The following is a 52,818-nucleotide window of genomic DNA, read 5'->3' as shown; positions in this document are numbered from 1 at the left end:
CCTTCGCCCCTGCCGCGGCGAATGCCTCGGCGGTTGCGGCGCCGATACCAGACGCCGCGCCAGTGACGACCGCGACGCGACCCTCGAGTTCCCGAGCGCTCACCTTGTCTCCCTTCCAGAGGATGGCACCATCACGCCGACCCGGAGCCGCGCAACGCTTCCACTACATTGTCGATCGCACCGCGACGCAGATCGGGCAGCGCCTCGTGCGAGCACCACGCGGCGTGGGGTGCCAGCAACGTGTTCTTGGCGTCGCGCACGGAGTGGGCCGCGGCCAAGGGCTCCTCCTCGAACACGTCGAGGCCGAGCCCCCTCACGAGCCCGGAGTTCACGGCGTCCACGGCGGCCTCGACATCGATGAGCGCGCCGCGTGAGGTGTTGACGATCACGGGATGCCGCTCCAACGAAGCGAGGAAGTCCCTGCCAACGAGGTGGCGCGTCGATTCCATGAGGGGCGCGTGGAGGCTGATGATGTCGGCACGGCGCGCGAGTTCATCGAGCGTGACGCGCTCGTAGTGGTCGCTCGGCGGCGCCGGGTCGACGATGATGATCGTCGCTCCCCACGCCTCGAAGGCTTTGGCGACGAGCTGGCCGATGCGACCGCCGCCGATGAGACCCACGGTGGCACTCGAGAGGCGATTGATGTGCTCGGCGTGCGCTGCAGCATTCCAGATGCCCGCTCGCACCTCGGCGTCGAGCTGCGGCAGGCGCCTCCAGAGCGCAAGGGCCATCGCTACCGCATGCGTGGCCACCTCCTCGGTGCAGTAGTACGGCACGTTCCGAACCGGGATGCCCGCCTCGGCGGCCGCAGCGAGATCGATCATGTCGACTCCGATGCCGATGCGGCTGATGATCCGGCAGGTGCCGCTCGCTGCGGCGATCGCCGCGGCATCGATCGGTGCCCACTGCGTCACGATGGCATCCGGGTGATGCTTCTCCACCTCCCGGAGCACGTCGTCTGCCGTGGTGCAGTCGGCCACCACGACCTCCGCACCCAGGGCTTCGACGAGCCACCCCACCTCGAGTTCGCGGTCTCCGAGGTCGCTATCGGTCAACAGCACTGTTGGTCGGTTCATGACACCCTTCATATAGGTTCGGTGATTCAATGCCTAACATAGGCGAAGTTCGGGGGTCAATCTTGACACTTGTCTGAACTGTGGCTAACTTGATCCCGAACCGAGCGGCGCCGCCGACCGACCGCGGGCGACTGCACCACAATCGGAGCATGACAACACGTTCGCGTTCAGAAGATGGGAAGGGAGGCACCGTGGCCAGGGCTCGACTCAGCAACGCCATCGTGAGTGACTACCTTCGCAAGATCGGTGCCGGCGAGATCGAACCCGGTGCCCCACTGCCACCCGAGTCCGTGCTGTGCGAGTCGTACGGAGTCGGGCGCAGCGTCGTGCGGGAGGCGCTGCAGGCGCTCGACGCCAAGGGGTTCATCGTCGTTCGACAGGGCAGCGTCGCCACCGTCGCTCCGAAGTACCACTGGCACGTCCTCGATCAGGAGTTTCTCGAGGTCACCAACGCCGAAGAGTACTTCTCGTTGCTGCAGGAAGCTCGCGAGCTGCTCGAACCGCGACTGGCCTCCATCGCCGCGACCCGCGCCTCGGATGAAGCCATCGATGAGATGTTCGACATCAACCAGCGGCTCGCCTCCGTCAAGGACTCCCCCGAACAGCACGCGGAACTCGACATCGCGTTTCACGACGCCGTGGCCCGCGCGACCGACAACGCCATCCTGGTCTCCATGCACAGCTCGATCACCGGGTTGGGTCAGCGCACTCGCTCGGCGTCCGCGGCCGTGCCCGGTGCCATCGATCGTGCCGTGATGTGGCACGACCAGATCGTCGACGCCCTGCGCTCACGCGACGCGATCGGCGCATCCGCGGCGATGCACCTGCACCTGCGCCAGGTTCGCGAGGAGCTGGCCCGACTGGACAAGGGCGAGACCGACAAGCCGGGATCGGACGCATGATGTCGTACGAGGTGACCACCATGCCCGTCGGGTCGAGCGTGATCCCCGGTCCTGAGCTGTTCTGGATGAACGCCTTCGAAGAGTGGTTCCCGCTCACGTTCCAATCAGTGCTGATCCGAGGCAACGGCGTGGTTGCACTCGTCAACACCGGGCCGGCGCTCGACCTCGAACCGATGAACTCCGGCTGGGCCGCATTCCTCGGCGAGAAGGCGCGCCTGGCGCGCGGCGAAGGGGAGTTCATCCTCGACCAGTTGGCCGCGCACGGGGTCTCGCCGGACGAGGTGACGCACATCATCCTGAGCCCGCTGCAGCTCTACACGGTCAGCAACGTGCTGGCGTTCGAGAACGCGTCGATCTGCATCGCCAAGCGAGGCTGGGTGCATTTCCACACCACGCACGATCATCCGCACGACAACCGCTCCACGTCGATCCCGGACGAGATCCTCGCGCCCCTCGTCACCACGGCCTGGCCGCGTGTTCGCCTGCTCGAGGACGAGGACGAGATCGCCCCGGGCCTGCGCACCTGGTGGTCGGGCGGTCATCACCGCGCCTCGCTCGTCGTCGAGGTCGACACGGAGATCGGCGTCGTGGCGATCTCCGACAGCTACTTCCACCTTCGCAACGTCACCGAGAACATCCCACTCGGCATCAACGAGAACATGTACGAGATCCTCTCCGCGTACGAGCGTGTTCGCCGCACGGCCGACGTGATCCTTCCGTTGTACGACCCGGAGAACTTCACTCGCTTCCCCGGCGGCCGCGTCAGCGCGGGCACCTAGGGGTTCCACCACGCTGCGACCGGAGGTCCCGGTCGCGATGACGACAGGACAGCAACACATGCAAGCGCTGGGCTTCAACGGGCCATGGGACATGACGATCATGGAGCGCCCCGATCCGATCGCGGGTGAGGGCGAAGTGCTCATCGAGGTCATCGCCACCGGGATCTGCGGCTCTGACGTGCATGGGTACAGCGGTGAGACCGGCCGGCGAACTCGCGGCCAAGTCATGGGGCACGAGACCGTGGGGCGCGTCGCGGTCGGCAGCGCCGAGCTCAGCGCGGGAACGCTCGTGACGGTCAATCCGATCGTCGCCTGTGGCCACTGCGAGTTCTGCCTCGAGGGCGAGACCCAGGTGTGCCCAGACTCCGTCGTCATCGGGGTCGAACCCACGCTCGACGGCAGCTTCGCCGGCCTTATCGCCGTGCCCGCCCGGAACGTCGTCGCCCTCGAGCCAGGCATGCCGGTGCTGCACGGGGCCCTCGTCGAACCGCTCGCCGTCGGCTACCACGCGGTGATGCGCGCCGACCCGAGCCCCGTCGACCGGATGCTCATCATCGGCGGCGGTCCCATCGGCCAGGCCGCAGCCCTCGGCGCGCGGCGCGCGGGTGTTACCGCGATCCTCGTCAGTGAGCCCGTGGAGGCCCGACGGGAGCTGCTCGAACAGCTCGGATTCGCGACCACGTCCCCCGAGCTGCTCGAAACGAGCGTGACCGAGCGTCTCGGTGGCAAGGCGACGGCGGTCGTCGACGCCGTCGGCATCGCGCCCAGCCTTGCGGCAGCACTCCAGCATTCGACGACCCGGGCGCGAGTCGTGCTCGTCGGCATGGGCGCGAAGGAGATGTCCATCGAGCCCTACGGCATCACCGTCGCCGAGCGCGTGGTGATCGGTTCGTACTGCTACTCGGAGGCGCACTTCGCGAGCACTGCGCAGTGGGTGGGCGAGGGACATCCCGAGCTCGATCTGCTCATCGACCGCACGCTCGCACTCGGCGAGGGACCGGACGCGTTCAAGTCGATCGCCGATGGATCCGGTGGCTCGAACAAGACCTTGCTGCTCTCTTCCGTCGCCGAGGTGAACTGATGCGACTCGCTCGAATCGGCCGCCCCGGCCACGAACTGCCCGTCGTGGGCGTCGGCGACCAGCTCTTCGACATCTCCGGCATCACCGCGGACATCGACGGATCGTTCTTCGAGTCCGGTGGTCTTGAACGTGTGCGTGCCGCACTCGCGTCGGGCGCACTCGCCGAGGTGCAGCCGGCCGGCCGCCGGTTCGCGGCGCCGATCGCCCGCCCGAGTGCAGTGATCTGCATCGGCATGAACTACGCCGCCCACGCGGCCGAGTCCGGATCCGCCCCGCCGAGCGCTCCCGTCGTCTTCCTCAAGACCCCCAACACCGTGGTCGGGCCGGATGATGACGTCGCGATCCCACGTGGCAGCCAGAAGACCGACTGGGAGGTCGAACTCGGCGTCGTGATCGCGTCCCGGGTCAGCTACCTCGACTCCCCCGCCCAGGCCGCGAGCCACATCGCCGGGTTTGTCACGGCCAATGACGTTTCGGAGCGGGAGTTTCAACTCGAGGTGTCCGGTGGGCAGTGGAGCAAGGGCAAGTGCGCCGCCGGGTTCAACCCGACCGGGCCGTGGCTCGTGACCCCGGATGAGATCGATCACCGGAACCTTCGCCTGCGCAGCTGGGTGAATGGCGATGTTCGGCAGGACTCCTCGACGGCGGACATGATCTTCGATGTCGACACGATCATCTGGCACCTGAGTCAGTACCTCGTGCTCGAGCCCGGCGATCTCGTACTCACCGGCACGCCCGAAGGAGTCGCGCTCTCCGGTCGATTCCCCTACCTCTCCGCGGGCGATGTGGTCGAGGTGGAGATCGAGGGGCTCGGCAGACAACGCCAGGTGTTCGTGCCCGCCTAACCTCGAAAGCGGATCCTCCATGTCACCGTCGACAGCAAACACCGTCAACCTCACTCCGCTGGTCTTCCTCGAACGTGCGGCGAGGGTGCACCCACAGAAGCCCGCGCTTCGATACGCCGAACGCGAGTACAGCTACGCGCAGTTCGCCGCGGAAGCGCAGCATCTCGGCGGCGCGCTGCATCGTCGTGTTGCACCCGGCGATCGCGTGGCGGTTCTGGCACCCAACATCCCCCAGATGCTGGTCGCGCATTTCGCGGTACCGCTTGCCGGGGCGACCCTCGTCACGATCAACACGCGCCTCTCACGCGACGAGATCGCCAACATCCTGGAGCACTCCGGGGCACGCATCTTCCTCGTCGATGCGGAGTTCGAGAACGTGGCGCGATCTGCCGCGACCGAACTCTCCAACTCGATCACTGTCGTCGTCATCCGCGAGGACGCCGAGGCTGGGCCGGACACGTACGCGGCACTGGTGCGGGAAGGGGAGGCTCTCGACCCCTTGCCGTGGATCGTGAACGACGAGCAGGCGGTGATCGCCATCAACTACACCTCTGGCACGACCGGCAAGCCGAAGGGCGTGATGTACAGCCACCGTGGCGCCTATCTCAACTCCCTCGGTCTCATCCATCACGCCGGCTTCACCGCCGACACGCGTTACCTCTGGACGTTGCCGATGTTCCACTGCAACGGATGGTGCGCGCCCTGGTCGGTGACGGCAGTCGCCGGCCTGCACGTCTGTTTGCGGACCGTGCGGGAGGATGCCGTGTGGTCGGCGATCGACGAGTTCGAGGTGACCCACCTGAGCGGTGCACCCACCGTCCTGAGCATCGTCGCCGACGCTCCCCAAGCCCACCCGGTCGAGGCACTCTCGATGATGACCGGTGGCGCACCGCCCTCCCCGACCACCATCGAGAAGCTCGAGGCGCTCGGTGCCTCGGTCACGCACGCGTACGGCCTCACGGAGGTCTACGGCCCCTACACGACCTGCGAGTACCAAACCGCGTGGAGCGCGCTACCCGCGGGCGAGCGCGCAGCGCGTATGGCCCGACAGGGTGTTCCTATGATCCAGTCCGGCGGCGTACGGATCGTCGACGAGTACATGCACGACGTGCCCGCCGACGGCGAGACGCTCGGCGAGATCGTCATGCGCGGCAACAACGTGATGCTCGGCTACTTCCGCGACGATGCCGCCACCGAGGAGGCGTTCCGGGGAGGCTGGTTCCATTCCGGAGACCTGGGCGTGATGCATCCCGACGGCTATCTCGAGGTGCGAGATCGGTCGAAGGACCTGATCATCTCAGGCGGCGAGAACATCTCCTCCATCGAGGTCGAGAACACCCTCCTCTCCCACGTCGCCGTCGCCGACGCTGCGGTCGTCGCGGTGCCGCACGAGAAGTGGGGGGAACGTCCGGTGGCGTTCGTCGTGCTGCACGCCGAGATCGTCATCGAATCCGCCGAGCTCGAACGGCATGTGCGCTCCCTGCTGGCGGGGTACAAGGTGCCCGACCGGTTCCACCTCGTCGAGGCGCTCCCACGCACCTCGACCGGCAAGGTGATGAAGGTGCAACTGCGGGAACTCGCGGTGCTCGCCGACTGACGGCGGCACCGCGAGCCGGTCCGCGTCAGTCCCGGGTGAGCTTGCGGTAGGCGCTGCGGTGCGGCTTCGCGGCCTCCGGGCCGAGGCGCTCGATCTTGTTCTCCTCGTACGCCTCGAAGTTGCCCTCGAACCAGTGCCAGTTGCTCGGGTTCGCATCCGTGCCCTCCCAGGCCAGGATGTGGGTCGCGATCCGGTCGAGGAACCACCGGTCGTGGGTGATCACCACGGCGCACCCCGGAAACTCGAGCAGGGCGTTCTCGAGGCTGCCGAGCGTCTCGACGTCGAGGTCGTTGGTCGGCTCATCCAGCAGCAGCAGGTTGCCGCCCTGCTTGAGGGTGAGGGCGAGGTTGAGGCGGTTGCGCTCACCACCGGAGAGCACGCCCGCCTTCTTCTGCTGGTCCGGGCCCTTGAAGCCGAACTGGCTGACGTAGGCGCGGGACGGGATCTCGGTCTTGCCGACCGTGATGTAGTCGTGGCCCTCGGAGACCACCTCCCAGAGCGTCTTGTTGGGGTCGATGCCACCACGGCTCTGGTCGACGTAGGAGATCTTGACCGTCTCACCGATCTTCAGCTCGCCGCCGTCGAGCGGCTCGAGGCCGACGATCGTCTTGAACAGCGTGGTCTTGCCGACACCGTTCGGGCCGATGATGCCCACGATGCCGTTGCGCGGCAGGGTGAAGCTCAGGCCGTCGATGAGGACGCGGTCGCCGAAGCCCTTCTTGAGGTTCTTCGCCTCGATCACCTGGGAGCCGAGGCGGGGACCGGCGGGGATCACGATCTCCTCGAAGTCGAGCACCCTCGTCTTCTCGGCCTCGTTCGCCATCTCCTCGTAGCGGGCCAGACGCGCCTTCGACTTGGCCTGGCGGCCCTTCGCGTTGCTGCGCACCCACTCCAGTTCGCCGGCGAGTCGCTTGGCGAGCTTGGCATCCTTCTTGCCCTGCACCTCCAGGCGCTGCGCCTTCTTCTCGAGGTAGGTGGAGTAGTTGCCCTCGTAGGGGTAGAGGTGGCCGCGGTCGACCTCGGCGATCCACTCGGCGACGTGGTCGAGGAAGTACCGGTCGTGGGTGACGGCGAGCACGGCGCCCGGGTACTTAGAGAGGTGCTGCTCGAGCCAGAGCACGCTCTCGGCGTCGAGGTGGTTGGTGGGCTCGTCGAGCAGCAGCAGGTCGGGCTTCTGCAGCAGCAGCTTCGTCAGCGCCACCCGGCGCTTCTCACCACCGGAGAGGTTCTTCACCGGCTCGTCCGGCGGCGGGGTGCGCAGCGCATCCATCGCCTGCTCCAGCTGGGAGTCGAGATCCCAGGCGTCAGCGGCATCGATCTCCTCCTGCAGGGTGCCCATCTCGGCCAGGAGCTTGTCGAAGTCGGCGTCGGGCTCGGCCATCTCGAGGCCGATCGCAGCGTGCCGGTCGACCTTCGCCTTGATCTCGGCGACGCCCTCCTGCACGTTCTCGAGCACCGTCTTCGACTCGTCCAGCTCGGGCTCCTGCATGAGGATGCCCACGGTGTATCCGGGGCTCAGCTTGGCCTCGCCGTTGGAGGGGGTGTCGAGCCCGGCCATGATCTTGAGGATGGTGGACTTACCGGCGCCGTTCGGGCCGACGACTCCGATCTTGGCGCCGGGCAGGAACGACATGGTCACGTCATCGAGGATGACCTTGTCTCCGACCGCTTTTCGGGCGCGGACCATGGAGTAGATGTATTCGGCCATGGGCCCATTCTACGGAGGCGACTACCAGTCGATCGGACGCTGCAACCCGACCAGGCACTTGCCGGTGCCCAGCAGGGGCACCAGGTCGCCCCGGTAGTAGGAGGGGGCGAACTGCCCGATGAGGCACTCGTCGCCGATGCGCACCGAGACGATGATCGAGTCGGCGGCGATGCCGAGCGCAGTGGAGTCGTAGGTGACCTCCATGTCGGCCTTCACGAAACCCGCGTTCACGAGGTTGTCGACGATGGTGCGGCCGTCGGACTTGCCCGCCGCCGCTTGCAGTGCCTGGTTGGTGGCGTCGAAGAACTGCTGGTTCGCCGCCGCAGACGCTCCCGGCCGCAGCACGGGGTTGAGCTCATTGGTCACGCTGGTGGGGCTCGACGACGGGGTCGGCACCGCGGTCGGGGTCGGCGCCGGTGGGCCCTGCACGCAACCGGCGAGCGCGAGCACCGCGACCACGGCCGTGACCGCGAGCGGTGCGCGAGTGCTGGGCATGAGTCCTCCGTCGGCCAGGCGGCCGTCATGAGGATTCTACGGTGAGCCGGTGGTCAGTACGGCAGTGCGGCGACCGGTTCGTCGTACGGAGCGGAACGTTCGGAGGCCACGGCGGACTCCGTCGCCTCGCTCGGCTGGGACTCGGTCTGGCCGGTCGCGGCTTCGGCGGCGGCATCGGCCGCCTTCGCGGTCGAGGCGATGCTGCGGGTGAACTTCGAGGTGCCCCACAGCAGGTCGTGGCCGATCGCATCCGCCTCGATGTCCACGTTGACGCCGGTGCGCTCCCCGCTCTCCCACTCGCGGATGCGCAGACGGCCGGTCACGATCACGCGCTCGCCCTTGAGGAGGGAGCCCGCCGCGTTGATCGCCAACTGCCGGAAGGTGGTGATCGTGTACCAGTTGGTGTCGGCATCGATCCAGCGTTCCTGCGCGCGATCGAAACGCCGTTGCGCGGAGGCGAGCCGGAACGAAGTGATCGGCAGTCCCTCCTTAGTGACGAGGTGGCGCGGTTCGGTGGCCACGATGCCGGTGAGGGTGATGGTGTCGGACATGAGCTGGCTCCCTGGCTGGTCGAGGATCTGCGTGGTCGAAAGGTCGGACCCCGGGTGCGGCACTCGTGCCGGGAAGCCGCCCCGGGATCCGTTCGACCAGTGTGGACAGCACACACGACGACGGCGCCGTCCTCCCCCGGTTCTGGGGAGGAGCGGCGCCGTCGGTGTCGGTTGTGGAGCAGACCTAGTGCTCGCGGAACTCCGGGGTGCGTCGCACTGGGTACCGCGATTCCGATTGGTCTGAATAGCCCAGCCTTTCAACGCTACGTCGAATCTCGCCATCGCGACAGTCGTCACTTGTCACGACTGAACACGGGGTGGCGCACCTGTGAGCCTTTCCATAGGAAACATCACACGAAGAGAAGGGAGATCGCCTTATGGGATCGAGAAAGCAGAAAGCTCTGGCGTCGATCGTGGTTGGCGTCGTGCTTGTCGCAATTCCGGCACTGCCCGCCGCCGCAGACGATGCAGCGGTGAACGGGTGGACCGAGGAAGAACTCGTATCCGCAGCCATGGCACTCGGAGTTGACGAGACATGGGCGCGCGCAGCGTGGGACGCTGGCCTCGTCGAGTCAATACCAGTCACGACTGAACAACAGTACGAGCAGTCGACACGTCAGCCGACGGAGGACGAAGCGGCAACCCTGGAAGCTCAGGGGGAACCTGTGCCTCTCGCAGTAGTCTCGACCTCGCACGACCAGATCTGGTACAACGCGTTCGGCGGTGCACTTACCCGGATCACGATGCACAAGTCATTCAATGCCACTGGCCTGTCTGTCTCCGCGATCAGTGACTACATAACTACGGGTTCGGGATTCGGGTGGTATTTCAACGGCGTGGTCAACGACTGGGACGCCTATTCAACGGAAGGCGGCCGGCCCAACGGTGGTCACACGTCGTACACTATGGGTCTCTTCTGCAATGACATCCCTGCCCCCTCGTGTGTCAACCAGTGGGTTCAGATCAAGGGGCTCTGGAACGGGGTCACGGAGAAGTCCGGTGGATAAGACCTCGCTCAGTAGTCGATGTCGCACCTTGGAGGAAACTCATGACTGAAGGAAACCTGGCCAATCGACGCCCCTGGCTGGTGGGCCTCCTCGTCGCCGCAGCACTCGCGCTGGTCGGCGTACTCGCGTATCTGATCACGATGAACGTCACCACCCTGTTCATTACGGCCGCGGTCGCAGCAGTGGGCTTCATCGTGACCGTCCTATTGAGGCGCCGAGGCGCGTAGCACACACGACGACGGCGCCGTCCTCCCCCGGTTCTGGGGAGGAGCGGCGCCGTCGGTGTCGGTTGTGGAGCAGACCTAGTGCTCGCGGAAATCCGGCCAGTCGGAACCGGCAGGCAACGCGGCGTGGAGCGCGCCCTTGGCCCCGTCGAGCGTGTCGAAGGTGCCGCGGAACGCATCATCGCCGAGCCGCTTGAAGGTGAATCCCTCGCTCGTGCGGTGGATGGATCCGACGGCGCCGTTGGAGCCGAAAGCCACCCAGGTCTGCCCGGTCAGTGTCGTTTCACTCATACCGGCGACGCTACGCCGGGATGCCGCGAGAAGGAACCCCTCGACAGGGAACCTTCAGGCGATCACGACGCGAGCACGTACTTCGCGAACGACTTGCGGATCTTGTTGACCTTGGGCAGCGCCACCGCCATGCAGTAGCCCTGACCCGGGTTCTTCGCGAAGAAGTCCTGGTGGTACTCCTCGGCGCGGTACCACTCTCCGAGCGGCGCGATCTCGGTGACGATGCCGCCATCCCAATACTCCGCGGCACGGTCGCGCGCCGCCTCGAACTGAGCCTTCTGCTCGTCGTCGGCGTAGAACATCGCGGAGCGGTACTGGGTACCGACGTCGTTGCCCTGACGGTTGAGCTGGCGCGGGTCGTGCAGGCTGAAGAACACGTCGAGAATCACGTCGTCGGGGATGACCTCCGGGTCGAACGTGACGGCGACGGCCTCGGCGTGACCGGTGGTGCCGGTGCAGACGGCCTCGTAGGAGGGGTGGACGGTGGTGCCGCCGGTGTAGCCGGAGACGACGTCCTTGACTCCGTCGAGGGTGCGATAGACGGCGTCGAGACACCAGAAACAGCCGCCGGCGAGAACGAAGGTGTGCATGGGGTGAGCCTAACTTTCTACTGGAGGGGATGCGGTGGGGCCACCAAAGAGAACAACCGTTCCACCATCGGTGGCATTCCCTAGGCTGAACCCATGCCCTACGACGCCGCCACCACGCGCTACGACTCCATGACCTACGCCCGCACCGGTCGCAGCGGCCTCAAGCTGCCCCGCATCTCGCTCGGACTCTGGAACAACTTCGGCGCGGACCGACCGCTCGAGACGCAGCGGGCGATCATCCGTCGCGCCTTCGACCTCGGCGTCACGCACATCGATATCGCCAACAACTACGGACCGCCGCCCGGCTCCGCCGAGACCAATTTCGGCACGATCTTCGCGCAAGACCTGGCGCCCTACCGCGACGAGCTCATCGTCTCGAGCAAGGCCGGCTACGACATGTGGTCGGGGCCCTATGGGGAGTGGGGCTCGCGCAAGTACCTGCTGTCCTCCCTGGATGCCAGCCTGAAGCGCACCGGCCTCGAGTACTTCGACATCTTCTATTCGCACCGGCCCGATCCCGACACCCCGATCGAGGAGACGATGGGGGCGCTCGCCTCCGCCGTGCACGCCGGCAAGGCGCTCTACGTGGGCATCTCCAACTACAACCCCGAGCAGACGCGCGCGGCGTTCGCGGCCCTGGCCGAGCACAAGGTGCCCCTCACCATCCACCAGCCCCGCTACAACATGTTCGACCGGCACATCGAAGACGGACTCTTCCCCGTGCTCGACGAGCTCGGCATCGGCAGCATCGTGTTCTCGCCGCTCGCCCAGGGCATGCTGACGAATCGGTATCTCACGGGCATCCCCGCGGACTCGCGTGCCGCGGAGGGACGCTGGATCGACGCGCGCAACATCACGGACGAGTACCTCGACCGAGCGCGCGGGCTCACGGCGATCGCCGAGGCGCGGGGACAGAGCCTTGCGCAGCTCGCGCTGAGCTGGGTGCTGCGCATTCCCGAGGTCACGAGTGCGCTCATCGGTGCCTCGAGCGTGGCCCAGCTGGAGAACAACCTCGCCGCCCTCGACTCCCCCGCCCTGACAGCCGAGGAGATCGCGGCGATCGAGCCGTTCGCGGTGCACGGCACCGGCATGCGCCGCTGAGGTGGGCTATCTCTTCGGGCTGCTCGCGGCCCTGCTGTTCGGCGCGAACGGCAGCGTCACGAAGGTCGTGATCGAGAGCGGGTTGAGCCCGACCCAGGTGACCCAGTTCCGCACGCTCGGCACCTTCCTGATCGCGGGCGCCATCCTGCTCGTCGTCGACCGCTCGGCGTTCCGCCTGCCGCTGAAGCAGATCGGCATCATGGCCGTGCTCGGCGTCTTCGGTGTGGCCCTGCTGCAGGTCACCTACGCCTATGCGGTGCAGCTGCTGCCGGTGGGCATCGCCCTGCTGTTCGAGTACCTCGCCGTGCTCATCGTCGCGCTCGTGGCGTTCCTGTTCTTCAAGGAGCAGGTGCGGGCGCGTCTGTGGATCGCGATCGGCCTCGTGCTGGCCGGTCTGGCGCTCGTCGCGCAGGTGTGGGCGAGCCACCTCGACCCGTTCGGCGTGATCATGGCGCTCGCCGCGGCCCTCACCCTCTCCATCTACTTCCTGGTCGGCGAACGTCAGGTCACCGCCACGAGCCCGCTCGCGGTCGCCTTCTGGACCGGCGGGTTCGCGGCGCTGTTCTGGGCCTTCTTCAGCGGATGGTGGGCGATCGATCCCGCGATCCTCACGCACCCGGTCTCCCTCACCGGCAATCTCGCGGAGGTCGTGCTGCCGTTGTGGGTGCCGCTCGCCTGGCTCGTGGTGATGGGCTCGTTCCTGCCGTTCCTGCTGTCGTTCTCGGCCATCGGGCGGCTCAAGGCCACCGCCGCCGGGGTGCTCGCCTCCTCCGAGGTGATCTTCGCGTTCGCCGTGGCCTGGCTGTGGCTGGGCGAGCGGCTCGGTCCGGTGCAACTGGTCGGCGCCGCGGTCGTGCTCGCCGGCATCGTGCTGGCCCAGACCGCTCGCCGCGGACGGGTCGTGGATGCCGACCTCGCGCTCGCGAATCCGGATGTCGGTGGTCGAACATAGCTTCGAATGTGCAAGCACAGCACAGGAGAGGATCGATCGTGACCGTTCTGGATTTCGCCCCGCTGAACACCGCGACGCGCTCGGGCGTCGTCAGCGTGCAACTGCACGACGACCTGTGGCGCGTGACCCGCGCGGACGGCGAGGTGCTCGGATACGTCGACCGCACCACGACCGCCGCCGGCGATCGGTTCGGCGCCCGCCGCATGCTGCCACGGCAGCGCCGATTCCTCGCCGTCGGCGAGTTCTGGCGCTTCGACGACGCGATGGACTGCTTCCGCTTCTGAGCCGTGGGTTCGCCGCACCGGCCTGTCGCTGACCGTCGCTGCGCGAGCCCGGGGTTACAGTGCCTGCATGATCCAGGACTGGTGGAACGACATCGTCAGGTGGGCGGGCTCGAGCGAAGGCTGGCGCATCATCACCGGAGCGATCCTGCCCTTCATCGCGATCCTCGCCGCGGGCCTCATCGCCGGGCTGATCGCGCGCGGCTCGACGAAGCGGCTGATCGCGCAGCAGGATCGGCAGCACAAGGCGGCGGCCGTGGCATCCCTGCTCGCGGCCGGACGCAAGGCGGCCACCTGGAGCACGCTCTCGGCGAGCGAGAAGGATCACGTCGACCACCAGGCCAGCGAGGCCGAGGTGCGCGTGCGCCTGTTGCCCGTCGATGGCGCGGCCCTCGCCGCGGACTGGGCGGCGCACCACCTCGCGACCCTGCGCCAGAACTCCGCGAACTTCAGCTTTCAGGCCGAGCAGGACCTCGCCGACCTGCAGGACGGCCTGATCGCCTGGCAGAACAAGCCCGCGAAGGCACGACGCCTGTTCGCCCAAGACCTGGCGGCCTGGAAGTACGAGACTCCGAGCGCGGAGGACGAACTCACCACCAAGCAGCGCGAGTGGGCGGCCAGCCAGCAGACCGAAGCCGTGCCGGTGACCGTCGACCGCTAGCTAATCCGCACCCGGCCCAGTGATCTCGATCACCTCGGCCGACCACGGGCAGTAGGTGTCCGAGGTGAGCGTGCCGTCTTCGACGTACTCGGGCAGGCCGTCGCACACCTCGATGGTGGCGTCGGCGAACTCGAGCGTGGCCGGATCGATGTGCCACGACCATGGTGCGTTGACGCTCGGGTCGTCTCGCACGATCGTGCCGACCGGGATGCGCCCCTCCTCCGAACCCGCCATCAGATCCTTCGCGTGCTGAATGAGCTCGGGCGTCGCGAGTTCGATCTTGAAGGTCTGCTGGCCGGCGACCTCGAAGGTCGCGACGGTGGGACCGGTAGCGGTGCATCCGACAAGGAGCATGGCCACGCCGGGCGCAGCGACGGAGAGCATCATCAGGCGCTTCATGCGATCACTGTAGCGAGAGTCCCCCCGGAGGGATTCGAACCCCCGACCATGCGGGTAGAAACCGCGTGCTCTTCCACTGAGCTACGGGGGGAGGACCCTCCATGCGCGGCCCAAGAATACCGCTTTCGGCCGCTCCCGGCCCCCAAGCACCTCGCGGCCGACCCCTCCGGTCCCATCGCACCTGCCGCTTGCCCGCCCGCCCCTTGCGTCAAAGGGACTCGGAGAATCAAGGACGTTGTCCTTGATTCTGCGAACGTCTGCGGGGGGGGCGTGAGCCACCGGCCGCAGAGCCGGGCAGAGCGATCGACGCGGACGGGACCGCCGAAGCGGGCCGCGCGATCGAACCGAAAGGCCTAGACCGCCTTCGCCAGCGCGACGAGCACCTGGTTCAGCGTGGGAGCGCCCTCGGCGCGGAACACCTCGGTGCCGTCATCCGAGGCGATGATCACCGTCGGGGTCACGCGGATGCCGTCGGCCTGCGCTTGCGGCTCGGACCGCGCCACATCCAGCTCGACCACGGATGCCGCGGGCACGAGCCGCGCCGCCTCCGCCAGCACCGAGCGCGTGATCATGCACGGTTCACAGAATGCCGAGGAATAGAACGAGACCTTCACGCCTAGGCCAACCGGCGCGGTCGTCCGACGATTCCCCTAGACCTCGCCGCGCTCGTCGAGCGCCTCGATCGGGTCGCTGTCCGGCTGGTCCCACGTGTAGGTGACCTGCACCTGCTCGCCGACCTGCTTGGCGACCGGCCCGACGTAGTCGAGCTGCGTCTCCTTGCCGTCGAATGCGGCGATCACGGTGATCTCGGTCTCCCACGTGCCATCGGTGGAGATGCGCGTGTCCGACTGACCGTCGTAGGGGCCGCCGGAGTAGAACACGATGTACTCGTCGCCCTTGGCGAGGGTGGGGTTTTCGCTCATGACCCCAGCCTACGATCCCGGGGCCCCCGCGGCGAACGGCTCCCGCCCGGTGTACCGCGCGGGAACACTGGGTGCACATCCGGTGATACCGCCCGCGGCGCACTGGCCCGCGCCGGGTGGCATCCACACACTGGTCTCGTGAGCCTCACGCAGTGGCACCGGTACGTCGCACTCGGCGACTCCATCACCGAGGGCTTCTGCGATCCCATCATCGGCTCCGGGGAGCCGTGGTTCGGCTGGGCGGACCGGCTCGCGACGATCCTCGACGGCAACGCTCGGCTGCGCGGCAACCCCTTCGAGTACGCGAACCTGGGGGTGCGCGGGCGCCGCGTGCGGCACGTGGTGGAGGAGCAGGTGCCTCGCGCCATCGAGTTGCAGGCGGACCTGGCATCCATCCTCATCGGGGGCAACGACCTCATGAGCGCGAAGGCCGACCCGGATGCCCTCGCCGCCGACGTGGAGAGCGGTGTCGCGCAACTGCGGGCGGCCGGCGCCGACGTACTGTTGGCGACCTGCTTCGACCCGCGGTTCGCCTTCTTCCTCAAGCCGTTCCGCGGGCGGGCCGCCGTGTTCAACGCCAACCTGTGGAGCATCGCCCGCACGCACGGCACCTTCACGCTCGACCTCTGGGGCGCGCGTGAACTGCAGTCCTCGGCGATGTGGGCCGAAGACCGCGTGCACCTGACCCCGGCCGGCCATCGGCTGCTCGCGAGCAAGGCGGCGCACGCGCTCGGGGTTCCCTACTACGAGTTCGGCGCGCGCACCGCACCCGCGCCGTCGAGCACGTCGCTCGGCACGGTGGGGTGGATGCAACGACACGCCCTGCCCTGGCTCGCTCGACGCCTGCGCCGCCGCTCCACCGGTGACGGGCGGGACCCCAAGCTCCCCGGCCTGATCGCGATCACACCCCCGCAGTAGACTGCGGGCATGTCTTCAAGCTCGGACCTGCTCGTGTGGATCGACTGCGAGATGACGGGGTTGGACATCACCGTCGACGAGCTCGTCGAGGTCGCCGTGGTCATCACGGACTACGACCTGGTGCCGGTGGACCCCGGTTTCGAGATCGTGATCAAGCCCGATCAGGCCGCCCTCGACAACATGGGCGACTTCGTCACCGCGATGCATCGCGAGAGCGGCCTGCTCGACGACATCCCGAACGGCGTCTCGCTGGCCGACGCCGAGTTCGCGGTGAACGAGTACATCCTGAAGTTCGTGCCGACCCCGCAATCGGCGCCCCTGGCGGGCAACACGATCGGCACCGACCGCACGTTCCTGGCCAAGTACATGCCGCGCGTGGATGCGCACCTGCACTACCGCAGCATCGACGTGTCGTCGATCAAGGAACTCTCCCGGCGCTGGTTCCCGCGGGTGTACTTCAACGCGCCCGTCAAAGACGGCGGCCACCGCGCCCTCGCCGACATCCGCGAGTCGATCCGCGAGCTCGCCTACTACCGCGCCGCCGCGTTCGTACCGGAACCCGGACCGACCACCGACGAGGTGCAGGCGATCTCTGCGCAGATCGTGACCAGGTTCACTCCAGGGCTGTAATACACTTGTCGTCGCTGCTTCGCAGCGCATGGTGGTCGTAGCTCAGTTGGTAGAGCGCTGGCTTGTGGTGCCGGATGTCGCGGGTTCGAGTCCCGTCGATCACCCCAGGAGGTAGCCGGTGGCCGAGCTCGTCGAGAGTCCCGTGGAGGATCTCGACCGGCTCGGCCTCCCGGATCGACCGTGGGTGACCATCGTGTGGAACGATCCGGTGAACCTCATGAACTACGTCAGCTACGTGTTCCGCAGCTACTTCGGCTATTCCGCGGCCGAGGCCGAGCGGTTGATGCTGCTCGTGCACCACGAGGGCCGGGCCGTCGTGGCCACCGGCGGGCGCGAGCAGATGGAACGGCACGTCGAGGCGATGCACGACTACGGCCTCTGGGCCACGCTCAGCAAGGCCGACGCATGATCCCCTTCGTTCGCGACGGCGGCGGCGTCACTGCACGGCTCACCGCCGACGAAGCGGCGGCACTGCGCAACCTGAGCGGCCAACTCGTCGCCATGTTGCTCGACCGCACCACTCAGCAAGTGCAGGGGGATGCCGCGGCGATGCTCTACGCGCAGGCCGGCATCGGCGGCGGCGAGCACGCTCCCCTCGACCCGGCGCTGGCTCGGCTGCTGCCCGACGCCTACCTGGAAGACCCGGACGCGGCATCCGAGCACCGGCACCTCACCGAGCGCGGAATCGTGGACCGCAAGATCCAGAACGCGCGCCGCGTCGCCGCCGACCTCGACTCGGAGCGCAGCCCGGTGGTCGTGCGACTCGACGAGGCCGCCGTGCAGGCGTGGCTGCGCACCCTCACCGATCTGCGGCTGACCCTGGCGGCGCGACTGGAGATCGTGGAGGACGGCGACGAGGGGCGCGCGGACGACGAATCGGATCTGGCGATGCTGACGATCTACGACTGGCTGGGCTACCTGCAGGGCTCCCTCGTCGACTGCGTGTCGTCGTCCCTCGACGAACGGGATGCCGCGGATGCCTGAGTTGAGCGCCGAGGAATTCGAACGCCTCGTGATCGACGAGCTCGACCTGCTGCCGGACGACATGGTCGACGGCCTCGACAACGTGATCTTCGTCACCGAGGACCGGCCCGAAGACGGCTCGCTCGACCTGCTCGGGCTCTACGACGGTGTCGCGCTCACCGACCGCGGCCAGTACGGCTTCGGGGAGCTGCCGGATCGCATCATCCTGTTCCGCGAACCGCTGCTCGCGATCGCGGAGGATCTCGATGACCTCAAAGACCAGATCCACGTGACCCTGGTGCACGAGATCGCCCACTACTACGGCATCGACGACGAGCAACTGCACGAGCTCGGCTGGGGCTGACGGCGCGCAGGCGGGCGGCGTGGAGCCGGTCGCCAGGTGCGAGGCCGTAGGATGCAGGTTGCCACGATCATGACCGGGGAGGGCCATGTTCTCGAGATCACGCACCGCGCTCGTCGCCGCCTCGGCGACCCTCCTCATGGGCGGCCTCTCCGGCTGCGCTCTGCTGGAGCCACCCGCCGACGAGGTCGTGCTCTCGGATGTCGCACGCTGCACGATGGGCCACACCTGGACCCTCGACACCGCCGACCTCGCGACCCAGCTGCTGGCGGTGCTGCAGCGCGACCACGCCGTCACCGCAGTGGATGCCGCCGGAACGAAGACGATCGACTGGGGCATGGACAGCGTGGTGAGCGTCACCAGCGACCTCGCGATCACGGTCACGACCGGCACGGCCGAGGCGCCGACCACCATCACCCAGACGCAGGTCGGCAGCGCGGAGGGCAAGGTGTACATCAACGCCGACGTCGCGATCCCCCGCCGCTGGACGGACGATGTCGAGGTCGAGACGAAGGCCGAGAGCGGCGGCGCCGAGCTCGAGCAGGTGCCGTTCGGCCTGCCCAACATCGCCTTCGACGACACCGTGGGACTCGAGCTCACCTGCGACGGCACCACGTTGACGGTGCACCCGCGCGGGTCGACGATCACCCAGAAGTGGACCACCGGCTGAGCCGACGCTGAACCGTGCGCAGCGCGCGCGTCGCCGACCGCCCGGAGACCACGAAGTCGGCCAGACGCTGCGGATGCTCGCGGGCGATGAACGCCTCCTCCTGCGCCGCCCAGCGCTGCCAGTGCGGGGCGTAGACGGCGCCGTCGCGTTCGAGCGCGCGCCGCTTGCGGGTGTCCGCGTCGAGCTCGACCCAGATCGCGGCCGTCGCGAGCGGTCGGGATGCCCTGCTCAACGCCCCGACACCCTCGACGATGAGCGGCCCGTCCGCATCGAGCTCGCCCCACCCGTCCGGGGCCCCCTCGGCCCAGTCCCAGCGGCGCCAGCGGCCGGTGCTGAGGATCCGCGGCAGGGATCGGCTTGCGGCATCCAGCCCGTCCCAGCCCGGGTAGACGTCGTCGAGGCGCAGCAGCTGCCAGCCGAGGTGCTCGGCGAGCGCGGTCGCGAGCTCGCTCTTGCCCGAGCCGGAGCGACCGTCGATGAGCAGACGTTCAGCCAATCAGGGGCCGCCAGTTTCCGGTGAGGATCGCCGCGGTCAGCGCGATGCCGCCGATGGCCGCGCCGACGAGGACGAGCAGCCACTCCCGGGCGCCCCACCGCGACTCGCGCGCCCACGTGCGCGGGCCTACGGCCCCGAAGCCGCGGGCTTCCATCGCCGTGGCCAGCGTGCTCGCGCGCCGCAACGACAGCACGAGCAGCGTGAACGCCTGGCCGAAGAACCGGCGGATGACGCCGCGATCGGCGACCCCGCGCGCACGGCGGGCGAGCGCGACGGAGCGCCAGTCGTCCATCGCGAGCCCCATCAGCCGCACCCCGGCCAGCGCGCCGAGCACGAACCGCGGCGGCAGGTGCAGCACCTGCGCCAGCCCGTCGGCGAGGTCGGTCGGGTCGATGGTGGCGAACAGCACGACGGCGGGCAGGGCGATCGCCAGCACGCGCAGCAGCGTCGCCAGTGCGAATTCCAGGGACCCGTCGCTGATGCGCACGAACAGGAACTCGACGTAGACGGTGCCGGAGGTGCGGCCGTAGAGGGCGATCGTGAGCGCGGTCAAGGGAGCCGCGATCCACACCGGCAGGGTGCGACGCCAGAATGTCGCCCACGGGATGCCCAGCAGCGGGAACAGCGCGAGCTCGAGCACGAGGGCCACCCCCGCCGAGACGGGGTCGATCGTCAGCACCAGGCACACCGCGAGCACGGCCGCCGCCGCGAGCTTCGCGACCGGGTTCACGACAGCTCCAGCCGTGCGCCCGCGAGCGCGTCGACGAACTCGGCGTCGTGGGTGGCCGCGACGACGCCGGTGCCCTCGGCGAGCAGCTCGGCGATGAGGGCGACGAGCTCGGCCCAGGTGACGGCATCCTGCCCGAACGTGGGCTCATCGAGCACGAGCAGCCGCGGACGGGTCGCAAGCGCCGTCGCGACGCTCAGCCGCCGCTGCTCGCCACCGGAGAGGGTGAACGGGTTCGCCTTCGCGAGCCGGGTGAGCCGCAGCCGTTCGAGCAGCTCGTCGACGAGCTCGGGCCGGGGCGCCTTGAGCGCATGCGGCCCGACTTCGAGTTCCTCGCGCACCGTGCGGGCGAGGAACTGGTGCTCCGGATCTTGGAACACCGTGCCGATGCGAGTCAACAGTTCGCGGGAGCGCCAGCGGTGCGGGCTCGGCCCGGCGCCGGCAGCGAGCACGTCGGTCGCCCGCAACTCACCGCCGACCGGCGGCAGCAGTCCAGCCAGGGTCAGGCCCAGCGTGGACTTGCCCGCCCCGTTCGGCCCCGTCACCGCGAGCAGTTGCGAGGCCCGCGCGGTGACGTCGATGCCCTCGCGCACGGGCACCCTCTCGCGCCCGACGACCAGCTCGCGGGCCTCCAGCAGCGGCTCGCCCGCCTCCGGCAGACGGGCGGGACGGGCGGGCGGATGCCCCGGCACCCAGATCCCCTGCGCCGCCAGTTCCGCGCCCCGCCACCCGAGCACCGCGTCGGGACTCCCGTCCGCGACCACCCCCTCCGGTGCGAGCACGACCACCCGGTCCACGATCGGCAGCCAGGTGGCGACGCGGTGCTCGACCACCACGAGCGTGGCGTCGGTGGCGTCGAGCACGCGGCCGACGGCATCCCGCACCTCCACGACGCCGGCGGGGTCGAGGTTCGCGGTCGGCTCGTCCAGCAGCAGCAGCCCGGGTCGCATCGCGAGCACCCCGGCGAGCGCGAGCCGCTGACGTTGGCCGCCGGAGAGCGCGGACGTGGAACGGTCGAGCGCGACATCCAGCCCAACGGCCTCGAGGGCCTCGGCAACCCGCGGCCAGATCTGCTCGCGCGGCACGCCGAGGTTCTCGCAGCCGAACGCCACATCGTCGCCCACCCTGGCGAGGATCACCTGCGAGTCCGGGTCCTGCAGCACGAGCCCCGCGCGACCCCGTGCTGCTGCGGGCGCCTCGCCGTCGATGGTCAGCGAGCCCTCCTGCTCCCCCTCGTCGGCCCCGAGCACTCCGGCGAGGGCGCGCAGCAGCGTCGACTTGCCCGCGCCCGATGCGCCCAGCAGCAGCACGCGCTCCCCCGGCTCGATGCGCAGATCGAGGCCGCGGGTCGCCCAGGCGAGGCGGGCGGCGTGCCGCCAGCCCCAGCCCGAGGCCTGCACCTCAGCGGCGCGAAGCGATGACGCGGTCAGACCCGCACCGCGCCCTCACGCCCGGCGGCGAACCGGCTGAGCGCGCCGGTGCGAGCCAGGCCGCGCGCGAGCAGCCAGGAGAGCAGCCCCGCCACGACGGCGCCGCTGACGACGCACGAGATCACGTACACGGTCGCGAACAGCGCATCGGCGCCCGCGTACCAGAGCACGAGGTCGTTGACCGCCATCGCGAGACCGGATGCCGCGCCCGCGAGCATCACGACCGGCAGGCTCCACACCCGGTACAGGAACGCGAGGAAGATCAGCTCGGCCGCAAGCCCCTGCACGAGGCCGCTCTCGAGGGTCAGGAGCCCCCACTGGGCTCCGAGCAGGGCGGAGACGCTCGCCGCGACGACCTCGCCGAACAGCGCGGCCCCGGGCTTGCGCACGATCACCGCCGTGAGCAGACCCCCGATCAGCCAGACCCCGTAGCCGAGGCCCTGCAGGCCGGGAAGCAGCGCGGAGAGCGGGTCGGTGACCCAGTCGGAGGCGAGGTTCCAGCCGAAGAAGATCACCCCGCAGGCGACCGCGACGACCGCGGCGACGACGATGTCGACGACGCGCCAGGCAGTGGTGGAGGTGGGGATGGTGTTCGTCATGCGACGTGCCTTTCGATAGGCACGGGTTTCGTAGAGGTCCTCCCTGCGCTGGCATGATCCAGATCAGGTTCGACGGTCGGAGCTTCTCTTGGCTCCCTCTCAGCCCGGATCACCGGACTCCCGTGGTTCGCGCACCAGCATAGGCTCGTGTGGTGGACTTCCGCATCTTCACCGAACCCCAGAACGGCGCCACCTACGAGCAGCAGCTCGCCCTCGCACGGGCGAGCGAGTCGCTCGGTTTCGACGCCTACTTCCGTTCCGACCACTTCCTCACGATGGCGTCCGACCACGGGCCGGGACCGACCGACTCCTGGGTGACGCTCGCCGGACTCGCGCGCGAGACCTCCACGATCCGGCTGGGCACGCTCGTATCGTCGGCGACGTTCCGCTGGCCGGGACTGCTGGCGGTCCAGGTCGCCCAGGTGGATGAGATGTCCGGCGGGCGCGTGGAGCTGGGCCTCGGCACCGGGTGGTTCGAGGCGGAGCACCGGGCGTACGGCATCCCGTTCCCCGCGAAGCGCTTCGCGCCGTTCGAGGAACAGCTGGAGATCGTCACCGGGCTCTGGGCGACGCCGGTCGGTGAGACGTACTCGTTCCACGGCCGTCACTACGACCTCACCGATGCCCCCGCGCTGCCCAAGCCCGTGCAGTCGCCGCTGCCGATCATCATCGGCGGCGCGGGAGCCTCGCGCACCCCCGCGCTCGCCGCGAAGTACGCGCACGAGTTCAACGGCTTCTATTCCGCGCCCGACGTGCTCGGCGAGCGGCTGTCACGTGTGCGTGAGGCGTGCGAGCGCATCGGCCGCGACCCGGCGTCGATGGTGATGTCGATCGCGGGCACGACGGCCGTGGGTGCGACCGAGGATGCCGTGCAGCGCAGGGCCGAGCGCGCGGGCTCCACGGCATCCCGGGTTCGCGCCACCGGATTCGGCGGCACCGCCGCCGAGGTGATCGACCGGCTGGGCGAGCTGCGGGAGGCCGGCATCAGCCGCATCTACTTCCAGGTGCTCGACTTCCACGATCTCGACCAGCTGGACTACCTGGCGCGGGAGATCGTGCCGCACCTCTAGGCTGGTCGCCGTGACCGAGAGCATCCCGAACCTGCCCCTGCGCAAGCGTCCCATCGACATCGTGTTCGCGGTGTTCTTCACCCTGTTCATCGTCACGAGCTGCATCGCCGACATGCTGCCGACGCTCGGCATCGACTTCACGCAGCCCACCGGCCAGTTCCTCGTGGACTCGAACTACTGGTACGCCCACGACGCCGACCCGCTGTTCATGAACCCGCCGGTGTGGATGCGCATCGTCACGGGCCTCTCGGCCTTCGTCTACATGCTGTTCTACTTCGTGCTCGTGCCCGCGCTGCTCAAGGGCTGGAACTGGATTCAGTTGCCCGCCGTGATCTACGCGACCATGATCGCGGGCATCACGGGCATCATCGTGTTCGGCGTCGAGTTCTTCGGCGAGCCGGAGTTCCAGACCCAGAACCCGGCCAAGTTCCTGGCGTTCAACCTGCCGTACGTGCTCGTGCCGCTGCTGCTGCTGATCCGCATGCGCAAGCCGCTGCCGTTCACGCGCAAGTTCTAGGCATGCCACAGGTTTGGTGCGGCTGTCGTTTGAAGTGGTGCTGCGGCATCGACGCTGCTGAACGTCGGCGGCGCCGATCAGGGGCGCCGCGGCATCCCGTTGCCGTCGAGTGATCAGTTTCTGTGGGTGCGCGGGCTAACGACCCACAAGAACCGCACACTCGGCGCATAGAGCGGAGCGACGAAGCGGAGCGGCGCCGATGAGCCTGTTCGCGAACTCAGATGAGGATTCGCTCTCCGATCCCAGCCGCTATGTCGCGGGCGGTCGGGCGCTCACAAAGGCGAGAAACGAATGCCTCGACGTCGCGTGGCGCCGGCCATGAACGAACCGCCGTTCGTGGCACCGGATCGGCGCGCACGAACGGCGGTGCTCCCGCAACTGCGGCGTCACGGTCGGCTCAGGCGAGCGCCTTGGCCTTGAGCGTCTCGAACTCCTCCTTGGTGATCGCCTTCGCGTCGAGCAGCGCCTTCGCCTTCTCGATCTGGTCGGTCGGCGTGGCCCCGGCCACCGAGCGGATGTAGTCGTCCGTCTGCGCCTGCCACTGCGACTGCGCCTTCTGGCTGCGCGCGGCCATGCCGCCCCCGCGCGCGATCAGGTAGACCAGCGCCGTGAGGAAGGGCACGAAGATCAAGAACACGATCCAGAGCGCCTTCGCCCAGCCCTTGAGCTCGTGGTCGCGGAAGACGTCGCTGACGATGGAGATCAGCACCATCAGGTAGGCGATGAAGACGAACGCCCAGAGGAAGAAGCCCAGGAAATCCCAGAGGTTGGCCCAGAAACCCATGTGTGCATGCTCCGTTCGCGCCGTGAGGCGCCTTGAGGTGGTGCGCACGTTCGCGCGCACCGAGGACGCTACTCCTCACGGTCGCCGAGGAAAGGCGGACCGTGCTCCCCAAAGCGGGGGTCACTGCGCGGCGTTGGCCGCCTTGCGAAGTTCGTTGGCGCGCATCGCCTTGAGTGCGGGGTAGGCGGAGAGGAAGACGGCCATCGGCGCCCGCAGGGCGAGGCTGCGCACCTTGTGCCGTTGGTAGGTGCGCTCGAAACGCATCACGTAGCTGGTGAACTCACGGGGGTTGTCATCCAGGCGCCGCGCCGACATCCCGGTGACCATGCCACTGGAATAGGTGACCTTGAGCTTGTGCTCGTGCAGGTGGATGGAGATGTCCACGTCTTCGTGCAGTTCGTCGGCGGCATCCAGGCACACCTCGTCGCGGATCTGCCGCCACGCCGAGGCACGCAGCGCCATGTTGCTGCCGAACAGCAGGTGGTAGTCGCGGGTGATCTTGATGAGGGTGCGGCGCAGCAGGTCGTCGGTCTTGTGCCCCCAGCGACGCAGCGGCATGTCGTAGTAGATCACCGGGCCCGTGCAGGCCGCCACCGCCGGGTCGGCGAAGGCCTTCTGCACCTCTTCGACCCAGGTCGGTTCGAGCACCGAGTCTGCGTCGATGCGCCCGACCACCTCGGACTGGGCTCGATCGAGCCCGAAGTTGCGCGTGGGGATGAGTCCCTGAACGGCGTCCTGGCTGAACAGGATGATGGGGGCGTCGGGATGCGCGGCCTGCAGCGAGCGCACGGCCGCGGCGGTGCCATCCGTCGACTTGTTATCGACCACGATGATCTCGTCGGCGGGCACCGTCTGGTCGAGCGCGGCGAGCACGCAGGCGGCGATCGTGGCTTCCTCGTTGTAGGCGGGGATGACGATCGAAACGGTCGGCAGCGTGGCCATGGTGACCAACCTACCCGAGGCACTACCGTATGGGTCGTGGACCGACGAGTGTTCCTCGGCCTCTCCGCCCTGGCCGCCGTCGCCGCGGTGGGCGGTGGGGTGCTCAGCGATGCGCTCGCGCCGCCTCCCCCGCCGGTGCTTCCCCGGCATTTCGGCGTGCCGCGACGCTTTCCACGGCCCGTGCCCGCCCCGTTCCCGATGCCCAAGCGCTTCCTGCCGCCGAACCTGGCGCGCGAGCCGCTGCCGTGGGGCACCCTGTACGACCTGCCCGGAGAAGGCAACCTGCTCGCCCTGACCGTGGACGATGGCGCCAGCACCGAGGTCGTCGCCGCCTACGCTCGTTGGGCCCAGGACTCCGGGATGCGGCTGACGTTCTTCCTCAACGGCTCACGGCCCGCCTGGACGGACAACGCCGACGCCCTGCGGCCGCTCGTCGCCTCCGGACAGGTGCAGCTGGCCAATCACACCTGGTCGCACGTCGACCTCACGAGCAGCTCGGACGCCGAGATCGAGGACGAGCTGCTGTCCAACGACGCGTTCATCCGCGATACCTACGGGGTCGAAGCGCGGCCCTACTATCGGCCGCCGTTCGGGTATCTGGACGAACGGGTCGCGGTGGTGGCATCCGGCATCGGCTACAGCCAGCCGGTGATGTGGTACGGATCGCTCGCCGACTCCGGCGAGATCAGCGACGCCCAGCTCATGGAGTTCGCCACGCGCTGGATGCTGCCGCAGCACATCGTCATCGGCCACGCGAACTTCCTCACGGTCACCCGCCATTTCGCGGAGCTCGCCGACCTCATCCGCGCGCGCGGACTGGTGCCCGTCACGCTCGACGACGTGTTCCTCAGGCCATAGGTTCGCGCGCCGCCGGCGCCTGCACCTGGGTGGGCAGCGGCTCGTTGGGGATGACGATCCACATGACGATGTAGGCGATGGACTGCGGCCCGGGCAGCAGGAACGACAGCACGAACAGCAGCCGGACGACGTTCGCGTTCCAGCCGAAGCGGTTGGCGAGTCCGGCGCAGACGCCGGCGAGGATGCGGCCGGTTCGGGGACGCTGCAGAACGGGTGATGCGCTGATGCTCATGACGGCAACGATGCCACTCTTCGTTGGGAGCCACCATCGGGCTAACCCCCGAGTCGTCAAGCCCTTCCATTTCCGCACGAGGGGTGGTGTGATACTTCTACCCCCGTTCTAGGGGTCAGCCCTGGGGAGGTGCGCGTGTCGATATCTGAACTCAATCGGGTCGACGCTCGACGGGAGAAGCTGGTGCGCAGTCAGCCCGACGAGCCCTCGATCGCCCTGCTTCGCGACGACCTGTACTGCGTGCTCTCCAGTACGCACACCATGGGCTTCGTCGAACGCGTCGGCAACGTCTACGTGGCCCTGCACGGCAGCGACCTGGGTCGCGCCGTCGAGGTCGGGCAGTCGTTGTCGTGGGATGTCGCGGTCGCCATGGTCGACGGCGCCCACCGCGCCCGCGGGTAGGGGCCCGGCAGCCGGCACTGCAGCGAGTCCGTGCGCGGCGTGCCCGCCTAGCCCGCCGTCACGTAGTCGATCAGCTCCTCGACGCGGCCGAGCAGCGCCGGCTCGAGGTCGGTGAACCCGCCCACCTTCGACAGGATGTGCTGCCACGCGCGAGCGATGTCGGCCTGGGTCTCGTGCGGCCAGCCGAGCGCCTCGCACACGCCGTGCTTCCACTCGACACCCCGCGGCACCACGGGCCACGCGGCGATGCCGAGACGCTGGGGCTTGACCCCCTGCCAGACGTCGATGAAGGGATGCCCCACCACGAGCACGTGCTCGAACTCGGTCATCACGGCATCCGCCATGCGACTCTCCTTCGAGCCTGGCACCAGGTGGTCGACGAGCACCCCGACCTTGCGCGCGGGGCCCGGCCGGAACTCGCGCAGCACCGCCGGCAGGTGGTCGACGCCCTCGAGGTACTCGACGACGACGCCCTCGATGCGCAGGTCGTCGCCCCAGATGCGCTCGACGAGCTCGGCATCGTGACGGCCCTCCACGAAGATGCGGCTCGGCAGCGCGGTGCGGGCGCGCTGCTCGGCGACGGCGAGGGATCCGGATGCCGTGCGCTTGGGCCCAGCGGCGGCGGCCACGGGCTTGACGAGCTCCACCGGTGCGCCATCGACGAGGAATCCGGTGCCGAGCGGAAAGCTGCGCACCGTGCCGTGGCGGTCCTCGAGCTCGACGAGTCCGTTCGCGTGCGCGACCACGGCGCCGACGAAGCCCGTCGTGGTCTCCACGACGAGCCCAGGCTCCACGCTCAGCCGAGGCGCGACGCTCGGGCCGCGCTGCCTGCGGAAGCCGGCGAGCACGTCGGAGCCGTAGCGGTCATCGGTCACCCGACGAGGGTACGTGGCATCCCGAGCCCGCGTGCACCATTGCGGAGGACGACACGCCGCGCGCAGCACGCGGCGTGCGGATGCCACGGCGTGTCGTCCTCCGCAATGGCGAAGCGGCGAGCACGTATGGCGAAGCGGCTAGAAGCCGAAGTCCCCGCCGAAGTCGAATCCGCCGCCGCCGAAGTCCCCCCCGCCGAAATCGCCACCACCGGCGTCGGCCGAGGCGTAGTCGCCGCCGGTTTCCGCACCCGTGTCGCCGGTGGTGTCACCGCTGCTGTCGGCGCCGGTGTCGCTCGCGGTGTCGGCGGGCGTGGCATCCGGCATGAAGGCGGAGACGATCGCAGAACCGATGACGTACCCGGCGACGGTGCCGAGCAGCGAGCTGCCGACCATGCTGAGGAAGCTCGGCCCCTGGAACGAGCGCTCGAGCGTGCCTGGCTGGCGCAACTCGGAGCGGGTCGCCGCCGACGCGAGCGACTGGGCGTCCTCACCGCGCGGTTGCTCGCCGGGCAGGGCATTGCGGCTGAGCTCCTCGTAGACCTTGCGACGCTGCTCGGGGGTCAGCTTCTCGAAGGCCTCCGCGTGCACCTGCTCGATGGTCTCCGGCGGTGCCGTGCGCAGCAGGTAGCGGTAGCGCTCGATCGCGATGTCGTCGTCGGTTCTCATGGCATCACGCTAGGGATTCCAGCTTGACGGATGCCGTGAACCGGCTAGATGTTCACGTTGGCCAGCAGCCACGGATAGGGGTCGATGTAGTCCTCGCCGATGAGCACCCCGAAGTGCAGGTGCGGACCGGTGGACTGTCCCGTCGAGCCGACCGCGCCGACGATCGTGCCGCGCTTGATCTGCTGACCGACCGAGACCGCCATCGAGCCGGATTCCAGGTGCGCGTAGAGGGTGCTGACGGTGACGCCGTTGATCTCGTGCTGCACGATCACGTGCACGCCGTAGACGCCCTCGTAGACGGCTTCGGTGACGACGCCGTCCGCGATGACGGGCACGGGAGTGCCGGCGCCGGGGGTGAAGTCGATGCCGAGGTGATCGGTGGAGCATCCGTCACAGGAGCGATAGCCGAAGTAGCTGGTGATCTCCGTGCCGGGCGCGACGGGCCACTGCACGACGCTGTAGTTGGAGATACCGAAGGCGTCCCGCTGCACCAGCGGCTCGAGCGCCGTGGACGGCACCTTGAGGGTCTGCACCGCCATGACGGCGACCGGCTCAGGGGTGAGCGCGGCGGAGGCCGCGGGAAGCGCGGTGAACGCGGCCACGGCGGCGAACGCCGTGAAGACGACGAGGCCGCGTTGGGCGTTGAGCACACCGAGGTGATGCTTGATGCGGCGGGCAGGCGAAGACGAATCGGGGGAACGACGGAGCACAGTTGGAGCTTTCGGATCTCGCGCACACGGGCGCACGTCGCGCAACATCGGCACGACACGGTCAGGGTCAGGCACCCCTCGGGCGGGTGCTCAGCGGATACCGGATGGCTGCTATCCGACGGATGGAACGCGTCGGAGGCTCACTCGGCCCTGGGAATCTCCCTGCCACCAGCCTGCGCGATCATGCTGGGAGCCCCATGAGAACGCATCGACCGGTTGCGCAGACGCACGGCGACGACCGCCAGCAGCACGCCCGTACCGACACCGACGGATGCCCAGACCACATCCCAGGCGTCGGCATACCCCACGGGCATCCAGATGGTCTGAGCGGCCTCCACCCACGCGGCGCCGAGCGCACCGAAGCCGAGCGCCGTCCACCACCGACGGGTGCCCAGCAGCAGGAGCAGCAGCACCCCGACCGGCACGAAGAGCACGAACGGCCACAGTGGGGACGAACGGTTCGCGGCGGACCCGGGCACGAAGGTGAGGCCGATGATCGCCCCGAAGTACACTGCCGCGATCACGCTGGTGAGGAAGCGCGCGCGGGACATATCGGAATCGTCGCAGACCCCGCTCCGAGCTTGATGAGAGAACCGTGAACGCGCCATGTGTGAGCATGGAGGGATGGAACGGGTCATCGACAACGCCGAACAGCACCGCTATGAGATCACCCTCGACGACGAACTCGTCGGCTTCAGCCAGTACCGCGACCACGACGGAGTGCGCGACATCCTGCACACCGAGGTGTTCGAGGGATGGGAGGGCCGCGGCCTGGCAACGAGCCTGCTGCGGGGCGCGCTGGAGGACATCCGGTCTCGCGGGCTCAGGCTCAAGGCGACGTGCCCGATGCTCGTGGCGTACCTGGGCAAGCACCCGGAGGAGCGGGACCTGCTCGGCGCGGTCTAGTCCCGCACTCCGAACAACCCCTTGCCGTGCTTGACGAGCACGTCGTAGGCGTCGCCGTAGGTCTGCGGCACGGGCAGGTTGGGCTCGTACTTGGCCAGCAGGATGCCGAGCAGACCCTGCGCGGGAGTCGAGAGCGGGCGGTGCTTGTGTTCCTCGTGCGGGGCTGGCACGTCTTCCGGGTTCGGCGGCACGTAGGCGGGATGCGTGACCGGCCAGGCGTACGGCTGGCGGGGCGTGGTGAGGTTCACGGCATTGAAGACGTTGTTGGCCGTGGCATCCCGGCGGGTCAGCGGCTCGAGGCCGTGGAGGCGGTTGAGGGTCGCGATCAGCGCGCCGTGGTGCATCTCGTCGTGGATGATCGTGTTCTCGGCGGTGTAGGCGCTGACGAGGATGGCCGGCACGCGGCATCCCAGTCGATCGAAGGTGAAGCCCATCTCGCCGGCGGGCGCGCTCGCCTCCGGGGGCACGGCGGAGGGCGGCGGCACATGGTCGAAGGTGCCGCCGTGCTCGTCGAAGGTCACGAGGAACGCGGTGTTCATCGCGTTGGAGCCCTTCGCGGACTTCGCCTTGCGCAGCGAGTCGTACACCGAGTGCAGCAGGGCCTCGCCCGCGCGCACATCGGAGAGCGCGCTGTTGAAGACCTTCTCGCCCTCGTACTCCCCCTCGCGCAGCGTGCCGAACGGCGGGTGCATGTCGTTGTGGTTGAAGACCATGCGCGGCTCGATGAACGAGTACGCGGGCAGATTGCCGTTCTTCACGTCGTCGTGGAACTGCTCCATCGAGCGGAAGTTGGTCTTCCAGTACGGCTCGAGCACGGCCGCGTGCAGCATGCCCGTGAACGAGACCATCTGCTGGGCGTCGTAGTAGACCCGCCAGGTGAGGCCAGCATCTTGCAGCCGGTTGAAGATCGTCGGCGCGGGCGGCGCGTCGATCCACTTGTCGTAGCCGCCGAGGTCTTTGTTGGTCACGAACCCGTGCGACGTGGAGGCGTGGAAGAACGAGCGGTTGCAGAACGTCTGTGACGGCACGGCGCAGTGCCAGGCGTCGTACACCGCGAAGCCCCGCGCGATGGCCGAGAACACCGGCAGCATCTCGGGCGAGAAACTGCCCATGGCGATGCGGTACTCGTCGTAGCTCGGCTTGGTGCCCTTCTTGAGCTCCTCGTAGTTGATGACGTAGTCCTTGACGAAACCCTCCATGGTGGGTTTCGAGTCCTTCACGGGCGCGTTGTACGGCTCGCGCAACTCGTTCTCGTAGAGTCGCGCGTTGGTCTCCGGGTCGACGATGCCGAAGATCTGCGTGTTGACGTGCGGGTAGGTCTCGCCCGGGTCGGGTTGGGGATGCCGCATCACCGTGTCGGTGTCGCCCACGTAGGTGTGCGCCTCGATCGTCTCTCCCCCAGGACCGACGTTCGAGTACGAACCCTGATTGAGTCCGTCGAAGTCGGGCTGCTCGTCGGCACCGTAGAGGAACCCGAGCACGTTGTCGAAGGAGCGGTTCTCGTACATGAGCACCACGACGTGGTCGAACCCGGGCTCGCTGCGCGGCTCGAGAGGGGCGAACTCCGGTGGATGCCGCGTGCCACTCGTCACCGCTGCCGTGACCCCCGCGCCCGCCGCCGCCCCGGCCACGACGCCGCCGAGCCCGACCGCGCCGGTGCGCAGGAAGTCGCGTCGGGATGCGGTCTTGGGGTCGATCGGCTCGCTCACGACACCACCGTAGCGGCGGGCCGCTGCAGCAGGGTGTCCGCGTCTTCGAGGGCCATGCCCTTGGTCTCCGGCACGAGCTTGAGCACGAAGAAGAACGACAGCGCCGCAAACGCGGCGTACATGCCGTAGGTCAGCGGCAGCGAGATGGCCGACAGCGGCGGGAAGGTGAGGGTGACCGCGAAGTTCGCGATCCACTGCGCCGCCGCGGCGAGGCCCAGCGCCTTCGCGCGGATCGCGTTCGGGAAGATCTCGCCGAGCAGCACCCACACCAGCGGACCCCACGACGCCCCGAAGCCGATCACGAACAGGTTCGCCGCGACGAGCGCGACCGGACCCCACGCGCCCTCGAGCTGTCCGGCCGGTCCCTGGGCGAAGGCCAGGGCCATCGCCGCGAGCGAGACGGCCATCAGGATCGAGCCGGTCAGCAGCAGCGGTCGGCGGCCGATCCGGTCCACCAGGGCGATCGCGACGAGGGTGACGACGATGTTCAGCAGCCCGGTGACGACGGAGATGATCAGCGCGTCGGCCTGCACGAAACCGACGGCGGCCCAGAGCTCGGTCGAGTAGTAGAAGATCACGTTGATGCCGACGAACTGCTGGAAGACGCTCAGCGCGATGCCGATCCAGACAATCGGCTTGAGGCCGGTGCGCGGCGCTCGCAGCGTGGCACCGTCGGTCGTCGCGGACTCGGTCGAGATCGAGTCGCGGATGTCGCGCACCGCCTGCCCGGCATCCTCACCGCTCCAGTACCGCTCGAGCACCGCCGTCGCCTGGGCGTCCGCGCCGCGGAGCACCAGGTAGCGCGGCGATTCGGGCAGCCGCGTCGCGATGAGGCCGTAGACCAGTCCCGGGATGACACCCACCAGGAACATCCAGCGCCAGGCCGGCAGGCCGAACCACAGCACCGCGGACTCGTCGCCGGCGAGGCCCGCGAGCACGGTGTCGGAGAGCAGCGCGACGAAGATGCCGACCGTGATAGCCAGCTGCTGCAGCGAGCCCAGGCGGCCGCGACTGCCCGCCGGGGAGACCTCGGCGATGTAGGTGGGCGCGACGACGGAGGCGATGCCGATGCCGATGCCTCCGACCACGCGGGCGGCGATGAGCACGGGCACCGTGAACGCGAAGCCCGCCCCGATCGCGCTGATCACGAACAGGGTCGCGCCGACGATCATCACCGGGATGCGACCGAAGCGATCCGCGAGCCTCCCCGCGAGGAAGGCCCCGAGCGCGCACCCGAGCAGTGCGATCGCGACCACGAAGCCCTGCAACCCGGCATCGAGACCGAAATCCGACTTGATCGCGTCGAGCGCCCCGTTGATCACGGAGGAGTCGAACCCGAAGAGAAACCCGCCGACCGCGCCCGCCACCGCGAGCCCGATCACCTTGCGATCCGTCGTCATGGCAACAGCATGCCGGTGAAGGCCAGTTCACGCACGTGCGACACGAGTTCGTCGCGGAGGGCCTGCGGATCCGTCCCGAGCAGGTCGGCCACGGCATCGCAGATCGCGCCGAGCGGAAGCTCGCCGTCACAGGCTCCGATGACCGCGGCCAGGGCGGTGCCGACCGGCACCGCGCGTGCGAACCCGGTGCCCTGCTGCAGGCGGATCACGGTGGGGTGCTCGGCGCCCGGCCAGTAGTGGCGTTCCTCCGTGACATCCGGTGCGACGGTGAATCTGGTCGCGAACAGGTCTGCTCCCAGCAGCTGATCGTGGATGTCGAGACAGGTGCGCAGATGCTCGGCGAGCGAGCCCCCGGTCGCACCGTCGAGCCGCTCGAACCGGCGCAGTGTGGGTTCCGTGAGGGGCTTGCGCAGCGTGACGTAGCCGAATCCGACCTCGGTGACGCCGCGCGCGGCGAAATCGTCCAGCCAGACCCCGACCAGACGGTCGAACTCGGGCCCGGGTCTGGTGCCGCCGTCCCGGATCCAGGTTTCGGCGTAGCGCGCGACGTCTTGACGCTCGCGCTCGACGACCCACGCATCCAGCGAGGTCTCGGAGACCCAGGACTCGACCCGCTCGAGGCCACCGGGGTACTCCCAGTTGCCGAGCAGCTGGGCGATCCCACCGGGTTCGAGCGCGGATTCCACGTCGCGCACGACCGTCGCCACGATCCCGTCGCCGACCATGCCGCCGTCGCGGTACTCGTACGCGGGCACACCCGCCACGCGTGGGGTGATGACGAACGGAGGGTTGGAGACGACCTGTCCGAACCGCTCCCCGGCGACCGGCTCGAAGAGGCTCCCCAGCCGGAACTCCACGTTGCCGATCCCGTTGAGCGCGCAGTTGAACGCGGCCAAGTCGAGGGCCCGCGTCGAGATGTCCGTGGCCACCACGCGCTCGGCGTGCCGGGAGACGTGCATCGCCTGGATGCCGCACCCGGTGCCGAGGTCCAGCGCGACCGCGACGGGTGCCGAGATCATCAGACCGCTCAGCGTCATGGATGCCCCGCCCACCCCGAGCACGTGATCCTCCGGTATCGCGTGCCCCAGCGCGAGTTCCCCGAGGTCGGAGGCAATCCACCAGTTGACGATGCCGCGACCATCCACGAAGGAATAGGGCCGCAGGTCGAGGCGTGGCGCGCCATCGGCCGTGACGAGCCCGAGCTCGACGGCGCCGTCGAGGCCGAGCGCGGGCAGCGCCGCCGCGAGATCCGGCCGCTCGCACGGCACGCCGAGCACGAAGGCGCGGGCGAGGGTAGAGAGCGCGCTGCCGGACAGCGCGCGCAGCGCCGGGACCCGGTCGCCGCGGTGTAGGGCGGCCGCGGCATCCTCGCCCCACAGCGCGGTGAGCGCGTCGACGGTGAAGTCGGCCGTGCGCAGGTCGGTGGCGAGGCGGTCGACGAGCTCGTGGTTCACCTGCACAGTCTGGCAGGGGCGACGGCCCGGGCAGCGGGCGCCGTTCGTTCGCCCGCCGAGCGATGGACCCCTCGCAGACTCGCAGAACGAAGGACGACGTCCTTGGTTCTGCGAACGTTCTCGGCCGCCCCACCCTGCGCCGGATGGGGCGTGTCGACGGCGGGCTCAGGCCGTGAGCACGGAGAGGATGTTGCCGGCCGGATCGGTGAACCAGGCCTGGTCCGGGCCCATGCCGGCCTCCTTGCCACGCATGATGCCCTTGGCGTCCTGGTGCAGATCCGGACCGTAGTGCTCGAACACGACACCGCGGGAGCCGAGCTCGTCGACGGCGGCGTCGATGTCGTCGACGGGGAAGTTGAGCACCGTGAACGTGGCCGGCACGTGGTCGTCTTTGGGATAGATGAGCACCGCGCCTCCCTTGGGCAACTGCACGGAGATCAGGCCGCCCATGCCCTCGTCCCGCACCTCGAGGCCGAGCACGTCGCGGTAGAACCGCTTCGAGACTTCGGTGTCGTTGCTCGACATCGAAGCGAAGGCATCCGAGTCCTCGAACAGCATCGCCGCTCCCTTCTCATGTGGACACCGTCCACACTGTCATAGACTGGTGACCACAGTCCAGAGGAGGAGCATGACCGCCACGGACATCGGCTCGCGCCCTCGCTACCATCACGGCGACCTGCACCAGGCGCTGATCGCCGCGGGGCTCGACCTCGCCCGTGAGGGCGGTCCCGACGCGGTCGTGCTGCGTGAGGCGACCCGCAGGGTCGGGGTGTCGCCGAACGCGGCGTACCGTCACTTCGCCGACCGCGACGCCCTGCTCGACGCCGTGAGCGACGCGGCGATGGGCCTGCTCGGTGCCGCGATCGACGTGCACTTCGACGCGATCCCCGCTGGCGCCCCGGAGCAGGTCGCCCGCGCCCAGCTTCGAGCCGTCGGAACGGGATACGTCACGTTCGCGGTCGAGCACCCCGGCCTCTTCCGCACGGCGTTCTTCGTGCCGTCCAGCCTGGAGCGGGCGACCTCGCGCGCGAAGGCCGGGCCGAGCGGCAGAACCCCGTTCGAACTGTTGAGCATCGCCATCGACGGGCTGGTGGCATCCGGGCTCATGCCGGCGAGCCGACGCCCGAACGCCGAGTTCCTCGCCTGGTCGAGCGTGCACGGGTTCGCGCTGTTGGTGATCGATGGTCCCCTGCGGGCGCTGCCTCGGGATGCCGTGGACGCGACGGCGCAGCGCGTGATCGACATGGTGGAGGCCGGCTTCACCAAGTGAGCGGATGCCCCGCGCTATCGTGGAGAGGGTGAAGCCGCTCGACGCCGACGAGATCAGGGCGAGCTTCGTGAACCTGCAGCCCGAGCTCGCGGCGCGCATACCGTTGCCGCCGCTGCACGACGTGATCTGGGATGAGCGGGAGTACCTCGGCTGGCGAGATCCGCAGGCGCCGCAGCGGGGATACCTCGTGCACATCGCCGGCGACCGCGCCGTCGGCATCGCGGTGCGTGCCGCACCGACATCCCCACCTCCCGGCGTCGCCGCGATGTGCTCACTGTGCCGCAGCGCGCGTCCCTCGGACCGCGTGACCATGTTCTCGGCGCCGCGCGCGGGCCAGGCCGGCCTCGACGGCAACACCGTCGGCACCTACATCTGCGACGATCTCGCATGCTCGCACGTGCTGCGGCAGCTGCCGCCCGCGACCGCGACGCGCTCCGCGGCCGAACTGCTCGCCGAGCGCACCGAGGGGCTCACCGCCCGACTGCGGGCGTTCACCGCCAACGTGATGCGCGTGGGCTAGGTGTACTCGTGCTGCGGCCGCGACTCCCGGAGCCCCCGTCCTCCTGCGCAATTCATGGCGGGGCCGGATGACACGCCAGACCTTCCCCGTCTCCCGGCGTGTGGCGCCGCAAACCATGAGTTACGGGCGGGGCGGCGAGGAGGTGCCGAGCTGAGCTAGGCGGGTCCCTCGGAGCCGGCCGGGTAGGTCTCGAGCGGCACGGCATCCTTGCGCCAGGCCTCGAGGATCGGGGTGACGATGCGCCAGCACTCCTCGGCGACGTCGCCGCGCACGGACAGCGAGGAGTCGCCCTCGAGCAGGCTGGCGATCACCTCGCCGTAGGCGCTGAGGTCGCCGTCGCGCAGCTGAGTGTGCAGCACGGAGCGCTCCAGCACGAACGGGTCGCCCTCGCCGTTGAGCACGACGTCGAGGTCGAGGGTCGCCGGCTTGATCGAGATGCGCAGGCACGACGGCCCGGCCACGCCGGTGAGCCCGCTGGGCAGGTGCGGCACGTCCTTGAAACGCACCAGGATGTCCTGCCGCGCCCGACCGAGCGCCTTGCCCGAGCGCAACGTGATCGGCACCCCCGCCCAGCGCCAGTTGTCGATGACGAGCGAGACCTCCGCGAGGGTCTCGGTGTGACGCTGCGGGTCGACGCCGACCTCGTCGACGTAGGCGGCGAGGTCGCGCGAACCGATGCGGCCGGCGCCGTAGCGCGCTCGACGGCTCGCCGTGCCGTTCTTGCGCAGCGGCCGGGTGGCGCGCAGCACCTGCGCCATCGCGCCGCGCAGGTCGTCCGGGGACAGGGATGCCGGCGGCTCCATGGTCGCGAGTGCGAGCACGAGCAGCAGATGGCTCTGGATCATGTCGACGAGGGCGCCGGCGGAGTCGTAGTAGCCGGCACGTCCCTCGAGACCGAGGGTCTCATCCACGACGATCTCGATGGAGTCGACGTTCGGGGCCGAGAACAACGGCTCGAAGATGCGGTTCGCGAAGCGCAGGCCGAGCAGGTTGAGCACCGTGGACTTGCCGAGGAAGTGATCCACCCGGAACAGTTGCTGCTCGGGCAGCATCATCTCCAGGTGACGGTTGAGCGCACGGGCGCTCGCCAAGTCGGTGCCGAACGGCTTCTCGAGCGCGAGGGTGAGGCCGGCCGGCAGTGGGATCGTGGCGAGCGCGCGGCACGCGGCCTCGGTGACCATCGGCGGTAGGGCGAAGTACAGGGCGATGCGCCCGCTGAGCTGACCGAGCAGACGAGTGAGGTCGTCGGCGTTGGAGACGTCCGCCTGCACGTGGCGTGTCGCCGCGACCACCCGCTTGGCCAGTGGCGAGGAGTCGCCGGCGAAGGCCTGCTTGACTTTCGCCCGCCACTGGTCGTCGGTCACCGGTGAACGATCGACGCCGATCAGCGCCACCTCGTGGGCGCGCGGCGACGCCAGATACGACGCGAGGCCCGGCAGCAGCAGGCGCGAGGTGAGATCGCCGCTGGCGCCCAGGATGACGAGGGTCTCGATTTGCTGGGACATCACGCCGACCCTACCCCCGTCGCAGCACCGACCGGACTACTCCGTCGGCTTCTTCGCGGCCGGAGGCTTCTTGGCAACCGGGGCCTTCGCCGTCGCGGACTTGGCGACCGGGGCCTTCGCCGTCGCGGACTTGGGTGCCGGGGCCTTCGGCGCCGGCGCTGCGGGCTCGACGACCTCAGCAGCGGCCGGCGCAGGGGCGACAGGCGGAGCCTCGACCGCGGGAGCGACGGGCGGAGCCTCGACGACGGGGGCGGGCGGTGCCGCTGCGACCGATCCGGCGCTCGTCGCCGACTGCCCCGCGAACTCGGATGCGGGGCCACGGAACGCCCACGTCATCCACAGCCACACGAGCGCGCCGATGACCGCGGTGCCGATCGCCGCGACGATGGTGAAGCGCGGCTGGCCGTCCGCGGCGTTGCCGGCGATCGCGCCGTAGACCAGCAGCAGCGGCAGCGAGAGGAGGGCGGTGATCAGCACGGACATCCACGTGACCGCGGCGGGCTTGCGCACCTTGCCGGCGCGCAGAATCAGCCAGCTGAAGAGCACTCCGAGCAGCATGACGACGACCGCACCGATGCCGAGGCCGATCACGAGCCCGCCCACGACGCCGCCGGCTCCGCCGAGCACCGCGTCGATGGTCTCATTGCCGAACGCACCGCCGAGGCCGCCGATCGTGCCGCCCAGAATCGCCGTGACGACCCCGCCGAGCAGCACGACCCCGAGGCCGAACCAGCCCGCCGCGAAGAAGGCATGACCGATGATTCCGGCGAAGATCGCAGCGACGACCTGACCTGAGGTGAGCGTGGCTTTTCGCATGTCTCATTCTTAGCGGTGCGGATGACCGGCTCACAACCGTTCGACCGATACGGTGGACCCATGCATTCGTGGCGGGACGCACTTTCGGCTGCCGCCCAGGCGGACATCGACCGCTTGCTCGACAGCGGCCTGCGGCTCGCGCAGCAGCACCTGGTGGCGGCGAGCGAGTTCGATCCGTTCGCCATCATCGTCGCGGTGGACGGCCGACTGCTCGCGGTCGACCTGGACACGAGCGAGCTGGGCAAGCATCCCGAAGCCGAGGCGATCAGCCTCGCCGCCCGAGCACAGCTGCGCCACCTCGCCCCCTCCGCACGATGCACCGCGCTGGTGACCAATACGCGCCTGAGCCGAGAACGCACCGACGCGATCGAGGTGCGGCTCGAGCACCGCGAGGGCGTCGCCCTCATCGTGCTGCTGCCGTACAAGCGACCCAAGTTCGGCGGCACGACGCAGTACGGAGAGGCCGCCGCCTACCCCGGCGTGCGCGAGGTCTGGGCTTGAGATGACGGCGGCCGATCGCGCGAGCTCCATCGACCTGTCCAAACGCGACCTCACGCTCGACCTCGCCCGCGTGTTCTGCGTGGTGCTCGTGGTCGTCATCCATCTGCTGCTCGTCGGCGTCGGCTTCGATGCGAACGGCCAGCTCGTGGCCCTCACCCCCACGCAGAGCCCGGTGGGATCGGCGGCCTGGTTCCCCGCGGCGACCTGGGTTGGTCAGATCATGCCGCTGTTCTTCGTCGTCGGCGGGTTCGCCTCCATCACCGCGTGGCGCAGCCTCGTGCGCCGCGGCGGCACCGGCGCGGAGTACGTGCGCAACCGCATCCTGCGACTGGCGCAGCCCGCGTTGCCGCTCTACGTCTTCTACGTGGTCGTGATCGGCGGAGCCCAACTGCTCGGAGTGGATCCCTCACTCGTCAGCCTCGCGGTGCAAGGCGCCGGCTCCCCGCTGTGGTTTCTCGCGGCCTACACGCTGTGCCAGGCTCTCGTTCCCTTCATGGTGGGATGGCACACCCGTGCGCCGCGCGTGACGCTCGCGGTGCTGCTCGCCGGCGCCGTGCTCGTCGATGCCGCGCGCTACGCCACCGGAGTCGACGAGATCGGGCTGCTCAACCTGTTCTTCGTGTGGCTTCTCGTGCAGCAACTCGGCTTCTGGTACGCGGACGGGTGGTTCGGGCGCAGGCACTGGTGGCAGCTGGTGGGTCTCGCGGTGCTCGCCTACGCCTCGCTCGTACCGCTGACGACGTGGGGGCCGTACTCCACCGACATGCTCACCAACCTCAACCCGCCGACCGTGCCCCTCATCGCCCTCGCCGTCGGGCAGGCCTGCGTGCTGCGCCTGCTGCGCCCCGCGCTCGCGCGACTCATGAACACCCACGCGGCCCGGGACGTGGTGTTCCTCATCGGCTCCAGACTCATGACGATCTACCTGTGGCACCTGCCGGTGATCCTCATCGTCACGGGGATCGGCCTGCTCATCCCCGGCGCCTCCCCCACCCCTGGCAGTGCGGCTTGGTGGTGGTCCAGGCCGCTGCTGCTGGTCATCGTGTTCGCGGTGCTCTTCGCTCTGTCGTTCCTCGTCGCGCGCTGGGAGGCGCCGAAGGAGGTGACCGTCACTCCGCCCGGGTCGGTCGTCGCGATCGCCGCCATCATCTCGTTCGTGCCCTCGTTCCTGGTGATGGAGCTGTTCATGAACCTGACGATCGCGATCATCGGCAGCGTCGCCCTCTCCATCGCGGTGCTCATGCTCGGACGCTGGCCCGCCCGCGCGTCGGTCGGAGCGGCCACGTAGGCTGGCAGGCATGGATGCTGCGGTGCTCGAGGTGGTCGGCGGCTGGCTGCGCGTGGTCGGCATCGTCGGCGGGCTGCTGGCCGCGGCATCCCTGCTGGTCTGGCTCGTGATCGGCGCGGTGCTCTGGTTCGTGCGCGGCACGCGGCGCTCCCAGGCTCCGGCGACCGAGCCCGACTGGTACGACGCCCTGCCCGAGGACACGACGCCCCTGCCGTAGGCGAAGCTTAACCCGCCCGAAATACTCGGCGCGTACCGTGGTGGCCATGGCATTCCACGTTCCCGCAGTCGACATCTCGCCCTGGGTCGGGGAGGGCACACGCGCCGAGCGCGCCGAGGTGGCCGCGCAGATCGACGCCGCGTGCCGGGAGGTGGGGTTCATCCAGATTCTCGGGCACGGCATCCCGACCTCGGTCACCGACGGACTCGCCGATGCGATGGACGACTTCTTCGCCGACGACCTCGACTCCAAGCGGCAGTACGTGACGCCCAAGGGCATCAACCGCGGCTACAGCCCGCCCAAGGCGGAGACGCTCTCCCTGTCGCTCGGGGTGGAGTCCGCGAGCCGCATGAACGACTTCTTCGAGGCGTTCAACGTGGGTTCGGCCGCCTCCGACTACCCGGGGCTGGACCTCGAGAGCAACACCGACTACGCCGAGAACGTGTGGCCCGACACGCTCAACTTCCGGCTCAAGGTCGAGCGCTACTTCGCGGAGGCGCAGCGCGTCTCGCGCACGATGACCGACATCTTCGCCGCCGCGCTCGGGCTGCCGCCGCGATTCTTCGACGCGTTCACCGACCACTCCATCGACGTGCTGCGCATGAACAACTACGCACTGCCGCCCGGCACCATCGATCTCGACGGCGACCTCATCGGCATGAGCGAGCACACGGACTTCGGCATCGTCACGGTGTTGTGGGCCGATCAGGTCAAGGGCCTGCAGGTGCTCGGCGCCGACGGCAGCTGGAACGACGTGAGCCCCGCCGACAACGCACTGCTCATCAACCTCGGCGACCTCACGGCGCGCTGGACCAACGAGCGCTGGATGTCGACGCTGCACCGTGTGAAGCCCCCGATCGTCGACGGCACCATCATGCGTCGCCGCAGCGCCGCGTACTTCCACGACGGCAACGCGGATGCCGTGATCGCCGCCCTCGCGACCTGCGTTCCCGAGGGCGAGGCCCCGATCTACGAGCCCATCACCGTCACCGAGCACATCGCCGCGAAGCTCGCGGGCTCCCGCGCCGGCGTGAAGAACACCTCGGCGACGCGCGAGACCGCGCGCGTGCTCGCCGCGAAGGACTGACCGCTACGCCCCTCGGGGACTTGCACCGCGCTTGTCCGGAGCATCTGGCAAAGTGGACGCCGTGAACACCGCGACCGGCCAGGCCGACCCCCACGACACGATCACGATCCGCGGAGCGCGCGAGAACAACCTCAAGAACGTCGACCTCGACATCCCGAAGCGACGTCTCACCGTGTTCACTGGCGTCTCGGGCTCGGGCAAGTCGAGTCTCGTGTTCGGCACCATCGCGGCCGAGTCCCAGCGGCTGATCAACGAGACCTACAGCGCCTTCGTGCAGGGCTTCATGCCCTCGCTCGGCCGGCCCGACGTCGACGTGCTCGGCGGGCTCACGACCGCGATCATCGTCGATCAGGAGCGCATGGGCGCGAACGCCCGCTCCACGGTCGGCACCGCCACGGATGCGAACGCGATGCTGCGCATCCTGTTCAGCAGACTCGGCCAGCCGCACATCGGTTCGCCGCAGGCCTTCTCCTTCAACATCGCCTCGGTGACCGGCACCGGTTCCGCGAAGCTCGACACGGCCAGGGGCACCACGATCGAGCGCGAGTTCACCATCACGGGCGGCATGTGTCCCCGGTGCGAGGGCATGGGGCAGGTCAGCGACATCGACCTGGCCCAGCTGTTCGACGACTCGAAATCCCTCAAAGAGGGAGCGCTCACCGTGCCGGGCTACACCCCGGACGGCTGGGGTGTGCGCATCTTCACCGAGTCGGGGCTCGTGCCCGCGGACAAGGCGATCCGAGACTTCACGGAGGAGGAACGCAACGACTTCCTCTACAAGGAGGCGACGAAGGTCAAGGTCGCCGGCATCAACATGACCTACCTGGGCCTCGTGCCGCAGATCCAGAAGTCCTTCCTGTCCAAGGACAAAGAGGCGATGCAGCCGCACATCCGCGCCTTCGTCGACCGCGCTGTCGCATTCACCGACTGCCCCGACTGCGGCGGCACCCGGCTCAACGAGGGCGCTCGCTCCTCGAAGATCGCGGGCATCAGCATCGCGGATGCCTGCGCGATGCAGATCAGCGACCTCGCCGAGTGGGTGCGGGGCCTCGACGAGCCGTCGGCGGCACCGCTGCTGGCGACGCTGCAGGACATCCTCGATTCGTTCGTCGACATCGGCCTCGGATACCTGAGCCTCGACCGGCCCTCCGGAACCCTCTCGGGCGGCGAGGCGCAGCGCACGAAGATGATCCGGCACCTCGGCTCCGCGCTCACGGATGTCACGTACGTCTTCGACGAGCCGACCGTCGGCCTGCACCCGCACGACATCCAGCGGATGAACGAGCTGCTGCTGCAACTGCGCGACAAGGGCAACACCGTGCTCGTCGTCGAGCACAAGCCGGAGACCATCGCGATCGCCGACCACGTGGTCGACCTGGGTCCGCGGGCCGGGGTCGACGGCGGCGAGGTGCAGTTCACCGGCACCGTGGCCGAACTGCGGGCCAGCGGCACGCTCACGGGGCGCCACCTCGACGATCGCGCGCACGTGAAGGACGAGTTCCGCGCCGGCACGGGCGTGCTCGAAGTGCGCGGGGCCAACTCGCACAACCTGCAGAGCGTGGATGTCGACATCCCGCTCGGCAAGCTCGTGGTGGTCACCGGCGTCGCCGGCTCGGGCAAGAGCTCGCTCATCCACGGGTCGGTGGCGCCCCTGGAGGGCGTCGTCGCCGTCGATCAGGGCGCCATCAAAGGCTCGCGCCGCTCGAACCCCGCCACCTACACCGGCATGCTCGACCCGATCCGCGCCGCGTTCGCGAAGGCCAACGGGGTCAAGCCCGCACTGTTCAGTGCCAACTCGGCCGGGGCGTGTCCGAACTGCAACGGCAATGGCGTGATCTACTCCGACCTCGGAATCATGGGCGGCGTGGCCACCGTCTGCGAGGTGTGCGAGGGCCGACGATTCATGGCCGAGGTGCTCGACTACACGCTCGGCGGCAAGAACATCGCCGAGGTGCTCGCAATGCCGGTCGCACAGGCGGCGGTGTTCTTCGCCGAGGGCGAGGCCCGCATCCCGGCCGCGGCAGCGATCCTGCAGCGGATGGTGGATGTGGGCCTCGGGTACCTCACCATCGGGCAGCCGCTCTCCACGCTCTCGGGCGGCGAGCGGCAGCGACTGAAGCTCGCCATTCACATGGGTGACAAGGGCAGCGTCTACGTGCTCGACGAGCCGACCACGGGCCTGCACCTGGCCGACGTGGAGCAGCTGCTCGGGCTGCTCGACCGCCTCGTGGACTCCGGCAAGTCCGTGATCGTGATCGAGCACCACCAGGCGGTTATGGCGCACGCCGACTGGATCATCGACCTCGGGCCGGGCGCGGGCCACGACGGCGGAACGGTGGTGTTCGAGGGCACGCCGGCGGAGCTCGTGGCCGCGGCATCCACGCTCACCGCGCGGCACCTCAAGGAGTACATCGGCGCCTGACCACCGGGCGGAGGGCTAGCCTGAGCCCATGGCGGACTTCAGGATCGGCGACCGGGTGAGCTGGGACGACCTGCAGGGCAGGATCGTCGCCAAGCGCGAGAAGGACTTCGACCTGGCCGGCGAGCACTTCGTCGCGAGCGCGGCGGTGCCGGTGTTCATCGTGCAGTCCGAGAGCACCGGCTCGAAGATGGCGCACGCCGCGGCCGGGCTCACCAAGGTCGCCAGCGGCGGCGGCGAAGGCGGGGGCGGCGAAGGCCGCTGACCTGCTCCTAAGCTGCTGTGGTGGCCGTGCTGACGCTTGCCGAGATCGCCGATGAGCTCTACGCGCTCACCCCGGCCGAGTTCACGGCGGCCCGCAACGCGCGTGCGCGCGACGTGAAGGACACGAAGGATCTCGAGCTCGCCGAGCGCGTGATGTCGCTGCGCCGGCCCTCCCCCGCAGCCTGGGCCGTGAACCTGCTCGCCCGCGAGCGCCCCGGCGAACTGGAGCAGCTCGCGGAACTGGGTGGGGCGATGCGGGAGGCGCAGCAGGAGCTCGACCGCGACCAGCTCGCCGAGCTGACCAGGCAACGCCGCGCGCTCGTGCAGGCGCTCGCCCGGGAGGCGGCGGCGCTCGCGAGCGCGGCACGGCACACCCTCACGACCGCGGTGACGGAGGAGGTCGCGCAGACGCTGCAGGCGGCGCTCAGCGATCCGGCGGCCGCGGCGGCGGTGCGCAGCGGCAGGCTGCAGCGTGCGCTCGAGGCCACCGGGGTGGAGCCCGTGGACCTGACCGACGCGGTGGCGGCGCCTGAGGCATCCATGATCTCCGCGCCCCGAGCCGAGGCCAGGCGCGCGCCCGTGCGCGACCTCGCGGCGGTGCGGGCCGCGAAGGACGCGGAGAAGCGGGCCGACGAAGCGGATGCCGCGGTGCGCGCCCTCGAGCGCCGCGTCGAGCAAGTGGAGTCCACCCGCGACCGGCTCGAGTCACGCCTGGCCGAGCTGGAGCAGCAGGTCGCCGCCGTGGAGGACGAGCTGCGCGACACCGACCGAGACCTGCGCTCGCTGGGCCGTGAGCGCGACCGCGCGGAACGGCACGCAGCCGACCTCCGCGCGGAGGCGGTGCGGCTGCGCGCCGAGGACTGAGCGTCAGGGGCGCCAGCCACCGGGGTGGGGCTCAGCGGGAGTACGCGGCGACGATCAGATCGCCCCGGATCTCACGAAGCCGTTCGACCACGCGCCCCACGACGGCACCCGACACCCCGCTGGCCACCACGTCGAAAGGACCGAGCGGCGCGAGCTTGCCCGTGCGCACGCGCACGACCTCCCACCCCACCAAGCGCAGGGCCCGATCCTTGCGGCGGTCGGACTCCTCCCGCCTGCCGACGTGATCGAGTCCCTCCCGGCCGGTGGTGTCGTATTCGATGGCGACGCGCAGGTCGCTGAGCACGATGTCCGGCCAGGCTTCGAGGTGGTCGAAGAACGGCTGCCGCAGCCGGATCGCGTTCGGCGCCGGATCGAACTCCAGCCGGTCGGCCAGCAGCTGCCGCAGTCGCGGTTCGGCCGCGGAGGCGGCGCGCGGCGCGCACTCGCTCACGAAAGCGTCGCCGATCGGATGCCGCGCCGCCTCCGATCGCGTGCACAACCGCTGCTTGCGCCGAACCGGTGCCGCCCCGCCCGCACCCGCCGCGCACTCCGGACACCAGCTGGAGCGCCGGCGCGACCGGCCCGGGCGCTGCCGCTGCTCGAACGGGGTCGCCACGAAGCGATGCCCGGCGTCGCACTGCCACAGCAGCCAGACATCCGCCGCCGGCGGCACCTGGCTGAGCACGATGCCGCCGTTGAGGTCGGGGTGGAACTGCCGCACGAGCACCGGGTACTGCTGCCACTGCTCGCGGTACTGCCCGACGACATAGGGCATCTCGGCGCCGCGCGAGAACTGGCGGCGGCGCCACCACGCATCGACCGGCTCCGGCACCCGGCCACCGTAACCGGCACCGCCGACGCTCAGCGTTTCCCAAGGATGCATGGCATGCTCTCGGAATGGACAAGCGGATCCTCGTCGCCATCGTCGCCATCGTCGTCGTGATCGGCGGCGTCTTCGTGGCGTTCGCGGTCACCCGCGACGGAGCGCCGCAGAGCCTGCCGAGTCGGAGCGCGACGACGACGCCCGACCCGACCCCGGTGCAGACGCCGGAGGCGACCGCGGTCGCCACGCCAGGAGCGTACGTCGACTACAGCGAGACCGCGATCGCCGACGCCCAAGGTCGTGTGCTGCTGTTCTTCCACGCGCCGTGGTGCCCGCAATGCCGTTCGGTCGAGGCGGACATCCTGGCCCAGGGCGTGCCCGCGGGGGTGACGATCGTCAAGGTCGACTACGACAGCAACCAGGCACTGCGCCAGCAGTACGGCGTGACCCTGCAGACCACCTTCGTGGAGGTGGATGCCGCCGGCTCCCCGCTGCAGTCGTACATCGCCTACGACGACCCGCACCTGAACGCCGTCATCGACGCGATGCTCTGAGATGCTGAGCCTACTGCTGCTGGCGTTCGCCGCCGGTGTGCTCACCGTCGCCGCCCCGTGCGTGCTTCCGCTGCTGCCGGTGATCGTGGGCGGCTCGATCGCGCGCACCTCCGCAGACGCCGAGGCGGCGAAACGGGAGTGGGCGCGCCCCATCGTGATCGCCGCGAGCCTCGCCGTGTCGGTGGTGGCGTTCACCCTGCTGCTCAAGGCCACCACCGTGCTGCTCGGCGTGCCGCAGGTGGTCTGGCAGGTGATCGCCGGAGGCATCGTCGTGCTGTTCGGTGTCACCATGCTGTGGCCCGCGCTCTGGGAGCGCGTCATGACCGCCACCGGTCTGCAGGCGCGCGCGAACCGGGCCGTCGACGCGTCGTTCCGCCGGCGCAGCGTCGGAGGCGACATCCTGCTGGGTGCGGCGCTCGGACCCACCTTCAGCAGCTGCTCGCCGACGTACGCCCTCGTCCTGGCGGCGGTGCTGCCGGTCTCGTTCGCGGAGGGGGTGCTCGCGATCTCGGTCTATGCGATCGGGTTGGCCGTCACGCTGCTGCTGGTGGCGTTCGTGGGACAGGCCGTGGTGCGCAGGCTCGGTTGGCTGTCGAATCCGGATGGCTGGTTCCGCAAGGCGGTCGGCGTCGTCATGATCGTGGTCGGTGTGGCCGTGATCATCGGGCTCGACAAGACCGTGCAAGCCTTCGTGCTCGAGCAGGGCTGGTACGACCCGATCGCGGGTCTCGAGGAGTGGCTGCGGGGCTGAGTCCGCCGGGAGTAGGCTGCGTGCCAACCGACGGAAGGACCATCGATGCTCCCCGAGATCAACTACATCGCCGTGCTGCTCGCCTCCCTCTCGAGCATGGTCGTGGGCTCGATCTGGTACACCCCGAAGGTGTTCGGCAATCGCTGGATGAAGCTCTCCGGCGTCACGCCGTCGGGCGACGCGAAGGACGCGATCGCCCCGATCGTCGTCACGCTCATCGTGAGCTTCATCACCGCCTGGGTGCTCGCCGGCGCGGCGTTCATCGCGTACGCCTTCTACGGCGGATCGTTCCTCGTCAACGCGCTCGTCACCGCAGTGATCCTGTGGGCCGGCTTCACCGCGGCGAGGTTCATCACGCACGACGCCTTCGACAAGCGCCCCGCCGCGCTCACGGTGCTGAACATCGCGCACGAGCTCGTCACCGTGCTCGTCATGGCGCTCATCATCGGAGTCTGGCCTGCCTGAGTCGAGCGCGGGCATCCTGCTGCACCGTCTCGGCCGCAGCGAGGTGCTGCTCGGCCACATGGGCGGTCCGTTCTGGAGTCGCAAGGATGCCGCGGCCTGGTCGATCCCGAAGGGCCTCCTGCTGCCCGGTGAGCCGGCCGCCGCGGCGGCGGTGCGCGAGTTCACCGAAGAGCTCGGCTTCGCGCCGCCGCAGGGCGACCTGGAGCCCCTCGGCTCGGTCACCTACTCGAGCGGCAAGACGATCACGGTGTTCGCCCTCGAGGGCGACCCCGATCTCGCGGCGTTCGAACCGGGCGTGTTCGAGACGCAATGGCCTCCAGGGTCGGGCCGCATGCAGTCGTTTCCGGAACTCGACCGCATCGCCTGGTTCGGGCTCGATGAGGCGCGCGAGAAGCTCGTGAAGGGACAGCGAGCGGTGCTCGCCCGGCTCGCCGGCGGCTAACGCTTGAGCTGGTTGCCCAGGAAGTCGAGCGTCGAGTCCAACGCCACCCGCGCCTGGTCGAAGTCCAGGTGGAACTGGTACTCGTGGGGCAGGGATGGCGTCTCGTCTGCGGGGTAGAAGACGGTCGTGACATCCACGCCGAGGCCTTCGAGCTTGGTCGCCAGCGGCTTGGACTGCGACTCGGTGAGGGGGTCGGCGTTGCCCCCGGAGATCCACGTGGTCGGGAAGTCGGCGGTGACCGACTCGATCGTCGACATCTCGTGGTCGCCCGGGCTGTCCTCCCAGTCACGCTCGCCGAGATAGGCCCACAGCGCGATGCGGAAGCCCCAACCGCCGAGACCCGGCGCGTTCGGGATGCCGCTGACGTCGTAGATGCCGCAGTTGAGCACCACGGCCCGCAGCTGCTCCGGCGTCAGTGCCGGCTCGAGCCCGACCTGGGTCGCATACGCGGGGCTGGTCGTCAGCACCGCGAGCTGGCTCGTGAGGTTGGAGCCCGCGGAGTCGCCCGCGATCGCGAGGCGATCCGGGTCGATGCGGTACTCCTCCGCGTGCTCGACGAGGAAGGCGAGGGCCTGATTGAGCTGCTGCAGGGCGGTCGGATAGGCCGCCTCGGGGGCGACCGTGTAGTTGAGGGCGACGGTCGTGTAGCCCTCGGCGGCAATGATCCTGACGTAGGGGTCGACGTTCGCCTTGTCGCCGGAGATCCAGGCGCCGCCATGGATCCAGATCAGCGTGGGCAGCGGTCCCGTGCTGTCCGAGGGCGAGTAGACGTCGAGCGTGGTGTCGGCCCCGGCGGCCAACGGGGTGCCGGACGCGTACTGCACGTCGAGCGTGGCATCCAGACCGCCCTTCGGCGCGTAGGGCTGCATCTCCTCCACGGTCTTGTCGGCCTGCTGCTCGAACAGGGCGCGGATCATCAGCGCGGCGGGCCACGGGCTCACGACCCAGACGATGGCCGCGATGATGCCGGCGAGCAGGAAGGCGAGCGGGATGCTGTGGCGTTTCTTGCGCAGCCAGGAGATCATGCACCACACCTTATGGGTCAGACTGGCACCATGGCCGAATCTCCGGAAGCGCGCGTCGCCGTCTATATCGACTTCGACAACATCGTCATCTCGCAGTACGACCGCGTGCACGGGCGCGGCGCCTTCATCAAGGAGAAGGCGAAGAACGCCACCGGCAAGACCGCCGAACGCCTGGATGCCGCGACCGTCGACCTGGGCGCGATCCTCGACTTCGCCAGCTCCTTCGGCACCCTCGCCCTGAGCCGCGCCTACGCGGACTGGTCGGCCCCCGCCAACTCGCGCTACCGCACGCAGCTCGTCGAGCGCGCCGTGGACCTGGTGCAGATGTTCCCCACCTCGGGGTCGAAGAACGGTGCGGACATCCGGCTCTCGATCGACGTGATGGAAGACCTGTTCCGCCTGCCGGACATCACGCACGTGCTGATCGTCGCCGGCGACTCCGACTACATCCCGCTCGCCCAGAACGTGCGCCGGCTCGGCCGAACGGTGGTCGCCGTCGGGGTCACCGGGTCGACGAGCCAGGCCTTCAAGAACGCCGTCGACGAGTTCTCGTACTACGCCGATCTGCCGGGCATCGAGTCCGCTCCCCCGGCGGTCGAGCCCGTCGAGCCCGAGGCCGCCCCCGCGCGCGACCCGCAGCAGGATGCCACGGCCCTGCTGGAGCGCGCGCTGAAGGTCGGCCGCCGCCGAGACGACGTCGACGACTGGCTCGCCGCTTCCGCCGTGAAGTCGCAGATGAAGCGGCTCGAGAGCTCCTTCGACGAGAAGACCCTCGGGTTCAAGTCGTTCACCGACTTCATCCGGTCGCGGGATGCCGTGGCCGAGATGCGCGAGGACGGCCAGAACCGCTCTGTGCGGCTTCGAGATCGCGCCTAGCGCTGACCCCGATCGCGGGGGTACGCAGCCGGTTGGCGGTCCAGTACTGTGAGCACACGATGACACGACCGGGTCCTTCCCTGCGCCCCTCCCGCGCCCTTGCGCACCGCTCGGCGACCCCTCGGGTGGCGACGCGGCGCATCCAGGTGAACGCCCTGCAGGTCGGCCTTCTCGGCACCCTCGGCGTCGGCATCGGCCTGCTCATCCTGGGCGCGATCAGCACCCTGGGCACGGTGCTGGCCTACATCGGGGTGGCCTTCTTCATCGCGCTCGCGCTGGAACCGGTGATCCGGTGGGCGACCGCGCGCGGCATCCCGCGCTGGGTCGCCTCGGTCGGGGTCGTCGTGGTCGGCCTGCTCATCGGCGCGCTGGTCGCCCTCGCGGTCGTGCCCATCATCATCGCCCAGGTGAGCGCCATCATCGCCGGCGCACCGGCCTTCGCCGCGAGCCTGCCCGACCAGCCATGGGTGCAGTGGCTGGTGCAGAACGTCGGCAGCTGGATCGATGTGGATGCGCTCACGCAAGAGGTCGTCGCGTTCATCAGCGACCCCAAGCAGTGGCTGACGATCGGTGGCGGCATCCTCGCGATCGGCTCGGGCCTGGGCGAGGCGGTCACCGCGGTGATCGTCGTGACCGTGCTCTCGCTCTACTTCACCCTCACCCTGCCGCTCGTGATGAAGAAGGTGTACCAGTCGGTGCCGCGATCGCGCCGGGAGGGGTTCATGTCGATCACCGACGAGATCCTGCAGTCCGTCGGCAGGTACGTCGCCGGCCAGCTGCTGCTCGCGGTGGCGAACGCCGTGGTCACCTTCGCCGTGGTGACCCTGGTGGGCGGCCCCGTGCCGTCGTTGCTCGCCCTCATCGCGTTCATCTGCGCGCTGATCCCCGTGGTCGGGCCCGTGATCGGCACCTCCATCGTCGTGCTCGCCACGCTGCCGATCAGCCCGTGGGGTGCGCTCGTCGCTGGCGTGATCATGCTCGTCTACATGCAGATCGAGGCCTACATCCTGAGCCCGCGCGTGATGGCGAAGGCGGTGGCGGTGCCGGGCGCGCTCGTGATCGTCGCGGCGATCGGCGGGGCGTCGCTCGGCGGCATCCTCGGGGCGCTCGTCGCGATCCCGGTGGTGGCCTCGGGCATCCTGATCTTCGAACGCGTGGTGCTGCCCCGGCAGGAGACGCGCTAGCGCGTCACTTGATCTTGCCGCCGACCTTCGCGAGCGCCTGGGCGTAGGCGTCGGCGAGCAGGGTCGTGGTGTCCGCCGAGAGGTCCGCGCCGCGGCTGATGCGTTCGCCGAGTTCGCCGAGTTCGATGATGGCCGACGCGAGCTTGGGCGACATCTTCTTCTTGTCCACGAGTCCCTTCACGACGAACGGGATGGTCAGCCCGCTCGGCAGGTCGTGGTTGGAGGCGAGCTTGCGCACCTCCACCTCGAGGGCGATGCGGCTCTGCAGCAGGCGCAGACGTGTGTCTGGGACTCCGGCGGCGTCGAAGAGCGGGCGGGAGAGGTCGCGTGCCTCGCCGGCGGCGGCGACCTCGGCCTTGACGGCGGCCGCGTCATCCACCTCGATGATGCTGCCCGCGATCGCCGCTCGCGGGGCGGGACCGTAGCGACCGAGCAGCACCACGTGCGTCGCGAACGCGGCGAGCAGCGCCGCGAAGGTGACCAAGATGAACTGGATCGCGACGACGGTGACATCCGGCGTGTGCGCGACGGCGGGACCGGTCGTCACGACCACCGATCCGGTGCTGCCGGCCTGGGTGACAGTCGTCTCCTCGAGAATCCGGGGCTCGAGCGTGGCGCGGGTCGGCGGTTGCGTACTGCGCACCACCATCGTCTCGGGATCGCCCGGAATCGGGCTCGACACCACCGTGGTCTGCTGCGGGGCCGGCGTCTCGGCCGAGGCGCGCACCCCGAATCCGATACCCGCGATGCCGGCGACGAACACCGCTGCACCCACGATCGCCGCGATGCGATCGACCCTGCGTCGCACTCCGTTGTTGAACACCGGCATCTGGACCCCCGTCCTCGTCGTTCGGGTCATTCTCGCCCGGGGGTGGAACGAGCCGTCTGCAACGGCGCGCCAACTCGGCTCGACCTCAGGTGGAAGGTGCGTTCGGTCCGCTCACAGGCCGCTCGCGTCTGGGTCCCAAGGTTCGCTCGGGGGGTCTTCAGTCGTCGGGTTCGCCCTGCGAGCCCGGCCCGGCGGGGCCTGCTCGGCGGGCCTTGCTCGGCGGGGCCTGCTCGGCGGGCGGTGACGTCCCATGGGGTGGTGTAGTTCTCGGGCTCGAGTGTCACGTCGTGGACGTGGTGAGCCATCGTGCGATGGTCAGGTGAGAACCGACAAAAG

At 69.1% G+C, this 52,818-nt stretch carries 67 protein-coding genes, 2 tRNA genes and 1 riboswitch (1 of these 70 only partly in view); of the genes, 38 read left to right on the top strand and 31 right to left on the bottom strand.

Features of this window, described 5'->3' with window-relative positions:
* Positions 1-103 carry the 5' portion of an SDR family oxidoreductase gene (locus PYV02_RS05825; protein WP_275757110.1) on the bottom strand. The gene continues 707 nt to the left of window position 1, outside the view, so only the first 103 of its 810 coding nucleotides appear in the window; the start codon lies at positions 101-103; the stop codon falls past the left edge of the window.
* A 28-nt stretch (positions 104-131) separates the two neighbouring features.
* Positions 132-1,076, bottom strand: coding sequence for a C-terminal binding protein (locus PYV02_RS05820; protein WP_275757108.1), 945 nt, complete (start codon positions 1,074-1,076; stop codon positions 132-134).
* A gap of 191 nt (positions 1,077-1,267) precedes the next feature.
* Between PYV02_RS05820 and PYV02_RS05815 the strand changes: the two genes are divergently transcribed.
* The 5 genes from PYV02_RS05815 to PYV02_RS05795 are packed head-to-tail and all read left to right on the top strand — an operon-like array spanning position 1,268 to position 6,280.
* Positions 1,268-1,978, top strand: a complete 711-nt coding sequence (locus PYV02_RS05815) for a FadR/GntR family transcriptional regulator (RefSeq protein WP_275757106.1) — start codon at positions 1,268-1,270, stop codon at positions 1,976-1,978.
* Entirely contained in the window at positions 1,975-2,757 is a 783-nt protein-coding gene (locus tag PYV02_RS05810; protein WP_275757104.1) for an MBL fold metallo-hydrolase, read from the top strand. The genes PYV02_RS05815 and PYV02_RS05810 overlap by 4 nt, the downstream gene beginning before the upstream one ends.
* 58 nt (positions 2,758-2,815) lie before the next feature.
* Entirely contained in the window at positions 2,816-3,838 is a 1,023-nt protein-coding gene (locus PYV02_RS05805; RefSeq protein ID WP_275757101.1) for a zinc-dependent alcohol dehydrogenase, read from the top strand.
* Positions 3,838-4,683, top strand: a complete 846-nt coding sequence (locus PYV02_RS05800; RefSeq protein WP_275757099.1) for a fumarylacetoacetate hydrolase family protein — start codon at positions 3,838-3,840, stop codon at positions 4,681-4,683. The genes PYV02_RS05805 and PYV02_RS05800 overlap by 1 nt, the downstream gene beginning before the upstream one ends.
* Before the next feature lie 19 nt (positions 4,684-4,702).
* Entirely contained in the window at positions 4,703-6,280 is a 1,578-nt protein-coding gene (locus PYV02_RS05795; RefSeq protein ID WP_275757097.1) for an AMP-binding protein, read from the top strand.
* A gap of 25 nt (positions 6,281-6,305) precedes the next feature.
* Here PYV02_RS05795 and ettA read toward each other — a convergent pair whose 3' ends face one another.
* From ettA to PYV02_RS05780, 3 genes are read right to left on the bottom strand one after another with little or no spacing between them, the layout of a single operon-like run.
* On the bottom strand, positions 6,306-7,988 hold the full coding sequence (ettA, locus tag PYV02_RS05790) for an energy-dependent translational throttle protein EttA (RefSeq protein ID WP_275757095.1): 1,683 nt from the start codon (positions 7,986-7,988) through the stop codon (positions 6,306-6,308).
* A gap of 21 nt (positions 7,989-8,009) precedes the next feature.
* The gene (locus PYV02_RS05785; protein ID WP_275757093.1) at positions 8,010-8,483 is read right to left on the bottom strand and encodes a DUF6993 domain-containing protein; all 474 of its coding nucleotides are present in this window, start codon (positions 8,481-8,483) and stop codon (positions 8,010-8,012) included.
* 53 nt (positions 8,484-8,536) lie between these two features.
* Entirely contained in the window at positions 8,537-9,034 is a 498-nt protein-coding gene (locus PYV02_RS05780; protein ID WP_275757091.1) for a single-stranded DNA-binding protein, read from the bottom strand.
* 377 nt (positions 9,035-9,411) lie between these two features.
* Here PYV02_RS05780 and PYV02_RS05775 point away from each other — a divergent pair, with 377 nt between their 5' ends.
* Together PYV02_RS05775 and PYV02_RS05770 are read left to right on the top strand one after the other, a co-directional pair.
* Positions 9,412-10,041 (top strand): hypothetical protein, encoded by a 630-nt coding sequence (locus PYV02_RS05775; protein WP_275757089.1) that lies wholly within the window; start codon positions 9,412-9,414, stop codon positions 10,039-10,041.
* A 41-nt stretch (positions 10,042-10,082) separates the two neighbouring features.
* Positions 10,083-10,268, top strand: coding sequence for a hypothetical protein (locus PYV02_RS05770; protein WP_275757087.1), 186 nt, complete (start codon positions 10,083-10,085; stop codon positions 10,266-10,268).
* 75 nt (positions 10,269-10,343) lie between these two features.
* On the opposite strand, the gene PYV02_RS05765 is transcribed toward PYV02_RS05770, so the two are convergent.
* The gene (locus PYV02_RS05765) at positions 10,344-10,556 is read right to left on the bottom strand and encodes a methyltransferase (RefSeq protein WP_275757085.1); all 213 of its coding nucleotides are present in this window, start codon (positions 10,554-10,556) and stop codon (positions 10,344-10,346) included.
* A 62-nt stretch (positions 10,557-10,618) separates the two neighbouring features.
* Positions 10,619-11,146, bottom strand: coding sequence for a peptide-methionine (S)-S-oxide reductase MsrA (msrA, locus tag PYV02_RS05760; protein ID WP_275757083.1), 528 nt, complete (start codon positions 11,144-11,146; stop codon positions 10,619-10,621).
* Positions 11,147-11,239: 93 nt separating this feature from the next.
* Here msrA and PYV02_RS05755 point away from each other — a divergent pair, with 93 nt between their 5' ends.
* The 4 genes from PYV02_RS05755 (at position 11,240) to PYV02_RS05740 (ending at position 14,141) form a co-directional block, all read left to right on the top strand.
* The gene (locus PYV02_RS05755; RefSeq protein ID WP_275757082.1) at positions 11,240-12,247 is read left to right on the top strand and encodes an aldo/keto reductase; all 1,008 of its coding nucleotides are present in this window, start codon (positions 11,240-11,242) and stop codon (positions 12,245-12,247) included.
* 1 nt (position 12,248) lies between these two features.
* Complete coding sequence (locus PYV02_RS05750) at positions 12,249-13,199, top strand: EamA family transporter (protein WP_275757080.1); 951 nt, start codon at positions 12,249-12,251, stop codon at positions 13,197-13,199.
* 38 nt (positions 13,200-13,237) lie between these two features.
* Complete coding sequence (locus PYV02_RS05745; RefSeq protein ID WP_275757077.1) at positions 13,238-13,483, top strand: hypothetical protein; 246 nt, start codon at positions 13,238-13,240, stop codon at positions 13,481-13,483.
* 67 nt (positions 13,484-13,550) lie between these two features.
* Positions 13,551-14,141 carry a hypothetical protein gene (locus PYV02_RS05740; RefSeq protein ID WP_275757075.1) on the top strand — a complete coding sequence of 197 codons (591 nt, stop codon included), beginning with the start codon at positions 13,551-13,553 and terminating at the stop codon, positions 14,139-14,141.
* On the opposite strand, the gene PYV02_RS05735 is transcribed toward PYV02_RS05740, so the two are convergent.
* The 4 genes from PYV02_RS05735 to PYV02_RS05720 form a co-directional block, all read right to left on the bottom strand.
* A complete protein-coding gene (locus PYV02_RS05735; protein ID WP_275757073.1) occupies positions 14,142-14,540 on the bottom strand; it encodes a BP74-related protein in 399 nt (132 codons plus the stop codon).
* A 19-nt stretch (positions 14,541-14,559) separates the two neighbouring features.
* Positions 14,560-14,631, bottom strand: a tRNA-Arg gene (locus PYV02_RS05730).
* Positions 14,632-14,893: 262 nt separating this feature from the next.
* Positions 14,894-15,154 (bottom strand): thioredoxin domain-containing protein, encoded by a 261-nt coding sequence (locus tag PYV02_RS05725; RefSeq protein WP_275757071.1) that lies wholly within the window; start codon positions 15,152-15,154, stop codon positions 14,894-14,896.
* Positions 15,155-15,190: 36 nt separating this feature from the next.
* On the bottom strand, positions 15,191-15,463 hold the full coding sequence (locus tag PYV02_RS05720) for an oligoribonuclease (protein WP_275757070.1): 273 nt from the start codon (positions 15,461-15,463) through the stop codon (positions 15,191-15,193).
* Positions 15,464-15,601: 138 nt separating this feature from the next.
* Here PYV02_RS05720 and PYV02_RS05715 point away from each other — a divergent pair, with 138 nt between their 5' ends.
* The 7 genes from PYV02_RS05715 (at position 15,602) to PYV02_RS05685 (ending at position 19,005) form a co-directional block, all read left to right on the top strand.
* Entirely contained in the window at positions 15,602-16,381 is a 780-nt protein-coding gene (locus PYV02_RS05715; RefSeq protein WP_275757068.1) for an SGNH/GDSL hydrolase family protein, read from the top strand.
* Positions 16,382-16,390: 9 nt separating this feature from the next.
* Positions 16,391-17,011: an oligoribonuclease gene (gene orn, locus PYV02_RS05710; RefSeq protein WP_275757066.1), complete on the top strand. Its 621-nt coding sequence runs from the start codon at positions 16,391-16,393 to the stop codon at positions 17,009-17,011.
* 31 nt (positions 17,012-17,042) lie between these two features.
* Positions 17,043-17,118 (top strand) — tRNA-His (locus tag PYV02_RS05705).
* An 11-nt stretch (positions 17,119-17,129) separates the two neighbouring features.
* Entirely contained in the window at positions 17,130-17,420 is a 291-nt protein-coding gene (clpS, locus tag PYV02_RS05700; RefSeq protein ID WP_275757065.1) for an ATP-dependent Clp protease adapter ClpS, read from the top strand.
* Positions 17,417-17,995: a DUF2017 domain-containing protein gene (locus PYV02_RS05695; protein ID WP_275757063.1), complete on the top strand. Its 579-nt coding sequence runs from the start codon at positions 17,417-17,419 to the stop codon at positions 17,993-17,995. The genes clpS and PYV02_RS05695 overlap by 4 nt, the downstream gene beginning before the upstream one ends.
* On the top strand, positions 17,988-18,338 hold the full coding sequence (locus tag PYV02_RS05690) for a metallopeptidase family protein (RefSeq protein ID WP_275757060.1): 351 nt from the start codon (positions 17,988-17,990) through the stop codon (positions 18,336-18,338). The genes PYV02_RS05695 and PYV02_RS05690 overlap by 8 nt, the downstream gene beginning before the upstream one ends.
* A gap of 85 nt (positions 18,339-18,423) precedes the next feature.
* The gene (locus PYV02_RS05685) at positions 18,424-19,005 is read left to right on the top strand and encodes a hypothetical protein (RefSeq protein WP_275757058.1); all 582 of its coding nucleotides are present in this window, start codon (positions 18,424-18,426) and stop codon (positions 19,003-19,005) included.
* Here PYV02_RS05685 and PYV02_RS05680 read toward each other — a convergent pair.
* From PYV02_RS05680 to PYV02_RS05665, 4 genes are read right to left on the bottom strand one after another with little or no spacing between them, the layout of a single operon-like run.
* Positions 18,980-19,501 (bottom strand): nucleoside/nucleotide kinase family protein, encoded by a 522-nt coding sequence (locus PYV02_RS05680; RefSeq protein ID WP_275757056.1) that lies wholly within the window; start codon positions 19,499-19,501, stop codon positions 18,980-18,982. The genes PYV02_RS05685 and PYV02_RS05680 overlap by 26 nt on opposite strands.
* Positions 19,494-20,231: an energy-coupling factor transporter transmembrane component T family protein gene (locus PYV02_RS05675; RefSeq protein WP_275757055.1), complete on the bottom strand. Its 738-nt coding sequence runs from the start codon at positions 20,229-20,231 to the stop codon at positions 19,494-19,496. The genes PYV02_RS05680 and PYV02_RS05675 overlap by 8 nt, the downstream gene beginning before the upstream one ends.
* Complete coding sequence (locus tag PYV02_RS05670) at positions 20,228-21,628, bottom strand: ABC transporter ATP-binding protein (RefSeq protein ID WP_275757053.1); 1,401 nt, start codon at positions 21,626-21,628, stop codon at positions 20,228-20,230. The genes PYV02_RS05675 and PYV02_RS05670 overlap by 4 nt, the downstream gene beginning before the upstream one ends.
* A 26-nt stretch (positions 21,629-21,654) precedes the next feature.
* Complete coding sequence (locus PYV02_RS05665) at positions 21,655-22,257, bottom strand: ECF transporter S component (protein ID WP_275757051.1); 603 nt, start codon at positions 22,255-22,257, stop codon at positions 21,655-21,657.
* Positions 22,258-22,280: 23 nt separating this feature from the next.
* A riboswitch (TPP riboswitch) is annotated at positions 22,281-22,391 on the bottom strand.
* 18 nt (positions 22,392-22,409) lie between these two features.
* Here PYV02_RS05665 and PYV02_RS05660 point away from each other — a divergent pair.
* Positions 22,410-23,327 (top strand): LLM class F420-dependent oxidoreductase, encoded by a 918-nt coding sequence (locus PYV02_RS05660; protein ID WP_275757049.1) that lies wholly within the window; start codon positions 22,410-22,412, stop codon positions 23,325-23,327.
* A 10-nt stretch (positions 23,328-23,337) separates the two neighbouring features.
* Complete coding sequence (locus PYV02_RS05655) at positions 23,338-23,844, top strand: EXPERA domain-containing protein (protein ID WP_275757048.1); 507 nt, start codon at positions 23,338-23,340, stop codon at positions 23,842-23,844.
* A gap of 397 nt (positions 23,845-24,241) precedes the next feature.
* On the opposite strand, the gene PYV02_RS05650 is transcribed toward PYV02_RS05655, so the two are convergent.
* On the bottom strand, positions 24,242-24,628 hold the full coding sequence (locus PYV02_RS05650) for an SHOCT domain-containing protein (RefSeq protein WP_275757046.1): 387 nt from the start codon (positions 24,626-24,628) through the stop codon (positions 24,242-24,244).
* A 120-nt stretch (positions 24,629-24,748) separates the two neighbouring features.
* On the bottom strand, positions 24,749-25,570 hold the full coding sequence (locus PYV02_RS05645) for a glycosyltransferase family 2 protein (RefSeq protein ID WP_275757044.1): 822 nt from the start codon (positions 25,568-25,570) through the stop codon (positions 24,749-24,751).
* 36 nt (positions 25,571-25,606) lie between these two features.
* Between PYV02_RS05645 and PYV02_RS05640 the strand changes: the two genes are divergently transcribed.
* Positions 25,607-26,428, top strand: coding sequence for a polysaccharide deacetylase family protein (locus tag PYV02_RS05640; protein WP_275757042.1), 822 nt, complete (start codon positions 25,607-25,609; stop codon positions 26,426-26,428).
* Here the strand turns inward: PYV02_RS05640 and PYV02_RS05635 are convergent.
* Positions 26,418-26,660, bottom strand: a complete 243-nt coding sequence (locus PYV02_RS05635) for a PspC domain-containing protein (protein WP_275757040.1) — start codon at positions 26,658-26,660, stop codon at positions 26,418-26,420. The genes PYV02_RS05640 and PYV02_RS05635 overlap by 11 nt on opposite strands.
* Positions 26,661-26,795: 135 nt before the next feature.
* Here PYV02_RS05635 and PYV02_RS05630 point away from each other — a divergent pair, with 135 nt between their 5' ends.
* Complete coding sequence (locus tag PYV02_RS05630; protein WP_275757038.1) at positions 26,796-27,062, top strand: hypothetical protein; 267 nt, start codon at positions 26,796-26,798, stop codon at positions 27,060-27,062.
* Positions 27,063-27,109: 47 nt separating this feature from the next.
* Here the strand turns inward: PYV02_RS05630 and PYV02_RS05625 are convergent, their stop codons facing one another.
* The 4 genes from PYV02_RS05625 to PYV02_RS05610 all read right to left on the bottom strand — a co-directional run bounded on the left by PYV02_RS05625 (position 27,110) and on the right by PYV02_RS05610 (position 29,864).
* Positions 27,110-27,937, bottom strand: coding sequence for a DUF3097 domain-containing protein (locus tag PYV02_RS05625; RefSeq protein ID WP_275757036.1), 828 nt, complete (start codon positions 27,935-27,937; stop codon positions 27,110-27,112).
* Between the two features lie 138 nt (positions 27,938-28,075).
* Positions 28,076-28,603, bottom strand: a complete 528-nt coding sequence (locus tag PYV02_RS05620; RefSeq protein WP_275757034.1) for a hypothetical protein — start codon at positions 28,601-28,603, stop codon at positions 28,076-28,078.
* Positions 28,604-28,647: 44 nt separating this feature from the next.
* A complete protein-coding gene (locus PYV02_RS05615; protein WP_275757032.1) occupies positions 28,648-29,313 on the bottom strand; it encodes a M23 family metallopeptidase in 666 nt (221 codons plus the stop codon).
* Positions 29,314-29,453: 140 nt separating this feature from the next.
* Complete coding sequence (locus PYV02_RS05610) at positions 29,454-29,864, bottom strand: VanZ family protein (RefSeq protein WP_275757029.1); 411 nt, start codon at positions 29,862-29,864, stop codon at positions 29,454-29,456.
* Between the two features lie 73 nt (positions 29,865-29,937).
* Between PYV02_RS05610 and PYV02_RS05605 the strand changes: the two genes are divergently transcribed.
* A complete protein-coding gene (locus PYV02_RS05605) occupies positions 29,938-30,219 on the top strand; it encodes a GNAT family N-acetyltransferase (protein ID WP_275757028.1) in 282 nt (93 codons plus the stop codon).
* Here the strand turns inward: PYV02_RS05605 and PYV02_RS05600 are convergent.
* The 4 genes from PYV02_RS05600 to PYV02_RS05585 all read right to left on the bottom strand — a co-directional run bounded on the left by PYV02_RS05600 (position 30,216) and on the right by PYV02_RS05585 (position 35,340).
* Complete coding sequence (locus PYV02_RS05600) at positions 30,216-31,928, bottom strand: alkaline phosphatase family protein (protein ID WP_275757026.1); 1,713 nt, start codon at positions 31,926-31,928, stop codon at positions 30,216-30,218. The genes PYV02_RS05605 and PYV02_RS05600 overlap by 4 nt on opposite strands.
* Positions 31,925-33,328, bottom strand: a complete 1,404-nt coding sequence (locus tag PYV02_RS05595) for a sugar porter family MFS transporter (protein ID WP_275757024.1) — start codon at positions 33,326-33,328, stop codon at positions 31,925-31,927. The genes PYV02_RS05600 and PYV02_RS05595 overlap by 4 nt, the downstream gene beginning before the upstream one ends.
* Positions 33,325-34,782 carry a DUF7059 domain-containing protein gene (locus PYV02_RS05590; RefSeq protein WP_275757022.1) on the bottom strand — a complete coding sequence of 486 codons (1,458 nt, stop codon included), beginning with the start codon at positions 34,780-34,782 and terminating at the stop codon, positions 33,325-33,327. Before PYV02_RS05590 ends, PYV02_RS05595 begins: the two co-directional genes overlap by 4 nt.
* 165 nt (positions 34,783-34,947) lie before the next feature.
* A complete protein-coding gene (locus PYV02_RS05585; protein WP_275757020.1) occupies positions 34,948-35,340 on the bottom strand; it encodes a VOC family protein in 393 nt (130 codons plus the stop codon).
* A 70-nt stretch (positions 35,341-35,410) separates the two neighbouring features.
* Between PYV02_RS05585 and PYV02_RS05580 the strand changes: the two genes are divergently transcribed.
* Together PYV02_RS05580 and PYV02_RS05575 are read left to right on the top strand one after the other, a co-directional pair.
* Positions 35,411-36,052, top strand: a complete 642-nt coding sequence (locus PYV02_RS05580) for a TetR/AcrR family transcriptional regulator (RefSeq protein ID WP_275757018.1) — start codon at positions 35,411-35,413, stop codon at positions 36,050-36,052.
* 28 nt (positions 36,053-36,080) lie between these two features.
* Positions 36,081-36,572: an FBP domain-containing protein gene (locus tag PYV02_RS05575; RefSeq protein WP_275757016.1), complete on the top strand. Its 492-nt coding sequence runs from the start codon at positions 36,081-36,083 to the stop codon at positions 36,570-36,572.
* Between the two features lie 155 nt (positions 36,573-36,727).
* Here PYV02_RS05575 and PYV02_RS05570 read toward each other — a convergent pair whose 3' ends face one another.
* Together PYV02_RS05570 and PYV02_RS05565 are read right to left on the bottom strand one after the other, a co-directional pair.
* Positions 36,728-38,077, bottom strand: coding sequence for a glucose-6-phosphate dehydrogenase (locus PYV02_RS05570; protein WP_275757014.1), 1,350 nt, complete (start codon positions 38,075-38,077; stop codon positions 36,728-36,730).
* Positions 38,078-38,113: 36 nt separating this feature from the next.
* The gene (locus PYV02_RS05565; protein WP_275757012.1) at positions 38,114-38,893 is read right to left on the bottom strand and encodes a hypothetical protein; all 780 of its coding nucleotides are present in this window, start codon (positions 38,891-38,893) and stop codon (positions 38,114-38,116) included.
* 60 nt (positions 38,894-38,953) lie between these two features.
* Here PYV02_RS05565 and PYV02_RS05560 point away from each other — a divergent pair, with 60 nt between their 5' ends.
* From PYV02_RS05560 to PYV02_RS05530, 7 genes are all read left to right on the top strand, one after another.
* On the top strand, positions 38,954-39,394 hold the full coding sequence (locus PYV02_RS05560) for a hypothetical protein (protein WP_275757010.1): 441 nt from the start codon (positions 38,954-38,956) through the stop codon (positions 39,392-39,394).
* Position 39,395: 1 nt separating this feature from the next.
* Positions 39,396-40,682 carry an acyltransferase family protein gene (locus PYV02_RS05555; protein ID WP_275757008.1) on the top strand — a complete coding sequence of 429 codons (1,287 nt, stop codon included), beginning with the start codon at positions 39,396-39,398 and terminating at the stop codon, positions 40,680-40,682.
* Between the two features lie 10 nt (positions 40,683-40,692).
* Entirely contained in the window at positions 40,693-40,899 is a 207-nt protein-coding gene (locus PYV02_RS05550) for a hypothetical protein (protein WP_275757006.1), read from the top strand.
* Positions 40,900-40,945: 46 nt separating this feature from the next.
* The gene (locus PYV02_RS05545; RefSeq protein WP_275757004.1) at positions 40,946-41,986 is read left to right on the top strand and encodes an isopenicillin N synthase family dioxygenase; all 1,041 of its coding nucleotides are present in this window, start codon (positions 40,946-40,948) and stop codon (positions 41,984-41,986) included.
* A gap of 61 nt (positions 41,987-42,047) precedes the next feature.
* Positions 42,048-44,408 carry an excinuclease ABC subunit UvrA gene (locus PYV02_RS05540; protein WP_275757002.1) on the top strand — a complete coding sequence of 787 codons (2,361 nt, stop codon included), beginning with the start codon at positions 42,048-42,050 and terminating at the stop codon, positions 44,406-44,408.
* Positions 44,409-44,436: 28 nt separating this feature from the next.
* Positions 44,437-44,670: a hypervirulence associated TUDOR domain-containing protein gene (locus PYV02_RS05535; protein WP_275757000.1), complete on the top strand. Its 234-nt coding sequence runs from the start codon at positions 44,437-44,439 to the stop codon at positions 44,668-44,670.
* A gap of 20 nt (positions 44,671-44,690) precedes the next feature.
* A complete protein-coding gene (locus tag PYV02_RS05530; RefSeq protein ID WP_275756998.1) occupies positions 44,691-45,533 on the top strand; it encodes a transposase in 843 nt (280 codons plus the stop codon).
* Between the two features lie 31 nt (positions 45,534-45,564).
* On the opposite strand, the gene PYV02_RS05525 is transcribed toward PYV02_RS05530, so the two are convergent.
* Positions 45,565-46,365, bottom strand: coding sequence for a zinc-ribbon domain-containing protein (locus tag PYV02_RS05525; protein ID WP_275757937.1), 801 nt, complete (start codon positions 46,363-46,365; stop codon positions 45,565-45,567).
* Positions 46,366-46,430: 65 nt separating this feature from the next.
* Between PYV02_RS05525 and PYV02_RS05520 the strand changes: the two genes are divergently transcribed.
* The 4 genes from PYV02_RS05520 to PYV02_RS05505 are packed head-to-tail and all read left to right on the top strand — an operon-like array spanning position 46,431 to position 48,568.
* Positions 46,431-46,910 carry a thioredoxin family protein gene (locus tag PYV02_RS05520; RefSeq protein ID WP_275756996.1) on the top strand — a complete coding sequence of 160 codons (480 nt, stop codon included), beginning with the start codon at positions 46,431-46,433 and terminating at the stop codon, positions 46,908-46,910.
* 1 nt (position 46,911) lies between these two features.
* Positions 46,912-47,661, top strand: coding sequence for a cytochrome c biogenesis CcdA family protein (locus tag PYV02_RS05515; RefSeq protein ID WP_275756994.1), 750 nt, complete (start codon positions 46,912-46,914; stop codon positions 47,659-47,661).
* Positions 47,662-47,706: 45 nt separating this feature from the next.
* Positions 47,707-48,126 (top strand): DUF1761 domain-containing protein, encoded by a 420-nt coding sequence (locus tag PYV02_RS05510; protein ID WP_275756992.1) that lies wholly within the window; start codon positions 47,707-47,709, stop codon positions 48,124-48,126.
* Entirely contained in the window at positions 48,119-48,568 is a 450-nt protein-coding gene (locus PYV02_RS05505; protein WP_275757935.1) for an NUDIX hydrolase, read from the top strand. Before PYV02_RS05510 ends, PYV02_RS05505 begins: the two co-directional genes overlap by 8 nt.
* Here the strand turns inward: PYV02_RS05505 and PYV02_RS05500 are convergent.
* The gene (locus PYV02_RS05500; protein ID WP_275756990.1) at positions 48,565-49,593 is read right to left on the bottom strand and encodes an alpha/beta hydrolase; all 1,029 of its coding nucleotides are present in this window, start codon (positions 49,591-49,593) and stop codon (positions 48,565-48,567) included. The two genes, PYV02_RS05505 and PYV02_RS05500, sit on opposite strands and share 4 nt — an antisense overlap.
* A gap of 30 nt (positions 49,594-49,623) precedes the next feature.
* On the opposite strand from PYV02_RS05500, the gene PYV02_RS05495 reads away from it, so the two are divergent.
* Positions 49,624-50,469 carry an NYN domain-containing protein gene (locus PYV02_RS05495; RefSeq protein ID WP_275756989.1) on the top strand — a complete coding sequence of 282 codons (846 nt, stop codon included), beginning with the start codon at positions 49,624-49,626 and terminating at the stop codon, positions 50,467-50,469.
* Positions 50,470-50,528: 59 nt separating this feature from the next.
* Entirely contained in the window at positions 50,529-51,653 is a 1,125-nt protein-coding gene (locus PYV02_RS05490) for an AI-2E family transporter (protein WP_275756987.1), read from the top strand.
* A gap of 4 nt (positions 51,654-51,657) precedes the next feature.
* On the opposite strand, the gene PYV02_RS05485 is transcribed toward PYV02_RS05490, so the two are convergent.
* Positions 51,658-52,482 (bottom strand): hypothetical protein, encoded by an 825-nt coding sequence (locus PYV02_RS05485; RefSeq protein WP_275756985.1) that lies wholly within the window; start codon positions 52,480-52,482, stop codon positions 51,658-51,660.
* Positions 52,483-52,818: the final 336 nt, after the last annotated feature.

The sequence above is a fragment of the Antiquaquibacter metalliresistens genome (assembly GCF_029211225.1).
GTDB lineage: Bacteria > Actinomycetota > Actinomycetes > Actinomycetales > Microbacteriaceae > Rhodoglobus > Rhodoglobus metalliresistens.
Note: the sequence above shows the minus strand (reverse complement) of the source record. Positions and strands in the feature narration are given on the sequence as shown.

Excerpts from the sequence above, each read along its gene's own strand:
- PYV02_RS05550 (WP_275757006.1), top strand. The coding sequence starts at position 40,693 with ATGGATGCTGCGGTGCTCGAGGTGGTCGGCGGCTGGCTGCGCGTGGTC.
- PYV02_RS05610 (WP_275757029.1), bottom strand. The coding sequence starts at position 29,864 with ATGTCCCGCGCGCGCTTCCTCACCAGCGTGATCGCGGCAGTGTACTTC.
- PYV02_RS05535 (WP_275757000.1), top strand. The coding sequence starts at position 44,437 with ATGGCGGACTTCAGGATCGGCGACCGGGTGAGCTGGGACGACCTGCAG.
- PYV02_RS05810 (WP_275757104.1), top strand. The coding sequence starts at position 1,975 with ATGATGTCGTACGAGGTGACCACCATGCCCGTCGGGTCGAGCGTGATC.
- PYV02_RS05755 (WP_275757082.1), top strand. The coding sequence starts at position 11,240 with ATGCCCTACGACGCCGCCACCACGCGCTACGACTCCATGACCTACGCC.
- PYV02_RS05580 (WP_275757018.1), top strand. The coding sequence starts at position 35,411 with ATGACCGCCACGGACATCGGCTCGCGCCCTCGCTACCATCACGGCGAC.
- PYV02_RS05770 (WP_275757087.1), top strand. The coding sequence starts at position 10,083 with ATGACTGAAGGAAACCTGGCCAATCGACGCCCCTGGCTGGTGGGCCTC.
- PYV02_RS05735 (WP_275757073.1), bottom strand. The coding sequence starts at position 14,540 with ATGAAGCGCCTGATGATGCTCTCCGTCGCTGCGCCCGGCGTGGCCATG.
- PYV02_RS05635 (WP_275757040.1), bottom strand. The coding sequence starts at position 26,660 with ATGAGCATCAGCGCATCACCCGTTCTGCAGCGTCCCCGAACCGGCCGC.
- PYV02_RS05555 (WP_275757008.1), top strand. The coding sequence starts at position 39,396 with ATGACGGCGGCCGATCGCGCGAGCTCCATCGACCTGTCCAAACGCGAC.
- PYV02_RS05565 (WP_275757012.1), bottom strand. The coding sequence starts at position 38,893 with ATGCGAAAAGCCACGCTCACCTCAGGTCAGGTCGTCGCTGCGATCTTC.
- PYV02_RS05780 (WP_275757091.1), bottom strand. The coding sequence starts at position 9,034 with ATGTCCGACACCATCACCCTCACCGGCATCGTGGCCACCGAACCGCGC.
- PYV02_RS05785 (WP_275757093.1), bottom strand. The coding sequence starts at position 8,483 with ATGCCCAGCACTCGCGCACCGCTCGCGGTCACGGCCGTGGTCGCGGTG.
- PYV02_RS05795 (WP_275757097.1), top strand. The coding sequence starts at position 4,703 with ATGTCACCGTCGACAGCAAACACCGTCAACCTCACTCCGCTGGTCTTC.
- PYV02_RS05510 (WP_275756992.1), top strand. The coding sequence starts at position 47,707 with ATGCTCCCCGAGATCAACTACATCGCCGTGCTGCTCGCCTCCCTCTCG.
- PYV02_RS05695 (WP_275757063.1), top strand. The coding sequence starts at position 17,417 with ATGATCCCCTTCGTTCGCGACGGCGGCGGCGTCACTGCACGGCTCACC.
- PYV02_RS05560 (WP_275757010.1), top strand. The coding sequence starts at position 38,954 with ATGCATTCGTGGCGGGACGCACTTTCGGCTGCCGCCCAGGCGGACATC.
- PYV02_RS05665 (WP_275757051.1), bottom strand. The coding sequence starts at position 22,257 with ATGACGAACACCATCCCCACCTCCACCACTGCCTGGCGCGTCGTCGAC.
- PYV02_RS05545 (WP_275757004.1), top strand. The coding sequence starts at position 40,946 with ATGGCATTCCACGTTCCCGCAGTCGACATCTCGCCCTGGGTCGGGGAG.
- PYV02_RS05495 (WP_275756989.1), top strand. The coding sequence starts at position 49,624 with ATGGCCGAATCTCCGGAAGCGCGCGTCGCCGTCTATATCGACTTCGAC.
- PYV02_RS05820 (WP_275757108.1), bottom strand. The coding sequence starts at position 1,076 with ATGAACCGACCAACAGTGCTGTTGACCGATAGCGACCTCGGAGACCGC.
- PYV02_RS05740 (WP_275757075.1), top strand. The coding sequence starts at position 13,551 with ATGATCCAGGACTGGTGGAACGACATCGTCAGGTGGGCGGGCTCGAGC.
- PYV02_RS05765 (WP_275757085.1), bottom strand. The coding sequence starts at position 10,556 with ATGAGTGAAACGACACTGACCGGGCAGACCTGGGTGGCTTTCGGCTCC.
- PYV02_RS05690 (WP_275757060.1), top strand. The coding sequence starts at position 17,988 with ATGCCTGAGTTGAGCGCCGAGGAATTCGAACGCCTCGTGATCGACGAG.
- PYV02_RS05650 (WP_275757046.1), bottom strand. The coding sequence starts at position 24,628 with ATGGGTTTCTGGGCCAACCTCTGGGATTTCCTGGGCTTCTTCCTCTGG.
- PYV02_RS05490 (WP_275756987.1), top strand. The coding sequence starts at position 50,529 with ATGACACGACCGGGTCCTTCCCTGCGCCCCTCCCGCGCCCTTGCGCAC.
- orn (WP_275757066.1), top strand. The coding sequence starts at position 16,391 with ATGTCTTCAAGCTCGGACCTGCTCGTGTGGATCGACTGCGAGATGACG.
- PYV02_RS05800 (WP_275757099.1), top strand. The coding sequence starts at position 3,838 with ATGCGACTCGCTCGAATCGGCCGCCCCGGCCACGAACTGCCCGTCGTG.
- PYV02_RS05570 (WP_275757014.1), bottom strand. The coding sequence starts at position 38,077 with ATGTCCCAGCAAATCGAGACCCTCGTCATCCTGGGCGCCAGCGGCGAT.
- PYV02_RS05605 (WP_275757028.1), top strand. The coding sequence starts at position 29,938 with ATGGAACGGGTCATCGACAACGCCGAACAGCACCGCTATGAGATCACC.
- PYV02_RS05520 (WP_275756996.1), top strand. The coding sequence starts at position 46,431 with ATGGACAAGCGGATCCTCGTCGCCATCGTCGCCATCGTCGTCGTGATC.
- PYV02_RS05515 (WP_275756994.1), top strand. The coding sequence starts at position 46,912 with ATGCTGAGCCTACTGCTGCTGGCGTTCGCCGCCGGTGTGCTCACCGTC.
- PYV02_RS05805 (WP_275757101.1), top strand. The coding sequence starts at position 2,816 with ATGCAAGCGCTGGGCTTCAACGGGCCATGGGACATGACGATCATGGAG.
- PYV02_RS05620 (WP_275757034.1), bottom strand. The coding sequence starts at position 28,603 with ATGAGAACCGACGACGACATCGCGATCGAGCGCTACCGCTACCTGCTG.
- PYV02_RS05720 (WP_275757070.1), bottom strand. The coding sequence starts at position 15,463 with ATGAGCGAAAACCCCACCCTCGCCAAGGGCGACGAGTACATCGTGTTC.
- PYV02_RS05775 (WP_275757089.1), top strand. The coding sequence starts at position 9,412 with ATGGGATCGAGAAAGCAGAAAGCTCTGGCGTCGATCGTGGTTGGCGTC.
- PYV02_RS05585 (WP_275757020.1), bottom strand. The coding sequence starts at position 35,340 with ATGCTGTTCGAGGACTCGGATGCCTTCGCTTCGATGTCGAGCAACGAC.
- msrA (WP_275757083.1), bottom strand. The coding sequence starts at position 11,146 with ATGCACACCTTCGTTCTCGCCGGCGGCTGTTTCTGGTGTCTCGACGCC.
- PYV02_RS05645 (WP_275757044.1), bottom strand. The coding sequence starts at position 25,570 with ATGGCCACGCTGCCGACCGTTTCGATCGTCATCCCCGCCTACAACGAG.
- PYV02_RS05500 (WP_275756990.1), bottom strand. The coding sequence starts at position 49,593 with ATGATCTCCTGGCTGCGCAAGAAACGCCACAGCATCCCGCTCGCCTTC.
- PYV02_RS05485 (WP_275756985.1), bottom strand. The coding sequence starts at position 52,482 with ATGCCGGTGTTCAACAACGGAGTGCGACGCAGGGTCGATCGCATCGCG.
- PYV02_RS05685 (WP_275757058.1), top strand. The coding sequence starts at position 18,424 with ATGTTCTCGAGATCACGCACCGCGCTCGTCGCCGCCTCGGCGACCCTC.
- ettA (WP_275757095.1), bottom strand. The coding sequence starts at position 7,988 with ATGGCCGAATACATCTACTCCATGGTCCGCGCCCGAAAAGCGGTCGGA.
- PYV02_RS05595 (WP_275757024.1), bottom strand. The coding sequence starts at position 33,328 with ATGACGACGGATCGCAAGGTGATCGGGCTCGCGGTGGCGGGCGCGGTC.